The organism is Streptomyces sp. NPDC087428, assembly GCF_044744085.1.
Classification (GTDB): Bacteria; Actinomycetota; Actinomycetes; order Streptomycetales; family Streptomycetaceae; genus Streptomyces.
Genome location: NZ_JBIUXR010000004.1, coordinates 173,015 through 230,685, shown reverse-complemented (window position 1 = coordinate 230,685; position 57,671 = coordinate 173,015). Strand labels below are relative to the sequence as shown.

Sequence of the window (57,671 nt, the reverse complement as noted above, 5' to 3'; positions counted from 1 at the left end):
GGCCGGGCGACGCCTACAACGTTCCGCTCGTCCTCGAACTCGACGGCCCTCTGGACACGGACGCCCTGCGCGGCGCCCTCGCCGACGTGGTCGCCCGGCACGAGAGCCTGCGCACGGTCTTCGCCGAACACGACGGCGTCGCCCGTCAGGAGGTCCTCGACGCGGACGCCGCGCAATCGCTCGTCCCCCTCCTCGTCGCGCACCCCCCTGCCGGTGAGAACGCCGACGCCTGGGCCGAGAGCGCCGTGCGCCACCTGACCACCACGCCCTTCGACCTCGCGGGCGACACCGCCGTCCGCGCCCGGCTCCTCCGCCTGGACCCCACCCGCCACATCCTGGTTCTCGTCCTGCACCATGTCGTCGCCGACGGCTGGTCCCTCGCCCCGCTCAGCCGCGACCTCGGCGTCGCCTACCGCGCCAGGACCGAGGGCACGGGCACGCCCGGCTGGGCACCGCTGCGCGTGCAGTACGCCGACTACGCCCTGTGGCAGCGCCGGCTGCTCGGCGACGACAGCGACCCGGACAGCCTGGCCGCCCGTCAGCTCGCCTTCTGGAAAGAGGCGCTGCACGGCGCCCCCGACCTGCTGGACCTGCCCCTCGACCGGCCCCGCCCGGCCGTGCCCAGCCACCGGGGCGGCGCCGTCCCCTTCGAGCTGCCCGCCCCCGCGCACGCCGCCGTGATCCGGCTCGCCCGTGCCGCCGGCTGCACACCCTTCATGGTGCTCCAGGCGGCCCTCGCGGTGACGTTGCAGGCCCACGGCGCCGGCCCCGACATCCCGCTGGGCACCGCGGTGGCCGGACGCACCGACGAAGCCCTCGATGATCTGGTCGGGTTCTTCGTCAACACCGTCCTCCTGCGTGCGGACCTGTCCGGCGACCCGACGTTCCGTGAACTGCTCGACAGGGTCGCGGAGTTCGACATCGCGGCCCTCAGCCACGGCGACATCCCCTTCGAACGGATCGTGGAGGCCCTCAACCCCGAGCGGTCCGGCGACCACCACCCGCTCTTCCAGACCATGCTGGTCCTTCAGAACCAGGAGCGGGCGGACCTCGATCTGCCCGGCGTCACCGTCCGCGACCGGTCCCGGCACCGCGGGGGCAGCAAGTTCGACCTGACGTTCTCGCTCACCGAAGTCACCGAAGTCACCGAAGTCACCGAAGTCACGGAAGTCACGGAAGTCACGGAAGCCGGCGAAGAACAGAGATCCGCCGAGGCCGGCAGGTCCGCCGAGCTCACCGAACCCACCGAGCTCACCGAACCGGCCGACCCGCCACAGCGCGCCGCCGAGGACACCCCGCCCGGTGCCGGAGGCATCGGCGGATACCTGGAGTACGCGACCGACCTCTTCGACGCCGCCACCGCCCGGGCCCTGTGCACCCGCTTCGCCCGCGTCCTGACCCTGGCCGTCAGCGACCCCGGCCGGGCCATCAGCGACCTGGACCCCCTCGCCCCGGAGGAGCGGGACCGTCTGCTGGCCCAGGGCCGCGGTGTGGGACGGCCCGTGGCCTCCCGCACCGTTCCCGAAGCGGTCCGGGACCGGGCCGCGCGCACCCCCCACGCGGTCGCCCTGCGCGACGCGCACACGAGCCTCACCTACGCCGAACTCGATGCCAGGACCGACGCCCTCGCCCAGGTCCTCAGAGGGCGTGGCGCGGTCCGTGAGAGCAGGGTGGCCATCGCGGCGCCGCCGTCCGTGGACACCGTCGTCGCCATGCTGGCCGTGCTGCGGGCAGGCGCCGCCTACCTGCCGATCGATCCGCGCTACCCGGCCACCCGCATCCGCCACATGCTGGACGACGCCCGGCCCGTCCTGCTGCTCACCACCAAGGACGTCCACACGGACCTGTCCGGCTGCGACGTTCCGTGGCTGGCCCTGGACGAACCGGCCGGCCGGGCCACGGGCCCCGTCGGAGGCCTGCTGGGCGCCCCCTATCCGGCGGACCCCGCCTACGTCATCCATACCTCCGGATCCACCGGCCGCCCCAAGGGCGTGGTCGTGTCGCACGCGGCCCTGGCCAACCACATGGCCTGGATGGCGCGGCACCTGGCGATCACTCCGGACGACCGGGTCCTCGCCCGTACCTCCTTCAGTTTCGACGCCTCCGTGTGGGAGCTCTGGCTCCCGCTGATGAACGGCGCCGAAGTCTGTGTGCTGCCGGACGGCGCCAATACGGACCCCCGCGCCCTGGTCTCCTGGATGAGGCGATTCGGCGTCACCGTCGCCCAGTTCGTCCCCTCCCACCTGGCCCTCGTGCTCACCGAGGCGGCGCACGCGGCGCCGCTGCCCGGTCTGCGCGCCGTCCTGTGCGGCGGCGAACCCCTGCCCCGCACGCTCGCCGACGAGGTGGCCGCGCTGTGGCGGGCCGAGGTGCACAACCTCTACGGGCCCACCGAGGCAACCATCGACGCGACCGCCCACCGGGTCGACGTCCCGGAGCACGGCGGCCGCGCGAACACCGCGACGCCGTACGAGACCGTGCCGATCGGCCGCCCCGTCGACGCCATGCGCGCCTACGTTCTCGACGGCCGGCTGCGGCCCGTACCGCCCGGCGTCACCGGTGAGCTGTACCTGTCGGGTCCCAATCTCGCCCGTGGCTACCTGGACCGGCCGGGCCTGACCGCCGCCCGGTTCGTCGCCGACCCGTTCGACGGCGAGGGCGGGCGCATGTACCGGACGGGCGACCTCGTGCGGTGGAACCGTCACGGCCTGCTGGACTACGTGGCCCGCGCCGACGATCAGGTCAAACTCCGCGGCTTCCGCATCGAGTTGGGAGAGGTCGAGGCCGCGCTGCTGGCGCTTCCCGGTGTCACGGCCGCCTGCGCCGTGATCCGTGAGGACACCCCCGGCGACCGCCGTCTGGTCGGCTACGCCGTCACCGGCGACCCCGCTCTGCGCCCCGTCACCCTGCGCGACGCCCTCGCCGAGGGCCTGCCGCACTACATGGTGCCCGGCGCCGTCGTCGTGCTGGACGAACTTCCGCTCCTGCCCAACGGCAAGGTGGACCGGCGTGCTCTGCCGGAGCCCGTGCCCGGCTCCGCGGCCACCGAGGGCGTGGGCAGGCACAGCCTCCAGGAGGGCGTGCTCGCGGGCATCTTCGCCGATGTCCTGCAACGGCCCCTGGTGAGTGCGCACGACAGCTTCTTCGACCTCGGCGGGCACTCGCTCCTCGCCATGCGCGTCGTCAGCCGTGTCCGCGCCGTCCTGGGTGCGGAGATCGCCGTACGCACCCTCTTCGACCACCCGACGGTCGCGGGCCTGGCCCGCGTCCTGGACCTGCGGGACCGGCCCCACCCGCCGGTGGTGCCCGCTGCGCGGCGGCCCGATCCGCTGCCGCTCTCCTTCGCGCAGCAGCGCCTGTGGTTCCTCAACCGCCTTGAGGGCCCCAGCTCCGCCTACAACATCCCGCTCGTGCTCGAACTCGGCGGCGCCCTGGACACGGACGCCCTGCGGGCCGCTCTGCGCGACGTGGTGGAGCGGCACGAGGCGCTGCGCACCCTGTTCCCCGAACGGGACGGTGTGCCGCATCAGCTGGTTCTTCCCGCCACCGACGTCACGCCCCGGCTGCCGGTCGTGAGCACCGCACCCGCGGACCTGGAGGCGGCCGTGCTCGCCGCCGTGCGCGAGCCGTTCGACGTCAGCACGGACCCGCCCCTGCGCGCCCTGCTCCTGCGCTCCGCACCCGGCCACCACGTCCTGGTCCTCGTCCTGCACCACATCGCGGGTGACGGCTGGTCCCTCGCCCCGCTCGCCCGGCACCTCGGCGAGGCCTACGGGGCCCGTCTCACCGGCAGGGAGGCCGGGCCGGTGGCCGGCACCCCGCTCCAGTACGCCGACTACACCCTCTGGCAGCACGCCGCGCTCGGCGACGGTGTCGCACCGCAGAGCGTCCTGAGGCAGCAGCTCGACCACTGGCACACCGCCCTCGCGGGCCTGCCCGAACTGATCGACCTGCCGCTGGACCGGCCGCGCCCGGTCACCGTCGATCCGGCGGGAGCCGTCCACACCTTCGACGTGCCGCCCGCTCTGCACGCCCGGCTCATGCGGTTGTCGAGGGAGTCGGGCAGCAGTCTGTTCATGGTGCTCCAGGCGGCGGTGGCCACCCTGCTGCACCGGCACGGCGCGGGTGACGACATCCCGCTCGGCTCGCCGGTCGCCGGCCGCACGGACGAGGCACTGGAAGACCTCGTCGGCTTCTTCGCCAACACGCTGGTCCTGCGCACGGATCTGTCCGGCCATCCGACCTTCCATGAACTCATCCTGCGCGTGCGGGAGTTCGACCTCGCCGCCTATGCGCACCAGGACGTGCCCTTCGAACGTCTCGTCGAGAGCGTCAACCCGGTCAGGGCGCGCAACCACCATCCGCTGTTCCAGACCATGCTGGTCCTGCAGAACCAGGAGACCGCCCGCCCCGAACTGCCGGGCCTCACCGTGGAGAGCCGGCTCCTGCACAACGGCCTGAGCAAGTTCGACCTGACCTTCGCGTTCGGCGAGGAGCCGGGCGAGGGCGGGCTCACCGCGGGGATCGAGTACGCCACCGCGCTCTTCGACCGGTCCACCGTCGAAGCGCTCGCGGACCGCCTGGTCCGGCTCCTGGAGCAGGTGGCCGACGACCCCGCCCGGCCGCTGGCGGCCTACGACCTGATGACGCCGGACGAGCACACCCGCGTCACCCACTGGGGCACCGGCGGCAATCTGCCGGCACCCGCCGAGGAGGCCACCCTGCCCGCGCTCTTCGCGGCCCAGGCACGCCGCACACCGGACGCCATCGCCGTCGAGGACGAGGACACCGCCCTCACCTACGCCGGACTCGACCGGATCTCCGCCGACCTCGCCCGAGCCCTGGCGGGCCTGGGCATCAGCCCCGAGTCCGGGATCGGCGTGCTGCTCACCCGCTCGCCGGCGGTCGTGGCGGTGTCCCTGGGCGCGGTCCGCGCAGCCGGTACGTATGTCCCGCTGGACGCCCGCTGGCCGGGGGAGCGGCTGGAACAGGCGGCCGCGGTGGCGGCCGTGCGGGTCCTCGTCGTCGACGAGGACGCCCTGAGCTCGCCCTGGGTGACCGGGACGGCCCGCCGGATCCCGGTCGTGGTCGTGGACCGGCTCGGCCGGATCGTCCGCGGCGCGCCCGAGCGGCCGGGGCACCCCGCCCCCGTGGCGGGCCCCGGGGCCCTCGCCTACGTGATGTTCACCTCCGGCTCGACCGGACTGCCCAAGGGAGTCGGCGTCACGCACGCCGACGTGGTGGCGCTGACGGCCGACGCCGCCTGGCAGGGCGGCGCCGCCGACGCGGTCCTGATGCACTCGGCGTACGTCTTCGACGCCTCGACGTTCGAGATCTGGGCCCCGCTCCTGCACGGCGGCAAGGTCGTCGTCGCACCGGACGGCGTGCTCGAGGCGCGTGTCCTCGGCGACGCCGTCCACGAACACGCGGTGACCGCCGTCTTCCTGACGACGGCCCTGTTCAACGTCATCGCCGACACCGATCCGGGCGCACTCACCGGTCTCCGGCTCGTCTGCGCCGGAGGAGAACTGGCCTCACCGGACGCGATGCAGCGGGTAGCCGCCACCGTGCCCGGCGTGCGCGTCCTCCACGTGTACGGCCCCACGGAGACGACGACCTTCGCCACCCGCTACGACGTCGCGGCCGACCTGCCGTCGGGTCCGCCGCCCATCGGGCGCGCCCTGGACGGCATGCGGCTCTACGTCCTCGACGGCTCGCTGGGCCCGGTCCCACCGGGCGTCACGGGAGAGCTGTACCTCGCCGGGCGTGGTGTGGCACGCGGGTACACCGGCCTTCCCGGCCTGACCGCCACCCGCTTCGTGGCCGACCCCTTCGACACGTCGGGCGGTCGCATGTACCGCACCGGCGACCTCGTCCGGTGGACCCGCGACGGGCAGATCGCCTACGTCGCCCGCGCCGACAACCAGGTGAAGCTGCGCGGCCACCGCATCGAACTCGGGGAGATCGAGGGCGTGCTGGCCTGCTGCGAGGGGGTCGCCGACTCCTTCGCCGTCGTCCGCGAGGACACCCCCGGCGAGCGGCGGCTCGTCGCGTACGTGGTGCCCGCCAACGGGGCGCGTCCCGAGCCCGCCGACCTCGCCCGCGCCGTCGGCCGGTCCCTGCCCGCCTACATGGTGCCCTCGGCGTTCGTCCTGATCGGGGCGCTGCCACTGACCCTCAACGGGAAGGTCGACCGGACCGCTCTGCCCGAGCCCGCACACCACACACCCCTGCTCGGGCGTGCCGCCCGCACCGTGCGCGAGGAGGTCCTCTGCGCGCTGTTCGCCGACGTGCTCGGCCTCGACGGGGCGGGTGCCGACGACAACTTCTTCGCGCTGGGCGGCCACTCCCTGCTCGCCACCCGCCTCGCCGCGCGCATCCGTACCGCGCTCGGGGCGGAGATCCAGGTCAAGGCCGTCTTCGAGCACCCCACGCCCGCCGCGCTCGCGGCCACGCTGGACGGTGCGGAAGGAGCCAGGAGCCCCCTTGAGCGTGCCCCGGACCGGCCCGATCCACTGCCCCTTTCCTTCGCCCAGCAACGCCTGTGGTTCCTCAACCGGTTCGAGGGGCCCAGCGCCACGTACAACGTGCCCTTGGTGCTCCGCCTGCACGGCCCGCTCGACGCGGACGCCCTGGGCAGCGCCCTCGTCGACGTCGTCGAACGCCACGAGAGCCTGCGCACCGTCTTTCCCGAGACCGACGGCGTGGCGCGCCAGGTCATCCGCGACGCCCATGGCGCCGACCTCGACCTGAGCCCCTGCCACACCGCCCCCGGCCGGCTCGACGCGGTCCTGAGGGCCGAGGTGGCGCATCCCTTCGACGTGAGCGCCGAACTCCCCGTACGGGCCCGGCTGCTGCGGCTCGGCGCCGAGTCCCATGTCCTCGTCCTGATCGTCCACCACATCGCGGGCGACGGCTGGTCCCTCGTTCCGCTCGCCCGCGACCTCGGCGACGCCTACCGGGCACGGTCCCGGGGTGAGGAGCCGGCCTGGACGGAACTCGGTGTCCAGTACGCCGACTACACGCTGTGGCAGCGCGCGCTGCTCGGCGCGGAGGACGACCCCTCCAGCCAGGCCGCCCGCCAGCTGGACTTCTGGCGCCACGCACTCGCCGGCGCCCCCGACCTGCTCGACCTGCCGTGCGACCGGCCGCGCCCCGCCGTCACGGCGTACCGCGGAGACGCGTTCGCCTTCCCCGTCGACGCCGAGACCCACCGGGCACTCGCGGAACTCGCCCGGTCGCGCGGAAGCAGCCTCTTCATGGTGCTCCAGGCGGCCCTGTCGGTCCTCCTGTCCCGGCACGGCGCCGGTGAGGACATCCCGCTCGGCACCGCCGTCGCCGGACGCACCGACGAAGCACTCGACGATCTGGTGGGCTTCTTCGTCAACACGCTCGTCCTGCGCACCGACCTGACAGGGGACCCCACGTTCGCCGAAGTGATCGACCGGGTGCGGGAGTTCGACCTGGCCGCGTTCGCCCACCAGGACGTCCCGTTCGAGCGGCTGGTGGATGCCCTCAGCCCGGTCCGGGCCCAGAACCACCACCCGCTGTTCCAGACCATGCTCGTCCTCCAGAACCAGGCGGACACCACCGTCGACCTGACCGGTCTCACGGTCACCGGACAGCCCGTGCCCACCGGCATCAGCAAGTTCGACCTCACCTTCACCTTCACCGAGACACGTGACGGCGAGGGCCGCCCCACCGGCCTCGACGGCGTCCTGGAGTTCTCCACCGAACTCTTCGCCCACACCACCGCCCACGCCCTGGCCGCCCGCCTGACCCGGCTGCTCGCCTCACTCGCCGCCGACCCCGGCCGCCGCGTCCACGCCGTCGGCCTCCTGGAGGCGGGTGAGCTGGCGGATCTGGAGCGGGTCGCACGCGGACCCGTCCGGCCCGCGACGGCGACCACGGCGCCCCAGGCGTTCCGCCGACAGGCCGCCAGAACCCCCGACGCGATCGCCGTGCGGGACGGCGCGCACCGGCTCACCTTCCGCGAACTGGACGCACTCTCCGACGACTTGGCCCACCACCTGCACGGCCGGGGCATCGGCCGCGGCGACCTCGTCGCTCTCGCCCTGGAGGGCACCGCCGACCAGGTCGTCGCGATGCTGGCCGTGGCCAAGACGGGGGCCGCCTACCTGCCGCTCGACCTGGAGTACCCCGAGGCGCGCATCACCCACATGCTCGACGACGCCCGCCCGGCGCTCCTCCTCACCCACGGCACCGCCCGCGCCGCACGGTACGTCTCCTCCGTGCCCTGCCTCGCGCTCGACGACCGGGCGGCCTGGTCCACGGGTCGCCCGGCGCCGCTCCCCACCGCGCCGGACCCGCTCGACGCCGCCTACGTCATCTACACCTCCGGCTCCACCGGCCGCCCCAAAGGCGTGGTCGTCACCCATGCGTCCCTCACCAACCACATGGCCTGGATGGCCCGCCACCTCGGCCTCACCGACGACGACCGGATTCTCGCCCGCACCTCGCCGAGCTTCGACGCCTCGGTCTGGGAGACCTGGCTGCCGCTGCTGCACGGCGGCTCCACCTGCCCCGTGCCGCCTGCCGTCAACCACGACCCCTCCGGTCTGCTCGCCCGGATGCGGGACGCCGGGGCGACCGTCGCGCAGTTCGTGCCCTCGCATCTCGCGCTCGTCCTCGCCGAGACCGGTCCCGAGGAGGCCCCCGCGACCCTGCGGGCCGTCCTGTGCGGAGGCGAACCCCTGCCCAGGTCCCTGGCCGAGCGCACCGGACAGGCCTGGCGGGTCGAGGTGCACAACCTGTACGGGCCCACCGAGACCACCATCGACGCCACCGCCCACCACCACCGGACCGGGGAGCAGGACACCACGGCGGGTGAGGGGGGCGTGCCGCTCGGCCGCCCCGTCGACAACACCCGCGCCTATGTCCTGGACGCCGGGCTCCGGCCGGTGCCGCCGGGCGTCACCGGTGAACTCCACCTCGCCGGAGAGGGCCTCGCACGCGGCTACCTGAGGCGCCCCGGCCTGACCGCCGCGCGGTTCGTTGCCGATCCGTACGGCCCCGCCGGCAGCCGCATGTACCGCACGGGCGACCTCGTGAAACGGGGCACCGACGGCCTGCTCACCTACGTCTCCCGAGCCGACGACCAGGTCAAGCTGCACGGCTTCCGCATCGAACTCGGCGAGATCGATGCCGCGCTCACCGCGCTCGACGGCATCGCCGCCGCGTGCGCGGTCGTCCGCGAGGACCGGCCGGGCGAACGGCGCCTGGTCGCCTACACCGTCCCCGACAGGCGCGGCGGCGCCGTACACCCCGGCGACGCGGAACTGCGCACCCGGCTGACGTCGGCCCTGCCGCCGTACATGGTGCCCGCCGTCTTCGCCTCCCTCGACGCGCTGCCGCTCCTGCCGAACGGCAAGACCGACCGCAAGGCCCTGCCCGCCCCGGCGCGCCCCGCCGCCACCCGGCCGGGCGGCCGGCCCCGCACCGCGAGGGAACGCGTCCTGTGCGACGTGTTCGCCTCCGTCCTGCGTGCCCCGGCCGTCCGCGCGGACGACGACTTCTTCGCGCTCGGCGGCGACAGCATCCTCTCGATCCAGCTCGTCAGCCGGGTACGCGAGGCCGGCCTCCGGGTTCAGCCCCGCGATGTCTTCCTCCACCGCACACCGGAGGCCATCGCGGCCGTCGCCACCGCGCTCGACGAACACACCACCGCACCGGCCGACCAGGGCACCGGCGAGATGCCGCCGACGCCCATCGCCGCCTGGCTCCTCGCACGACCCGGCGCCACGGACGGGTACAACCAGTCCGGGGTCCTGAGCACGCCCGCCGGGGCCGACGAGGACACCCTCGTCGCCGCCCTCCAACTCCTCCTCGACCACCACGACATGCTCCGCCTGCGGGTCACCCTTCCGGACGGCGGCGAACCGGTGCTCGAAGCCCTGCCGCCCGGCACGGTGGACGCCCGCCGCCGCCTCACCCGCGTCGACATCGCGGGACTCGACGCGGAAGCCGCGCGGGCCGCCCTCACCGAGGCGGGCGAACAGGTACGCAGGCGGCTGCGCCCGTCCCAGGGGGACGTCGTCGAAGCGGTCTGGTGCGACGCCGGAGCACATGAGCGCGGGCGTCTGCTGCTCGTCGTGCACCACCTGGCCGTCGACGCGGTCTCCTGGCGCATCCTCGCCTCTGACCTGGCCCGCGCATGGCAGACGGTCACCGAAGCCGCCGCAGGGCAGCGCCCCGACACGGCCACGGCGCTCCCCGCCGTCACCACGTCCTACCGGGGCTGGGCGCACCTGCTCGCCTCCCAGGCGCACAGCGCCGCACGGGAAGCCGAACTGCCCCTGTGGCAGGACGTGCTGAGCACCCCGGACCCGCAGCTGGGATACCGGCCCCTCGACCCCCACCTGGACACCGCCGACGGGACACGCACCCTGGTCACCCACCTTCCCGCCACCTGGACGCAGTCCCTGCTCACCACCGCTCCCGGCGCCTTCCACGCCGGTGTGGACGACATCCTGCTCACGGGCCTCGCCCTCGCCGTCTGCGCCTGGCGCGCGGAACGGACCCCCGGCGCGTCCCGGCCGGCCGGCACCGGCGTCCTGCTCGACCTGGAGAGCCACGGCCGCGAGCAGATCGCGGACCACATCGACGTGTCCCGGACCGTCGGCTGGTTCACCAGCCTCTACCCGGTCCGGATCGACCCCGGACCCGTCGACGCCCGAGGCCCCGGCGGCTTCGACGCCGCACTGGTCGAACGCGCCGTCAAGCGGGTCAAGGAACAGCTGCGGACCGTCCCCGACCACGGGGTCGGACACGGAATGCTCCGCCACCTCAACCCGGCGACCGGCCCCCTGCTGGCCACCGCGACCGAACCCCAGATCGGCTTCAACTACTTGGGTAGGTACGCCGCTTCGCCCGAGACGGCGGACGGCGGCCCAGGCTCCGACTGGGCCGTACTGCTCGACGGCGGCGGGCCGCGCAGCCAGGACCCCGACATGACCGTGCACCACGTCCTCGACATCAACGCGCACACCGAGGACCTGCCGGACGGCCCGCGCCTCGTGGCCCGCTGGACCTGGCCCAGTGACCTTCTCAAGGAGGAGGACGTGGGCGCCCTGTCCGACGCGTTCACACGGGCGCTGCGCGCCATCGCCGACCATGCCGAACGACCCGACGCCGGCGGCTACACGCCGTCCGACCTTCCCCTGGTGTCACTCAACCAGGCCCAGATCGACCGACTGCAGAACAAGTGGGGTGGACGCAAGTGACCGGTTTCCAGCTGGAGGACGTACTACCGCTGACGCCGCTTCAGGCAGGCATGCACTTCCACGCCCTGTACGACTCCCGTGCCGTGGACGTCTACACCGCCCAGTTCGTCTTCGACCTCGAAGGCCCCGTCTCCGTTCCCGCGCTGCGCGCCGCCATCGCCGGCCTGCTGCGCCGGCACGCCAACCTGCGGGCCGGCTTCCTCCACGAGGACCTGGACGAGCCCGTGCAGGCCATTGCCGCCGAGGTTCCGGTACCACTGGAGGAACGGGACCTGGCCGGTACGGACGGCACGGGCACCAGGGAGGAACGGCTCACCGCGTTCCTCGCCGCCGACCGTGTCCGCCGCTTCGACCTGACCACCCCGCCGCTGATGCGGTTCACCCTGGTGCGCACCGCGCCGCAGCGCCACCGGCTCGTGATGACGAGTCATCACATCCTGTTCGACGGCTGGTCGATGCCCCTCATCGTGCGGGAACTGTTCGAGCTGTACGCGACCCAGGGGGACGACAGCGCTCTGCCGCGTGTCACCCCCTACCGGACCTACCTCGGCTGGCTCGCGCAGCAGGACCGCACCGCCGCGCTGGACGCCTGGGCCACCGCCCTGGCCGGGATCGAGGCGCCGACCCTGCTCGCCGGGCCCGGCGGCGCGGGCGGGCAGGGCGCCGCCGAACTGCCCGAGACCCTGGTCCTTGAGCTGGACGCGGCCACGACGCTCCGGCTGCGCGAGACGGCCCGCGCCCACCGGCTCACCCTGAACACCCTCGTCCAGGGCGCCTGGGGCCTGGTGCTCGGGCACCTCACCGGGCGCCAGGACGTCGTGTTCGGCGCCACCGTGTCCGGCCGCCCGCCGGAGATTCCCGGCATCGAGTCCATGGTCGGCCTGTTCATCAACACCGTGCCGGTACGGCTCCGCCCGGAGCCCGGCGAGACCCTGGCCGGGCTCCTGACACGGCTCCAGGAGGAACAGGGCCGCCTCCTGGGCAGCCAGCACGTCGGCCTGAGCGAGATCCGGGGCGCCACCGGCCTGGACGAACTCTTCGACACCCTCACCGTGTTCGAGAACTATCCGATGGACGACGAGTCCCTGCGCACCGCGCAGCAGGGCCTGCGGGACCTGGCCGTCACCGGCTTCAGCGGCACGGACGCGGCCCATTACCCGCTCACCCTCACCATCGCCCCCGGCGACTGCCTGCGGATCACGTTCGGCTACCGGACCGCCGTCCTGGACCGCGACGGCGTGGCCCGGACGGTCGCCCGAATGCGGCACGTGCTGACGTCGATGGCTCAGGGGATCGACCGCCGCGCCGACACCCTGCCCGTCCTGCTGGACGGTGAACGCGAAACCCTGTTCTCCCAGGCGACCGGTGACGAACTGACCGGCGGGGCAAGGGGCATGAGCATCCCGGACGCCGTGGCCGGGCAGGCCGCCCGGCACCCGGACGCGGTGGCCGTGTCCGGTGCGGGCGAGCAGCTGACCTACCGCCGGCTCCACGACCTCTCCGACGAGCTGGCCGGTGCCCTGACCGGGCTCGGGGTCGGCGCCGAGGAGGGCGTCGGCATCTTCGTCGGCCGCTCGACCGCCATGGTCACCGCCTCCCTGGCCGCCCTGCGCGCGGGCGCCGCCTATGTGCCCCTCGACCCGCGCTGGCCGGCCGACCGACTCGGCCGTGTCGCCGAAGTGGCCGGCGTCCGTACCCTGATCGTCGACGAGACCACCCGCACCCACCCCTGGGCAAGCCAACTCGGCCCGGAAACCAGCGTGCTGACCGTCGACACCGAAGGCCGTGTCCGGCGTGGCGGACCGGCCGCCCCGGGCGCTCTCCCCGCGGTCACCGGCGGAGCCCGGCTCGCGTACATCATGTTCACCTCCGGCTCCACCGGCCTGCCCAAGGGCGTCGGCGTCACCCACGCCGACGTGACCGGCCTCGCGGCGCACCGGGCCTGGGCCGACGGCGCGGCCGACGCCGTCCTGATGCACTCGGCGTACGTCTTCGACGCCTCGACCTTCGAGATCTGGGCCCCGCTCCTCAACGGCGGCCGCGTCGTCGTCGCGCCCGAGGGCACGCTCCAGCCCGCCGTGCTCAGGGACCTCGTCACCCGGCACGGCCTGACCGCGGCGTTCCTGACGACCGCCCTGTTCAACGTCCTCGCGGAAACGGACAGCGACGCCCTCGGCCTGCTGCGTCTGGTCGCCACCGGGGGCGAGGCCGCCGCGCCGGGCGTTCTGCAACGCCTCGCCGCCGCCCACCCCGGCACCGCCGTCCTCCACGTCTACGGACCCACCGAGACCACCACCTTCGCCACCGCCCACCACCTCCGCCCCGACGACACCCCCACCGGTGCCGCCCCCATCGGGCGCCCACTCGACGGCATGCGCGGCTACGTCCTGGACGCCGCGATGCGACCCGTACCACCCGGCGCCGAAGGCGAGTTGTACGTCGCGGGCGCCGGTGTCGCGCGGGGCTACCTCGGGCGGCCCGGCCTCACCGCCACCCGGTTCGTCGCCGACCCCTTCGACGGCACCGGGGCGCGCATGTACCGCACCGGCGACCTCGTGCGCCGTGACTCCGACGGCACCCTGCACTACGTCGCCCGGACCGACCAGCAGATCAAACTGCGCGGCCACCGCATCGAACCCGCCGAGATCGAGACGGTGCTCCGCGCCGACCCGTCCGTGGACGCCGTCTGCGTCCTGGTCCGCGAGGACCTGCCCGGCGACCGCACCCTCACCGCCTACGTCGTCCCCGCCCCCGGGCGCACCCCGGACCCCGCCCAGCTCGCCGCACACGTGGGCCACCACCTGCCCGCCTACATGGTGCCCTCCGTCATCCAGCCGATCTGCGCGCTGCCGCTGACCCCCAACGGCAAGCTCGACCGAGCGGCCCTGCCCGAGCCCACCGGCCCGTCGGCCACCCATGTCCGGCCGCCACGCGGCGCCCTGGAGGAGATCCTCGCCGGACTGTTCGCCGACGTGCTCGGCGTGCCACGCGTCGGCATCGACGAGAGCTTCTTCGCCCTGGGCGGCCACTCCCTGCTCGCCACCCGTCTCGTGGGCCGTGTCCGCACCGCCCTGGACACCGAGACCGAGATCCGCACCCTCTTCGAGAACCCCACCGTCGCCGCACTCGCCAACGCCCTGGAGACGGCGGGCCGGTCCGCCCGCCCCGCCCTGGTCCCGCAGGCACGCCCCCACACGCTCCCGCTGTCCTACGCCCAGCAGCGCCTGTGGTTCCTCCACCGGCTCGAAGGCCCCTCGCCGACGTACAACATCCCCTTCGCCGTACGCATCGAAGGACCGCTCGACACGGAGGCCCTGCGCCGCGCGCTGCACGACGTCGCCGGCCGGCACGCCGCCCTGCGCACCGTCTTTCCCGAGGGCGACGGCGGACCGCACCAGCACATCACCGCCCCGGACGACGTCCGCCTCCCGTTCACCCTGGAGGCCGTCGAGGAGGACAAGCTCCACCACCGGATCAGAGCCGCCACGGCCGAGCCGATCGACATCGAGAACCGTCCTCCGCTCCGGGCCACCCTGCTGCGCCTCACCGACGACGCCCACGTCCTGGTGCTCGTCATCCACCACATCGCCGCCGACGGCTCGTCCCTCGCCCCGCTCGCCCGCGACCTCGGCGCCGCCTACCGGGCCCGTGCCGGGACCGGGGAACCCGCGCTGACCGCACTGCCCGTCGACTACGCCGACCACACTCTCTGGCAGCGCCGCCTGCTCGGCGACGAGCACGACCCGGACAGTGTCGTGTCACGCCAGCTCGCCTACTGGAAGGACGCGCTGGACGGCCTGCCGGAGATGGTCGAGCTGCCCTGGGACCGGTCGCGCCCGGCCGTGCCCCGGCACACCGGTGCCACCCACGACTTCACCGTCGGCCCCGCCACCTCCCGTCAGGTCGCGGAGCTCGCCCGTACCGGCGGATGCAGCGTCTTCATGGTGCTCCAGGCCGCCCTGTCGACCGTCCTGTCCCGGCACGGCGCCGGCGACGACATACCGCTCGGCACGGCCGTCGCCGGACGGACCGACGAGGCCGCCTCTGACCTCGTGGGTCTCTTCGTGAACACCCTCGTCCTGCGCACGGACCTGTCCGGCGACCCGACCTTCCTCGAACTGCTGCACCGGGTGAAGGAGCGCGACCTCTCCGCGTACGCACATCAGGACGTCCCCTTCGAGCGGCTGGTGGAACTGCTCAACCCCGCGCGCTCGCAGAGCCACCATCCGCTCTTCCAGACCATGCTCGTCCTGCAGAACCACGCCCCCGCCGCCCCGATCGACCTGCCGGGCCTGACCGTGAGCGGCGTCCCGGTCGACGCGGGGGTCAGCAAGTTCGACCTGTCGTTCACCTTCACCGAGACGTACGACGACAGCGGAGCCCTCAACGGGATGCGGGCCGCCGTCGACTACGCGACGGAACTCTTCGACGCGGCAACGGTCCGCGACCTCGCCGACCGGCTCGTCCTGCTGCTCGACGCCGCCAGCGCCGACCCCGACCGCCCCTTGCGCACCTACGACGTGCTCACCACCGCCGAGCACACCCGGATCGCCGCCTGGGGGACCGGTCCCGTCGAGGACCTGCCCGAGTCGACGCTTCCCGCGCTCTTCGCGCGGTGGGTCCGGCGGACCCCCGACGCCCCGGCGGTCCGCGACGCCGGCACCACCCTCACCTACGGCGAACTCGACACGCGCGCCGACGCCCTAGCCCGCCACCTCGCCGCCCACGGCATCGGACCCGAGGACCGGGTGGCCGTCGCCCTGCCCCGCACCCACCACCTCGTCGTCGCCCTGCTCGCCGTCCTGAGGACCGGCGCGGCCTACGTGCCGATCGACCCCGACTACCCGGCCCGGCGCCTGTCCCACATGCTCGACGACGCCGCCCCGCGCCTGCTCCTCACCACCCCCGCCATCCACCGCGCCCTGCCGGACACCGCCGTGCCGCACCTGTACGCCGACGAGCTCGCGGACAGCCCCCGCACGGCCGGGTCCGGCGGTGCCCGCACCGGCCCCGCCCCGTTCCCGTGCCTCGACCCGGCACACCCGGCGTACGTCATCTACACGTCCGGCTCCACCGGCCGCCCCAAGGGCGTCGTGGTCACCCACCGGGGCGTCGGCGCCATGGCCCGGACACAGAGCGAACGGCTCCGCGTCGCCCCCGGCAGCCGCGTGCTGCACATGGCGTCCGTCAGCTTCGACGCCGCGTTCTGGGAACTGTGCATGGGGCTGCTCTCCGGAGCCTGCCTGGAGATCGACGCACGCGAAGCCCTGCTGCCCGGCCCCACCCTCGCCGCCCTGGTCCACGAACGGGGCATCACCCACCTCACCCTGCCGCCCGCCGCACTCGCGGTGATGCCACCCGGCTCGCTGCCCCCAGGCACCACGATGGTCCTCGCCGGGGAGGCGTGCCCGCCCTCCCTCGTGCACGCCTGGGCGCGGGACCGGTTCCTCGTCAACGCCTACGGCCCGACCGAGACCACCGTCTGCGCCACCATGAGCGGCCACCAGCACGCGGACGGCCCGCCGGCACCCGACCGCACGGTGCCCATCGGCACCCCGGTCAACGGCACCCGGGTCCACGTCCTCGACGACCGGCTGGCCCCCGTACCGCCCGGCGTGGTCGGCGAGTTGTACGTGTCCGGGGCGGGAGTCGCCCGCGGGTACCACGGCCGGGCCGCGCTCACCGCGTCCCGGTTCCTCGCCGATCCGTTCGACCGCGCCGGGGGCCGCATGTACCGCACCGGCGATCTGGTGCGCTGGACGGCGGCCGGAGAACTCGTCTACGTCTCCCGGGTCGACGACCAGGTCAAACTGCGCGGCTTCCGCATCGAACTCGGCGAGATCGAGGCGGTGCTCGCCTCCCTGCCCGGCGTCGCCGCGGCCTGCGCCGCCGTCCGCGAGGACCGGCCCGGCGACCGCCGCCTCGTCGTGTACACCGTGGCCGCGGACGGTGCGCAGGGTCCCGACGAGGCAGAGGTGCGCGCACACCTCGCCGCGAGCCTGCCCGCCCACATGGTCCCCGCCGCCCACGTCGCCCTCGGGGCCCTGCCCGTCACGCCCAACGGCAAGACCGACCGGCGCGCCCTGCCCGCACCCCACCGCGCCGGGCCGCCGGCCGGGGGCCGGGCGCCGCGCACCGCGCGTGAGCGCGTCCTGTGCGAGGTGTTCGCGGAGACGCTCGGTGTGCCCGGAGTAGGCGTCACGGACGACTTCTTCACCCTGGGCGGTCACTCACTGCTCGCCGTGACCCTGGCCAGGCGGATCGGGGAACGCTGCGGCGTGCGCCCGTCCCTGCGCGCCCTGTTCGCGGCGCCCACGGTCGAGGGCGTCGACCGTCTGCTGGGGAGCGAGGCGGGGGAGGAGGACCAGGAGAACACCGCATCACCTGACCTCGCCTCAGAGGTCGTGCTGGCCGCGGACATCACGGGCACGGGCCGGGAGGCGGCGGCCCACGTCCCCGCCCCGGCACGCAGGCACCCGCGTCCGTCCGCCCGGCCGCTGCTGACCGGTGCTTCCGGCTTCCTCGGCGCCTTCCTCCTGCGCGATCTCGTCGAGACCACCGACGGCCCCGTCGACTGCCTCGTACGCGCGGCGGACGACCACACCGCGGCGCAGCGGCTCCGGGCCAATCTGGAACGCTACGGCCTGTGGCGTCCCCGGTACGCGGAACTGATCCACCCCGTCCCGGGCGACCTCGCCGCCCCCGGCCTCGGCCTGTCGGCGGCGGACCGGACCGCTCTGGTCCGCCGCCTCGGCCCGGTCCTGCACAACGGCGCACGCGTCAACTTCGCCGCCGCGTACGGTGATCTGCGCGCCCCCAACGTGGCCGGCACCGGGGAACTGCTGCGCCTGCTCGCGGACTCCTCCTCACCCGGGATGCACTACATCTCGACCACCAGCGTGTACGCCCCGGCGCCCGGCCCCGATCCCGTCACCATCACGGAGGCGACCCCGACCGGCCCGGCGCCCGACCTCCCCGACGGGTACGCGCAGAGCAAGTGGGTCGCCGAGGGACTCGTCGCCCTGGCCCGCGAACGCGGTCTGCCGGTGACCGTCCACCGGCCCGGCCGGATCAGCGGCGACACCGCCACCGGCGCCTGCCAGGACCGAGATCTGCTGTGGCAGCTCATCAAGGGCTGCCTCCAGGCGGGAGCGGTGCCGGACCTGCCGTACGGGTCGACCGACTGGGTGCCCGTCGACTACGTCAGCGCCGCGGTCGTGGCCCTCGCCGCATCAGGCCGGACCGGGACGGAGACGTATCACCTCACCAACCCGGACGCGCCCGGCCTGGACCGGGTCTTCGAAGCGGCCGCCGGCCTCGGGCACGGGCTGCGCACCGTTCCCGCGGCCGACTGGCAGGCCAGGGTGGCGGCGCAGCCGGACAACGCGGCGCAACTGTTCCTCGGTGACGAGGGCCGGACCCGGAACGAGGCGACGGATCTCCGCCGCTTCGACTCCCACCTGACAGCCGGCGCCGCAGCGGCCGCGGGAATCCACCAGCCGCCCCTGACCGACGAGATCCTGATCCGCTACCTGACGTACTTCCACGAAACGGGATTCCTGCCCGCCCCCGGGGTACCGGCCAGGCCGTAGCTGCCGGTGGGCAGCGGCTGACCCCGCCGGAAGCGGCGTCCGGGTCAGCCGCTGCCCACGGACGCCGCCGTCCACGCGAGGGAGGCGGGCCCGACCGGGACCGCGGAGGCACCGTCGCCGCTGCCGTCACTTCCGCCGCCGTCACCGAATCCGGGAGCCTTGACACCCGCCAGACAGCCGTTCTTCACCGCGTCGACCGTGCTCCAGCCGTCCTTGAGGACGCCTCCGTCATCAACGGAGTTGGGGTTCCAGCACCGGAAGGATCACGAACAGCTGTCGCGCCCACCCAGACGGGTGCGATGTCGTCCCACGGGCCGTACCGCTCGGGCACATCGCGCCACGGTGCACCAGTCCGGGTCCGCCACCGTATGCCGTCCATCAGCTGCCGCCGGGTCCACACCGGCGGACGGCCCGGCTTGATGCCGTGCGGCAGTAACGGCTCCAGTCAGGCCCACTGATTGTTCGTCAGGTCACCACGATTCACTGCACGTGATCATTCACAACCAAGATCCACTTTCGCAATAGATGCCTACGCTCTCGCCCCTACGGGGTAATGTCCCGCAGGTGGAGATCGTGGAAATGACCTCGCTGGAACGTCGCCTCTGTCAGGCATTCCCTCGCGGCGAACCGATCGACCTCCGCCAGTCCCAGGACGAGAACGCCGGACAACCCAGTGCCTGGGGTCCCGAACGGACCGTTCGCGCCGAGATCATCCGCACCCTCCTCCTCAGTGGTCCGTCCGAACCCGGCGAGGTGCCCGCCCTCTACCTCACTGGTGCGCGGATCACCGGCCTCCTGAACCTTCAGCACGCAGAGATATCGCACCCCATCCGCCTGAACCTCTGTCACTTCGAGCATCCGCCAGACTTCCGCGGAGCGCAGACCCGTCAGCTTGACGTCAGTGCGTCCTTCCTCCCCACCCTCATGGCCACCGCCATACGCGTCGACGACGACCTCCGGCTCACTGGCTGCTGTATTCCCGGAAGCGTGCAGTTGGGCAGCGCACAAGTCTCCGGCGGAATCTTCCTCGACCGCGCCCGTATCGGTGTCGACGGCGGGTGCGTTCTCCAGCTCAGCCATGCCTCCATTGGCAACGACCTCTGGGCACCCCAACTGGTGGCCCACGGCGAGATCCGCATCGGAGCCGCCCGCATAGAAGGCGCCCTTGATCTCGAAGACGCCCACATCGATAACTCGGGAGGTGATGCCCTCAACGCCGCCCACCTGACGGTCGGGACCAGAGTCAACGCGGGCGGCCTCGTGGCCGAAGGCCGCGTCAGACTCACTGCCACCAAGGTCACCGGCTGGCTCACCTTCATTGAGGCCCGGCTCCGCAATCCGGGCGGGGTCGCACTGGGCATCAGTAGCTGTGAGGCAGCAGGGTTCTCGCTCTGGGACGCGGCCCCAATCTCAGGCCACGTCAAAATGCACTACGCCAACTTCAAGATCATCCACGCCAAGCCCGAAGTCTGGCCCGTCACGGTACGTCTGGAGGGCCTGACATACGAGACCCTCGCTCCGCGCCTGCCGGCGGCACAACGGCTCGCTCTGCTCGAGCGAGACGAAGACGGCTTCGTACAGCACGCCTACGAGCAACTCGCTGCCTCTTACCGCCGCGTCGGTGACGACGCCGAAGCCCGTGCGGTCCAACTCGCCAAGCAACGCCGGCACCGGACCACGCTGCCATGGTACGGAAGACTCTGGGGCTACCTCCAGGACACCACTGTCGGCTACGGGTTCCGCCCCATTCGTGCTGTGGCCTGGCTCCTGGCTCTTCTGCTCCTCGGCTCAGTCGCCTACGGACTGGACCATCCACCCGCGGCCGAGCGGGGCAAAGGCCCGGAATTCAACCCCGTCATCTATGCTCTCGACCTCCTCCTGCCCATCATTGATTTTGGCCAGGAAAAGGCATTCACTCCGACCGGCCCTTACCAGTGGCTGTCGTATGTCCTGATCGCAGCAGGTTGGATCCTCGCCACAACCATTGCCGCCGGAGTGACGCGCAATCTGAACCGCCAATAGCCCGTCCTGCCTGCAAGTGAGGCGACCGTGCTGGTCGGAGCCCACGGTGATGGGTTGTGACCAGTACTTACGCAACACGCCCTAGTTGTACTGCCCCGTGAGCCGAGTGGACCACCCGGTGCGCCACGTTGAGCTCCACCGGATACTCCCGGGCGCCGACCCGTCCGGGACGGGGAGCGGCTGACATCTCTGTACGCACCCGGCACAACCATCCTTGCCGTTCGAGGGTCACATCAAGTGGGAGCAATCCGCTCTCGGGGACACAAGGGGGATATATGCGAAGCATGCGTAATGTCGCGACTGTCGGGGCTCTGGCCACACTGATGCTGGGCGCCACGGCCGCGTTCGGCACGACCGCCTCTGCCGCGCCCAACGTCACGCCGCAGGGCGTCTGCGGTGGTTCCTACAAGACGGTGAACTCCGTGCCCGTCGGCTCGCTGGGCACCGTCTACCTGACGTACAACTCCGCGAACGGCAAGAACTGCGTCGCGACCATCCGTGCCAACCCGGGGGCGGCCAAGGACATGGCCACGTACATCTACGTCTCCGACACCGACGACTGGGCCGGGGACTCCGGGAACTACACGTCGTACGCGGGTCCCAGCTACGTCTACGGCAAGGGCCACTGCGTGAGTTGGGGCGGTCACATCGCCAACGTGTACGCGTCGGTGGAGAACTCCAACTGCGCGAAGCTCAAGGAACACCGGGTCACCGAGGTCCGCTGACCCGGCGTACCACCCGGCGCGAGGCGACGTCCGTGAGAGCTGCCGTATCCGGCGGACGTCGCCTTCGGCGCGGAGACCGTGCTCGGCCCGATGCCGGCGCGCAGGGAACACCGGCCCCTCTACGCGGGCCCTGCCGTCTCATCGTCGACGGTGACACCCACGTGGTCGGCCACGGTGGTGAGGGCCGTTCCCAGTGGGAGCGCGACACGGGTGACGGCGTGCCGGTCGCCGCGGGTCGGGTCCCGGTTGACGATCAGCACCGGTTTCCCGGCCTGGGCCGCCTGGCGGACGAACCGGAGCCCGGACATCACCGTCAGTGAAGAACCCAGGACCAGAAGCGAGGAAGCCTCGCGGACCAGTTCGCGGCAGTCCTCGACCCGCTGCGGGGGCACCGCCTCGCCGAAGAACACCACGTCCGGTTTGAGGACGCCGTCGCAGACCGTGCAGGCCACCGTACGGAAGTCCCCGATCTGCTCGTCGGTGAGGTCGGCGTCACCATCCGGATTGATCGCGGCAGCCACTGGCATGAAGCCCGTATTGGCCTCCTCCAGCCGCCGCGCCAGTTCGTGGCGCGAGGTGAAGGTGCGGCAGGAGAGACAGACGACCCGGTCCAGGCTTCCGTGGAGTTCCACGACGTCCGCGCTGCCGGCGGCCTGGTGCAGGCCGTCGACGTTCTGCGTGATCACCCCCGCGAGCATGCCCTGCCGTCCGAACGCGGCCACGGCCCGGTGCCCGGCGTTGGGGCGGGCACGGCCGAAGGTGCGCCAGCCGAGGTGGCTGCGCGCCCAGTACCGGCGCCGCGCCTGGGCGCTTGCCGTGAAGTCCTGGTACGTCATCGGAGTGTGCCGGCTCAGGCTCCCGCCCTCGCCCCGGTAGTCGGGGATGCCCGACTCGGTGGAGATACCCGCCCCGCTGAGCACCAGCACGCCGCCGGTGCTCAGGGCATCGGTGATCGGCTCCAGATCCGTGGTGGCGGGCGGCAGGTCCTCGGTGGGGGCCCAGCTCAGAGTGGGGCGCATGCGCATGTCTCAAGAGTACGGAACCGGCTGCCGTCCCCCGTTCGCGGCACCGACGACGCGGCTCACCGGTCGGGAACGCGAGGCCGGCGCTTTCAGTCCTGCCGCACCACAGGCACCGACGCGCAGCCGCGGAGCCCCGCGTCCGCGCGTGCCCGGCCGGGAGACGCCCCGGTTCCCACCACTCGGCCGTCGAGGACCGCGAGCCAGCCGCCATCGGGCAGGCCGGCCCGCAACCCCTCCGTATCGGCGGGTTCGAGGGCCTTGAGCAAGGCCGGGTCGGGGTCCGTCGGGGCCGCGGCCGCCTGGGATGCTTTCCGGCGCCACTCGGCCACGGTCCGTTCGGTTCCCCGTACCCGCACCCACAGCACGTGCTGGACCACGATCAGCGGGCCGAGTGCCGTCAGGAGTGGGAACGCCCCGGTCAGCGCCCCGAGGGCGAACAGCAGACTGACCGCGGCGGACACCGCCAGCCCGATCCCGGCCGCGAGGAGACCTGCGGCCCGCCCGAAGGCCTTGAACGCCACCAGCGGGAAGAGCACCAGGAGCAGCAGGTCGCCCAGTCCCAGCGCCACGGGCGGATCACCCCGTGTGACGGCCAGCAGCGGAGCGAACGGCAGCCCCATGACCTGGGCGGCGAACCGGTCCATGACCGAGGTGAGCCCCGTCGCCACCAGGTCGTAGCAGGCGAGCGCCCCCGCGAACCACGCGGCGTGGGCGGAACGCATGCCGCTCTGCGCCCACATGTTGGCCACCCCCACGACGGCGACCGCGAGCAGCACATCGGTGAGGACCATCACGGCGAGCGGCCGGTCCGCGAACGCGCATCCGGCGGTGGCCGCGACCGAGCCGAGTGCCACCATCCACGCCAGGCCCCCGCCGAACAGGGGCGCGAGGGTGAACTGGAGCGCGGCGCAGAGGACCAGACCGAAGACGACCGCCACCGCGGCCCGAGGCAGTTCCAGATAGACCAGGGGAGCCGCCACGACCACGGCGGACACCACGGCGACATCGGGCAGTTCGTAGCGGCCGACCGGAGGACGGGGCATCCGGACCCGGCCGAAGTAGGCGGCGCCCGCCGCCGTGACCGCGGCGACGCACGCGTTGAGGCCCACCAGGGCGGCGGCGCTCACGCCGGACTCACGACGCGTACCGGGGCGGGGTGGGCCGGCTCGAAGGTGTGCTCCCGCAGATCGGCGCGTACCGGGCCGGTGGGCGGCATCGAGGCCGGGTCGTCGTGGAGCACGATCGCGTCCAGTGCCAGGCCCGCAGCGGTGGCGCGCTCCTCCAGCCTGCCGAGCAGACCGGCGGCGGGCAGCCCGCGGACCAGGACATGGAGGCGCGGGCCCGGGGGCCCGTCCACCAGGGCGTAGCGCGCGGGCAGCGGGATGTCCGGTTCCGCCTCCAGCAGGTTCAGGACCGACCAGGTGGGGATCGCGCCGCTCAGCGGGCCCGTCCAGCGGCCGAGCACCGGCGAGGTCGCGGGCAGGTGGGCCAGTTCGCACGCCGTCGGGCCCTCGGGGAGCCGGACCAGGTCGCCGGTCGCGTACCGCAACAGCAGGGTGCAGTCCCGGTAGGGGACGTACGGGGTCTGGACGATGATGCCGACGGCGCCCGGCCGCGTCGGCGCGTGGGTCACGGGGTCGAGTATCTCCAGATGCCCGAACTCGGTGGTGTGGTGCAGATGTCCCTCGGCGCACGCCGTACCGCCCGACGGCACGGTCTCGGTCATCATGTACGAGGTGGAGATTCTGGCTCCCAGGGCCGCCGACGCCCGCTCCCTCAGCGGATCCGACAGCACTTCACCCCCGACGCCGATGGACTCCAGGCCGAAGTCCGACGGCTTCCAGCCGCCCCGCTCGGCCTCCTCGACGAGGGCGGAGAGGTAGGACGCGGAGACCGTCAGGTGGGTGATCTGCGGGTCCTTTCCGCGCAGCCCGAGCGGGGTCGCGAGCCGGTCCAGTGCCACCGCGGGATCCACGGTGCCGATCTGGACGAACGCCGCGCCGATCCGGGTCACCGACTCCTCCACGTTGAGCAACGGCAGGGTCGCCCGCGAGCACCCCGCGTACGCCACCGTGTGGCGGGGGCGCAGGCCCAGGGCGAGCACGGCCGAGACCGTGCTCATGGCCACCGCGATCTCCACCTCGGCCCGGGAGTACCAGACGGTGGTGGGGGTGCCGCTCGTCCCCGTGGTGAGCGCCATCAGCGCGGGAGCGGAGACGGCGGACACGAAGGCCGCCGGCAGGCCGCGCAGGGCCGCCTTCGGGGTGACCGGCACCTGGTCCCAGTTGTCCGGTGTGAGGGTGCCGGGGTCGAGGCCCAGGCTGTCGAACGTCCGGCGGTAGTACGCCGTGTGCCGGGCGGCGGCCCGCGCCGTCGCCCGCAGGCTGCGCTCGGTCACGGTCCGCCGTACGGCGGGATCGACGGCCCCGGCCTGACCGGGCAGCAGGGCCGAGTCCGCGCCCGGCTCGCCGAACTCCGCGAGCGTCGCGACCAGGTCCCGGGCGATGCGCTCCAGGTCCTGCGGGCGGATGCGGCGGTTGCGCAGGATCGCCGCGCCGTACCGGAGCTGGCTGAGCGCGGTTCCGAACAAGGGAGCCTCCAGACGCCTGGACCGGGACTGAACTCCCGGTCCAGGCCGGGGCTGATCCGTCAGACCATGCTGGCGAACATCGCCGCTGTGAGCGTGCTGAAGGCGTACTTGACGTAGTGCTTGACCATGGTGGATCTCCCTTCTCCGGGCCACCCCTCGAGGCGGCTGGGCTCCATGTGGCGCACTCCCGACCGAGGGCGGCCGGTCGATGAACGAGACATTAGAGGAGGGGAGTTGATGACTCAACGATGTCTTCCGACTTACTGGTGGTTCGGCAGGAATTACTGCGGCCGGAGGCCCGCTGAGCGCCCTGCGGCGTATCCGGTCGGCGGACCTCTCCGCCATCCCTCAAACATCAGACGTAAGATGTCTGATGTTTGAGGTTGTCGTCGAGTGAGGAGTCGCGGATGAGCCACGCCCCAGTGCCCGGAGAGAAGAGGTCGCGTGATCCCGGACAGCCGGGAGGCGACCACCGCGTGGCTGTCATCGGTGCGGGCGCCATCGCCCGCGACCATGCCACCGCGATCGCGGCCGTTCCGGGAATGCGGCTGACCCACGTCGTCGACCGGCATCCCGAACGGGCCGCCGCGCTGGCCGCGCTCGCCGAGGGCGCCACATGGTCCACCGATCCGGCGACCGCGTGGTCCGACAGCATCGACGTCACCGCCGTGTGCACCTCGCCCGAGTCGCACACCGAACTGTCCGTGTCCGCTCTCGAAGCCGGCCGGGCGGTCCTGCTGGAGAAGCCCGCCGCCCTGAACGTGGCCGACGCCGACCGGATCCTCGCAGCGGCGAAGACGGCCGGCCGGCCCCTGCTGGTGGCCCAGACGGCTCGCTTCCAGCCCGTCCACCTCGAAATCGCCCGAGCGGTCGCCGAAGGCGCGATCGGCACGCCCCGGCTGGCGCACCTCACCTGGTACACCGGGCACGTCTGGCCCGGCGGCTGGCGGGGCTGGCAACTGGACCCGTCCCGCTCCGGAGGCCATGTCGCCCACAACGGCGTGCACGCCCTCGACCTGCTGACCTGGCTCATGGACGACGAACCGGTCCGGGTGTTCGCCCGCCCGTGCCGTACGTGGGCATCCGGGATGCCGACCCCCGACAGTTTCCAGATCCTCGTACGCTTCGCCGGCGGCGCTCTCGCCACCATCGAGCTGTGCTACGCCCTCGTCGCACGCGGCACGTTCGTCCGCCGGCTCATGCTCTCCGGCACGGCCGGCACCCTGCACCACAGCAGCGAGGACGAGCCGCGAGCGCACTCCGCGTCGCCCGTCGCACCCGCGTCGATCGAGGGTGCGATGACCGAGCAGACCAGACACCTGCGCGATGTGCTCGACGGTGTCGCGGCCCCGCTGACCGCACCTCACCACATCCGCGCGGCCCTCGCCGCCGCGCTGGCAGCGCAGCTCAGCGCGGACGAAGGCCGCCCCGTCGACGTGAAGGAGATCTGCTGACATGCGAATTCTCATCGCATCCGGGGTCCGGCACGCCCGTGACTACGTACCCCTGCTGAGGTCCCTGCCCGGCATCGAGGTCATCGGTTGCGCGGACACCGCCGACAGCCCCTTCGCCGAGGACAGCGCCGCCCTCGCGGGCGCGACGGACATCCCGCTGCTCGACCTGGACGAGGGTCTCGCCTCCTGCGACATCGCCCTCGTGTGCAGCGAACCCACCCGCCACGTCGACCTCGCGGTGAGAGCGCTCGAAGCGGACCGGCACGTACTCGTCGACAAGCCCGCCGCGACCGACACCCGAGGCGCGCAGCGCCTGTGGGACGCCGCCGACCGATCACGCGGGCTGCTCAGCGCCGTGCACCGCCTCTACTCCCCGCAGATCGCTCGCGCCCGGCGCATCGTGGACTCCGGTGCGATCGGTCTGCCCCTGGCCGTCGACGCGGAGTGGCTCGCGGCGGGCGGGCTCGACGGAGCGACTGTTGAGCGCCCCGAACTGGTCTGCGACCCCGCCCTGTCCGGCGGCGGCGAACTGATGAACTTCGGGTGGTATCCGGCTCTGGCGATCCGGCATCTGACCGGCCTGGAGGTGGAGGAGGTCGTCGCGTTCAGCAGCGCGGCGCCCCGAACGCCGCTCTTCGACGGCCCGCACGGTACCTACGGGGTCGAGGACGCGGCGGTCCTCTCGCTCCGGCTGGGCAACGGAGTGGTGGCCACGGCCACCGTGGCCCGCACCCCCGCCGGCATCGGCCCGGCTCCCGTCTCGTCCACCCTGCGCGTCCTCGGCTCGCACGGTCACGTACTCGCCGACGAGGACGCTCCCTCGGTCGCCGTGCGCGGGGCGGACGGCGTCAGCGCCTCCCGGCAGATCGGCGGGCCCGCCGGGGTGACGGCGCTGCGGCTGCTGTTCACCGAGTTCTGCGACGACATCCGCTACGGGCGCACTCCGCTGGTGACGGCGGCCGATATGCACGCGGCCGTCGCGGTGGTCGAGGCCGCCCTCTCCTCGGCACGCGGGGACGGCGTCCCGGTCGCCCCCGCCGTCCGTACGACCGCCACGGGCGTGGCCTGACGGACGTGCGTGGCCGGTGCCCGGTGACCCCCGCCCCGCCCAGGGGCGGGGGTCACCGGGCACTTGCCGCCTCCTGCTGAGGCGGCATGACTCAAACCGGTTCTGGCAGCGGTTCCGGTTGCCGTACCGGAGCGGTCTTCGGTTCCCACCGTTCGGTGGTCCGTACGTAGCCGTGGATCACCGAGGCCATCGCCAGAACGAGGAGCGGACCGAACACCCACGGATGGCCGGCCATCTGCATCGACAGATAGCGGTACGAGACCAGGAGTGCGGCGAAGACGGTCGCCCCGTAGGCGACGAGCTGGATTCCCGACCGGTCCCAGCCGCGGTCGAGCGCGCGCAGGGCCGCCTCGATCGTGAGCGTGAACACCACGCCGGCGATGATGTCCGCGCCGTAGTGATAGCCGAAGCCCAGGGTCGCGGCGAGTGTGGCGATCAGCCAGAAAGCGCCCGCGAATTGGAGGAAGCGAGGACCCTTGCGGGAATGGATGAAGATGGCGGTCGCCCATGCCGTGTGCAGGCTGGGCATGCAGTTGCGCGGTGTGATCTCGTCGAACGACATGTGGTGCGGGGCGATGACCGGCGGCGTCGTGTTCGGCCACAGGTTGGACACCGCCCAGTGTCCGCCGTCGGCGCCGTAGGCGAAGATCGGCCCGACCACCGGGAAGAGCACGTAGATGCCCGGTCCCAGGAGGCCGATGACCAGGAAGGTGCGCACCAGGTGGTGGCCAGGGAAGCGGCGGTCGGCCGCCACGTTGCGCAGCTGGTACAGCGCGACGAAGACCGCGGCCACCGCGAGCTGGGTGTAGACGGAGTCGAGGAAGTGGGCCCCGATCGGGCCGGTGGCCGTGACCATCCGGCCCACCAGCCACGACGGGTTGCCCAGCGCGTGATCGGCGGTTGCCACGTACTGGTCGAGCACTTCCGGGCGGGTCTTCGACGTGATGAGCAGCCAGGTGTCACCGGTCTTGCGGCCGGCCACCAGAAGCAGGCCCAGCCCGACGCCCTTCAGCAGCAGGATGCGTTCCGCGCCCGTGCGGCGTGTGACGGCGATGACCCCGTAGCCCAGAATCACCCACAACGCGCCATTGCCGAAGGGGTGGCCGTGGGTCACCTCGGCGTCGAGCGCCCATCGCACCAGCAGAATGGCGACGTCGATTCCGGCCGCGACACCGACCGCGATGAACCGTTGCCGCCAGGTGAGCACCACCATCATCAACGCCATGCTGGCGTAGAGCAGGAAGCCCGACTGGGGGGCGACTATTACCTCTTGCACCTGGGTGGTGATCGGCCCCGGCAGGCCGTAGTGACGCGCGGCGATTTCCAGAGCGATCAGGAATCCGAGGGTCACCACACCCGCCGCGGCCCACAGTATTGTCCTCGGCTGACGCCACGCGGCGAACGTGATTCTGCTGGTTATTCGCGAAAACACCCGCGATGCTATAGGTATCAATTGTTTGGCCGATTTACTAGACGTTGGTGGACTAAGTCACTTTTCATGCCGGAAAGACCGGTTTTCCGGTGAATGACGGGCGATGAGGGCGCTCGTCGTGAGTTCGAACATGCTAGCGGAGGTGCGCGGGTGCGTTCGCTGGTCACGGGTGGTGCGAAGTTGACTCGACCCCGCCGCCACGGCTGAGAACCGGGCGTGGGGGAGAGAGGCCGGGAACCGTCAGGCTCGGGCGGGTCGCCAACTGCTCGGCCAGGGACCGGTGTCCGGGATGCGGGCGCGTTACGGCTGATCCGGGGTGTCGTGGCCGTCGAGGAAGCCATGCAGCACAGCGGCCTCCGCACGCAGGCGCGCGACCCGGTCCGCGTGAGCGGGCGCCTTCAACTGCGCTGCGACGTCCAGTCGTTCCGTCGCCTCGGCTCGCACGATGTCCGTCACGTCGCGCTCGCTCAGCTCGCGTCGCACTGCCTCGGTGACACCGACGCCGACCGGTGACTCCTCGATGGACAGACCCCGCGTCCCGGCTTCGCCCACGGGCACCGCCTCCGCGTTGTCCAGCGCCGAGAGCGTCGCGCGCAGAGCACTCACCGCGACCTTGTCGCGGGCACGCATCGCATCCGGGAGGGCCTGGCGCATTCGCATACGTAGAGACATGCTAGGACCCTATGGCCGTTGCTGCCGGCCCTCACAACGGGGTATCCCACAGGGTGGACTTCTCCCCGGAAATACGGATGTGCTCAGCTTCGGCAGCCCATGCCCACACGCACGACCGGGCGCCGCACCCAAGTGATCCGGTCGAACCGGTCCGCGACCGCGGTGGCCACGGGTGTGTCGGCTGAGACGCCCGGCCGGTTGCTCACTGGTCTTCCCAGTCCCATGAATCGAAGAAGGCCGCCGTGCCCGTACGACGAGCCTCCATGACGGCCTCCAGGCGGGCGAAGTCACGCCGTGGCATGAGCGGCTGCCATTCAGGAAGGGGCAGGACACGCGCGTCGTCGTGTTCGGCCGGGTCCAGGACCACGGACCGGATCTGGTCGGAAGTCAGCCGGCCGCCCTCGAAGACGAAGCCGATCGTGGCGTAGGGCCATTCCTTTCCCGGCTGGCCGAAAATGGAGGCAAGGAGCTTCGTGGGACCCTCGAAGGCGATCCCGGTCTCTTCGCGGCACTCCCTCAGGGCCGTCTCCCACGGCCGCTCGCCCGGATCCATGGTCCCGCCGACCAACTGCCAAGGATGGGTCCTGGAGTACACCGCCCTCAGCTGCAGCGGGTTGTCGTGCTCGTCGGTGAAGAGCAGGCACGCGAACGCTGTCGCTTTCAGTACCGTCTCGGCGTACTGCTCGGCGGGCATCCACACCGGGCTCACACTCTGGCGGCCGTGCCCCGCCTGCGGCTGGACGCCCTTGGCGAGAATGCGGGGTTCCTCATGAACATGGTTCGCGGTCAAGGGCTCTGATCCTTCTGAACGATGACGGGATTCCGAGGTGGCAGCGCGGCCCGCTCGGCTCTGTGGTGGGCGAGGATCATGCGGTGTGCCCAGGCGCACATGGTCAGCTGCTCCATCGTCTCCACGTCGAACCAACGGAACATGATGCCCTCGGTGACGGGCAGGGCCTCGGCGTCACCGTCCCACTGTCCGACATAGACCTGAATGTGCCCTTCGGAGACGTGCGGCCCGGTCGCTCGGGTACGTGCGAAGGGCACCAGACCGGGGATGACCAGTCCCGTCTCCTCGCGAATCTCACGGACGACGGCCTCGTCGAGCGACTCCGCCCCCTCGGGGCCGCCTCCGACCAGGGACCAGGTGCCCGGGTCGCAGATCGGTTTGTGCGCGTCCCGTAGATGCAGGAGGTACTGACCGGCGCTGTTGACGAGCAGGACGGCCGTGCTGTGCCCCGCAAGGGAAGCGGCATCGGCGGCGGTGTGCGCCACGGGAGGCCGGGAGGCGCGTGGCCGCGAGGAGTCGGGGACGCGTCGGCGTACGGGGAGGGGAGCCCGCCGGTCGATGTGGTGGGCTCCGTACCTCTCCCATGCTGCGGTGTTCGCCTGTTCCGGTTCCATCATGGGCTCCTCGGGGGTGTCAGGTGAGTTCGTGGGCGTGGTCCCGGGCGGTGGCAGGCGCGCAGGCGCCCGGGGTCATGCGCGTTCCGGGACGGGCGGTGTACCGGGGTGCGGAACGGCGGCACGGGGCTGCGCCGCGTACTGGGCCGCCTGAGTGGCGAACATGGCGGCGTAGCGCCCCTGAGCAGCCATGAGTTCGTCGTGGCTGCCGTGTTCGGTGAGGCGGCCCCGGTTGAGGACGTAGATGGTGTCGGCGTGGCGGACGCCGGACATGCGATGGGTGACGAGCACGACGGCGCGGTGCGGCGCCGCAAGCCGGCGGATGGCGTCGAAGGCGGCGATCTCGGCTTCCGGATCGAGGGCCGAGGTGGGTTCGTCGACGATCAGCACACTGTCCGCCGGACAGGTTTCTGTACGCCAGTGGGTGCGGGCCAGACCGATCTTCTGCCATTCGCCGCCGGAGAGTTCACTGGCCCCCCGGAACACACGGGCCAGCAGACTGCTCAGGCCGTGAGGGAGTTTCGCGATGACGGGGGCCGCGCCGGCGTAGTCGACGGAGGGCTGGAGTTCCTCGTGCTCGGCATGCCGGTCGGGGCGGCCGATGCGGATGTTGAGGGCGGCGGTGACCGGCCAGCGCTGGAAATCCTGGGTCAGCAAGGCCACCCGGTCGAACAGCCGCGAGCGGTCGAGGCCGGAGAGCTCGTGCGTGCCCCAGTACACCGTGCCGTCCTGGGGCAGCAGCAGGCCGGCGAGAACCTTCATCAGAGTGCTCTTGCCCGAACCGTTCTCGCCCACGACCGCGGTCACCGACCCCATGGGAAGCGTGATCGAGACCCCGTCCAACGCGGGGGCTTCACGGTCCGGGTAGCGGTAGGTGACGTCATTGAGCACGACACGGCCCACCCGCTCCGGGAGGTGCTGCCCGCCGTCGGGGATGGCTCGTTGCGCGGCCTCTGACAGGAACCTGTCGTGGTCCCGCACATAGAGGCTCTCCTCGTGCAACTGGTTGATGTTCATGACCAGAGCCCCCAGACTCGCCGACCCGGACCGCACGGCGATCACCGCGGTCCCGGCGACGGCCAGGCCCATGTGGCCGGCCATGATCAGCCAGAGCATCACCCCGTACGTACCGGCCATCGCCAGGCCGGACAGTGCGGCAGCCACGAGTTCGGTGATCGCCTTGCCGTTCGCGAGCCGCTTCTGCTCGGCCTCCGCGCTCTCCGCCATGCCGCGGTACCGGTCCAGCAGGAACGCACCGACGGCGTGGATCCGCACCTCCTGCGCCGCGCTGCGCTCGGTCAGCAGGTTCCCGATCAGACGGCTGGCCCGCACGTGTTCGACCCATGTCATCACCGACACGTACCGCTCCTGCGCCACGCGCATCGCACCCCAGCCCCGCGGGGCCGCGATCAGCAGCAGCATCGGAAGCAGCGCCGGGTGCAGGACGGTCAGGATGCTCGCCGTCGCGATCAAGGAGATCGTGCCGTTGAGCGCGGCCACGCAGGCGCCGATCATGCGCCGGGCGGAGGCGGCCCCGTACTGGGCCACATCGATCAGGCGGCGAAACTCCGGATCCTCGATCGCCTCCAGCTCGACCACCGTGGCCGCGGCCAGGTACTCCGTCGTCGCGGTCCTCTCGACCAGCGGCTCCAGACGGCCGGCCCGTGACGTGGACAGGCCGGCGAGACCCGCGTTGACCACGGCGACCACCGCACCGACGACCAGCGCCGGCACCGCAACGTGCAGCCGGTCGACGGGTTCCCCGCTGCCCAGCAGGGCATGCATCACGGAGTTGATGGCCAGAAGCCCCACGGCCGCCGCGATGCCCTGCCCGATCTCGCTGAGGCCGACGACGAGCAGCGCCGGCCGGTCGGCCGCCCACGCCCGGCGCAGTGTGCTGCCGACCAGCCGCGGCATGGCCCGGATCGCCGAGACCATCGTCAGATCCAGCCTGGCGTGCTCGTGCTCGGCGAAGCCCATGTCGTAGCGCAGGGGGCCGCCGAACAACTCCTGCTCGGGCGCGGAGACGGCCGGCTCGACCATCCGGACTCGGCGTAAGTACTTCCTCACGTGCTGCCTCCTCGGGCGGTGGCCGTCCGGGTGGGAGGCCAGGTTCGACGGGCTTGCGGTGAGCGTGCGAATGATCGCCACGGGTGCGGGGGCGACGGCCCGGCCGGAGGACACTCCCTCCGCGCTCAGGGCAGACCATCGGGCTTGCCGGGCCACGCGTTGTGCGAGTGCCCTCCCTCCAGGGCCGCGCGACGAATGCGGCTCGGAGCCGCCCCCCGCTACTCACCCCGACGCTACCGACGGACCGAGGACCGAGTCGGCGAATCCGGATGCGTCCTCCGATGGTGTGATGTGTGCGGCCGATGCCAACGCGTACCGGTCTCGCGTGCCGCGCCCCGTGGCGGCGCTCCCGTTCCGGCGGGCGCAGCAAAGCGGCGCCCGCCGGAACGGACGCCGCGAAGAACTGGTTTGCCAGAGGACGGGGAGCGGGCGGACGGGATTTCGGAGAGGAGACGGGCCCCGGAACCGGAAGGTGGGCGAAGGCGCTCAGGCGCCGCGCCGGACCGGACCGACCAGGGTGCCGGTGGCCACCGTGAGCTTGCCTTCGGCGACGGACGTGCCCGGGATCTCCCCGTCCGGGGCGCGGAGCGTGAAGGACGCCTCGTCCGCGGCGACGCCGCGCCCGTTGTCGGGAACCTGGATGTCGAAGTGCACCGGGTGCCCCGGGCCGAAGGTCACCGCGGTCCGCTGGCTGCCGTAACGGCCGGCGGTGATCCTGTCCTCCGAGCCGTGGTTCGAGAACCGCACACCGGTGGGCGAACCGGCCAGCCGGCACGGGTCGTACCCGCGCGGCGCGGTCAGGGTGACGCGGTAGTGGCGGTGTCCCGCGCTGCTGGGCGCCTTGGTGATCTTCGCGAGGTGGTTGGCCGGACGGCATGCGGAGGGTGCGGTGCCGGCGGCCTTCACGGACGCGGCCTGCGCCACTTCCCCACCCGAAGCGCCCAACAGTGCTGTGGCGGCGATGGCGACGGCGATCTTCCGGGTGGTACGCATCATGAACCCTCTCTGCGGTGCTCGATGGCCCTACGGGTGATTCTCCGTCAGGAGCATGGCCTGGAGGACGTGCGGCCCTCGTTCTCACCCTCACGGGTTTGTTCCAGGGCTATCACGGTGGAGCCACCAGGACGTGTAACCCAAACGGCTCGTCGTGGTTCGACCACGCGCCCGGCTGCGGCTCCCGGCCCCGGGCGCATCCTCCGTCCGGGAGGTCTTCTCTCCGCCCGGCGTCGCCACCAGTGTCGTTCTCTGCCTGACCCGCTGTTCAGGCTCGAACTCTCGAACCATCAGCAACGATGCCGCCTTTCTCCTCGGTCCCGCCCTCGGCCGCGGGCACGGTGCCGGCGGGGGCGCTCGTCGTCGGCGCCGGACTTGCTTTCGCGACTCCGCGCCGTACGGCCCCGGCGCCCACGACGCCCTTGCCGGAGCGTGCGGCCGGGGGCCCGGGAATTCTGTGGACCTGGAACTTCCTCACTCTGCTGGCCGTCAACCTGGCCCTGGGCCTCTTCTTGGGCGGGCATCGCCGTCTTTGCCGCAGCGGTCGGCCGACTCGTCGACGGTCCGGGCGGCACACGAGCCGGATTCGCCGTCCCGCTCCTCGTCCTGACCGCGACGGCAGCCCTGACCTGGTCCAGCCGTCACGCCCTCACCACGGCAGGCAAGGCTTCCGGGCAGTTGGCGGCGGAGGCCGATTCGGCAGCCGCCGCCCCCTGACCGGTTGTTGCGGGCACCCGTTCCCGTCCTGTTCAACTCCAGCGGTGCGAACGAGACACACAGTCTCCTGAGCGTTGACATGTCTCCTATCGAGCCCTCAGGCTCGCCTGTGCTGACAACGTTGTCTACAGAGAAGAGGCGAGCCGTGCGGGTGTTCAGAAGACGTGGGCGAGGTGCGGGGACCGGTGCTGTCGTAGCAGTGCTCGTGGCAGGGTCGCTCGTCGCGGGGGCCTCCTCGGCTGCCTCGGCCGACGCGGCGGACAAGGCAGGCGCGGCGTCCGAGGTGGGCGGGTACTGGGCCACGTCCTACGAGCCCGGGACGCCCCGGCCCGCCGGGTTCCCGGCTCAGGGGGCGGCGCGGAACCTGCGCGGCGAGACCACCCGGATCACCACCACCGTGCGCGACGTGCACTCCGATCACCCCAACGACACGAGCGCGCAGGAAGGCGTCGGCAACCTCGCCGACCAGGACCCGGACACCAAGTGGTACGCACGTGACAGCGGCCGGCCGACCGGGGAAGAGCCCGTGTACGCGCTCTACGCCCTGCGCACTCCGGCGGCCGTCACCGGCTACTCGCTCACCTCCGCGAACGACGCACCGCCGCGCGACCCGGCCGCGTGGACCGTCCTCGGGAGCGACAGCGACTCCGCCGGAAGGGACGCGGACGACTCCTCGTGGAAGGTCCTGGACCAGGAGAAGGGGCAGCGCTTCGGCGCCCGCGGGCAGAGCAACTTCTACCCGATCGGCACCTCGCACGCGTACCGCCACTACCAGCTCCGCATCACCGACAACTGCGCCGACCGGTGCCAGGGTTCGGCCGGTGACGGCGAGAAGCTCCAGCTCGCCGACTGGACCCTGCGCAGTTCCGCGGGCTCCCCGGCCTCGGCACTCGGCGTCGGGGTCGAGAACGCCGACTCCGTGGGCGCGGCGGACGGTTCGGCCGCGCTGCGGTACGCGGGCCGCGTCCTCGCCCCCGGGCCGGCCTCCTCCACGGTGGTCCTGCGCTCCGGCCTCGATGTCCCACTCGTGCGCAAGTCGAGGCTGAGCTACGCGATCCGCCCGGACGACGCCGCCTCCGCCCACGTCGCACTCGACGTCGTCTACACCGACCCGGACGGCCGGCACCCCCGCACCCGCGCGGTGAGGACGGGGAGCAGGGCACCCGTCCCGGGGGAGTGGAACACCGTATCGGCCGACCTCGGCGCGCTCGCAGGCAAGCGCGTCAGTGAGATCCGGCTGCGCTACGAGGACGCACACGCCAGATCCGGTGCCGAGCCCACGGGCTGGATCGACGATCTCAGCATCGGCAAAGCCGTCGTCGGCCCCTCGACCTCCTGGAGCTACCTCGACACCCCCGGCGTCGATCCGGCGCGCGGGGACGAGGACCGCACGGCATGGACCAGGACCGGCTTCGACGCCGGCGACGTTCCCTGGAAGACGGCCGCCGGTCCCTTCGGTGCGAAGAACGACGGCACCGACCTCGGGGCCGGCTTTCCCGTCCGCACTAAGCTGAGGCTCCGCAAGGACGCGGGGGACAGCGTCGAGGCGTACTTCTTCCGGACGTCCTTCTCGATGGACCGCACCTCCCTCGACGCGATCACCGGACTCCTCGGAACGGTTGTCTACGACGACACCGTGACCGTCTACCTCAACGGCCGTCGCATCGCCGGCCACGGCGACGGAAAGATCGAGAAGAACCTCCAGTACGAGACCCCGGACGGCACCACCGGCGAGGGCGACCCGGCCACCGCACGCTTCGGCGTGCCGGCCTCGGCCCTGCGCGTGGGCACCAACACCCTGGCCGTCGAGGTACACCAGTGCAACAGCACCAGCTCCGACGTCTACCTCGGGCTCGGCTCGCTCACACAGACCGCCGGCTCCCTGCCCTTCACCGATGAGCAACTGGGCACCTCCTACGCCTCCGACACCCAGCCCACAGCGCCCGGCGGCGGTGACTACTTCACCTGGCTGCTGCGCTCGTTCGACGCAGCACGGAACACCCCGTCGGTCATGGGAGCCAACGAGGCACTGCCGAAGGGAACGACGTACGAGGAACTGGCCGCGCTCAACGACCGGACCGTCGTCGACATCAACAACGGCCCCTCCGGGCCCACCGATCCGCAAGTGCACAAGGCGCTTGTGGACGGTGCGAACAGCCCGTACCGAACCATGGCGGACGGACTGGGCACCACCCTCGGCCGGCTCTACGAGCAGGCGCTGAAGAGCGGCGAACTCCCCAAGACCCAGGCGCTGTTGTCCGGACGCGTCGAACACACCCCGGACTCCCCGGCCGACTGGTACCAGACCGCCAAGAACAACTACCGGTACAAGCGCCCCTTCGTCCGCATGGGATTCACCGACGAGGAAGGGCTCATCGAGCCGTGGGACAGCGCCGCCGGCTACGGCGGTCTCGCGGGAGACGGCTCCTTCCCGAGCGGGCACACCAGCCACGGCTACGCGCAGGGCGTCGTCCTCGCCACCCTGCTGCCCGAACTGGCACCGCAGATCCTGGCGCGCGCCTCCGAGTACGGCAACAACCGCATCCTGCTGGCCTTCCACTATCCGACCGACATCATGGGCGGCCGGATCGTCGGCGAGCAGACCGCCCAGCTGCGATGGTCCGACCCCGGGTTCCGCGGCCTCCTGGAGCAGGCCAAGGCGGAGCTGGAGGCAGTCCTCGTGCAGAAATGCCGCGAGGCCGGTGCGGGCGCTTCGCTCACCCGGTGTGCCCACGGCGCGAAGCCGTACCTGCCCACGGCCGAGGCGCTCAAGGTGTACAAGCAGCGGATGACGTACGGCTTCCCGCACATCGGCGCGGAGCACCGGCCGCCGGCCGTTCCGGCCGGGGCGGAGGACCTGCTGCGCACGGCACACCCGAAGCTCACGGGCGCTCAGCGGCGTACCGTCCTCGCCGCCACCCAGATCCCCTCCGGCTCGGTGCTCGACGAGCAGGGTGACGGGGGGAGTTGGCAGCGCATCGACCTCGCGGGTGCGATGGCCGCGAAGGTCACCGCGCACCACGACGGGACACTCACCGTCGACGGGGTGCGGGTGACCGCCGAGGGCGCCCGGATCGGACAGTAACCCCGTCCCGTGGGGCCCGACCGCCGCTCGGGCGGGCTCCACGGGCGTACGCATGGCCGGTAGCCGGCGCACCTCGCGGGGTCCGGCGGAGCGGGAGGTGAGGGCGGCCGGCGTTGTGAAATCCGCTGGACCCGGATACCTCGTTTGAGGGACTCTTGAGCATGGAGTTTCTCTGCTACCACCGCGACCGGCCCGGCTCCCTGACGCTCCGCGAGGAGCTGCTGGAAGAGCACTGGTCGTACATGGACCGGTACGCGAAGGAGATGATCGCCCGGGGTCCGACCCTCGCCGACGACGGCGACACGCCCACCGGCAGCGTGCACATACTCGACCTGCCCGATCCGGCCGCCGCCCGCGCCTTCGCCTTCGACGAGCCGAACTACCAGGCCGGCGCCTACCGGGACGTACTGCTGCGACGGTGGCGCAATCTGCTGGGGCACACCATGTGGGACTTCCCCGGCGGATCCACCGAGGGAAACCGTTACCTGGTGCTCGGCCTCGGTGCGGGGGAGGCCGTCGACCTCGCGGTGCCTTCCGACCGGGACGAGCTGATCGCCTACGGGCCCCTCTTGTCCGACGACGGTGCCACCTGGCTGGGGACCGCGGTGCTAGCCCGGTCGACGGACCCCGAGACGGCACGCGCCATTCTGACCCCGGAACGGTACGCGGACGTCGAGGTGCACAACTGGCAGTTCGGCGGGCGCCGGTCATAGCCGATGAGGTCCGGCCGACGCCCTCGGCCATGACGGGCAACCGGCATCGACGTGCCCGACCCGAACCCACGGACGTACCGGACTGACGTACAGCGGACCGTCGAGGTATTACGGCTCGTAGCGCCGACGGGCGAGATGGACGATGACGTCGGCGGAAATCTCGACCGTCCGGGGCAGAACCTGCATGATCTTGCCGAATACCTGCTTCCGCGCCGGGGGCGGCAGCACGAGATAGGCCGAGATGGTCGAGAGATGGCCGACGTAGTCGCGAGCACTCATCGTCAAGCGCCGTTCGATCACGGACTGCTGAACCCCGGTGAACCACTCGGACCGTTGGAGTTCGGTACCCGGCCACTGCATGTCGTTCTCCGGAGGCGTCCCGTCCGGGGACGGAACATCGTCGCTCTCCAGGAACGGTGCCCGTGCCGCGCGGACAGCCTCCTGCACCGCCGGGTCAGCCGGCTGGACCGGCCCGCCGAACGAGGCGAACACGCCACCCGGCTCCAGCAGCTCGGCCATGCGTGACCACCGGCCCTCCGGCTTCGTCCAATGCAGCGCGGCCGCCGCGTAGAGCAGCCCGTACCGCTCGCCCGGCCGCAGGTCCTCGAACGCGGCCCGTTCCGTCCTGACACCCGCCGGCACGTGCTTGCGCAGCTCGGCGAGCATGGCCAGGTCCGGTTCGGTCGCGGTGACCGCGACCCCTCGTCGAGCCAGCAGGCGGGTCGCCTTGCCCGTCCCGGCGCCGATCTCCAGTGCGGTCCGCACCGGCCGGCCTGCGTACCCCGTCACCACGTCGAAGAGCTCCACGGGATACCCCGGCCGGAACCGTTCGTATGCTTCCGCCACCACTCCGAAGCTCAGCGCGCGACCAGACATGCCGAGCATCCTGACACGGGCCGCGACGTCGTTCATCCACGGGCGACCGTTCTCCCGGCCCCTCCGGCACGCGGGAGCCCGCACGGCCCGGACGGGCGGTGCGGGCTCTCACGTACGAGGTGCTGGGTGCGGGTCAGTCCTTCCCGGCGCCGACCGGGCCACCGGTCGCGGTGGTCTCGGGGGCGTCGCCCGCCTCGTCGCGGGGTGCCGGGACATCGGAGGGGGCGCCTTCCGCGGCGAGGCGCTCCATGCCGCTGGTCGTCTTCAGGGGCTTCTCCTTGAGGAAGAGGACCGCCAGGAGACCGAGGAAGGCGAACGGTGTGGCGATCAGGAAGAGGTCGCCGGTGGCGACTCCGTAGGCGTGCTCGACGATGTTCTTCATCGGCTCGGGAAGCTTGGTCATGTCGGGCACGGCGCTGCCGTGACCGCCGGCGGGTGCCGGGAGGCCGTTCTCCGCGAGTCCCTTGGTCATCTCGCTGGCGACCCGGTTGGCGAGCACCGCGCCGAGCACGCTGGTTCCGATGGTGCCGCCGAGACTGCGGAAGAAGGACAGGACGGAGGTGGCCGCGCCCAGTTCGTGCGCGGGCACGTCGTTCTGGGCGGCGAGAACCAGATTCTGCATCAGCATGCCGACGCCGATGCCCATGAACGCCATGTAGAGGCTGAGCAGCCCGAAGTGCGTGTCGGCGTCGATGGTCGACAGCATGCCGAGCCCGGCCGTCATGATCACGGCACCCGCGACGAGGTACCGCTTCCACTTGCCGGTCGCGGAGATGATCTGCCCGGCGACGGTCGAGGACACCAGCAGACCGCCGATCAGCGGAAGGCTCATGAAGCCCGCCACGGTCGGGGACTTGCCCAGGGAGATCTGGAAGTACTGCGAGAGGAAGACGGTTCCGGCGAACATCGCGATACCGACGAAGAAGCTGCCCAGGGTGGTGAGCGTGACGGTGCGGTTGCGGAAGATGTCCAGCGGGATGATCGGCTCCGCGGCCCGCGACTCGACGAACACCGCCGCGGTCAGCAGCACCACACCGGTGACCACCAGTGCGGCGGTCTGCCAGGAGGCCCAGTCGAAGTTGTTGCCGGCGAGCGAGGTCCAGATCAGCAGCGCGCAGACGCCCGCGACGATCAGGAAGGCACCCAGCCAGTCGATCCTGACCTTGCGGCGTACGGTCGGCAGCTTCAGGGTGCGCTGGAGCAGCATGATCCCGGCCAGCGCGAACGGCACGCCGACGAAGAAGCACCAGCGCCAGCCGAGCCACGAGGTGTCCACGAGGACACCACCGATCAGCGGTCCGGCGACCGTGCCGACGGCGAAGACGGCGCCGAAGATGCCCGCGTACTTGCCGAGCCTGCGCGGCGGGATGATGGCGGCCATCACGATCTGGGCGAGCGCGGTGAGGCCACCGGCGCCGACGCCCTGGATGACCCGGCTGACGATCAGGGTGTTGACGTCCTGCGAGAAGCCGGCCACCAGGGACCCGACGACGAACAGGCTGAGCGAGAGCTGGAGCAGCAGCTTCTGGTTGAAGAGGTCCGCGAGCTTGCCCCAGAGCGGCACGGTGGCCGTCATCGCGAGGAGTTCGGACGTCACGACCCAGGTGTACGCGGACTGGCTCGCGCCGAGGTCGGCGATGATGCGCGGCAGGGCGTTGGCGACGACGGTACCCGCGAGGATGGCGACGAACATGCCTGCCATCAGGCCGGACATCGCTTGGAGTATCTGCCGGTTGGACATGGAGGACGGCGCCTGATCGGGCGCCTCTACTGCGGTCACGGTGTCCTTCTTCGGTGCTGGGACAGAACAGAGGTTGGTGGTGAGGAGCGGGGGCGGGCAACGGGGCCGGACGGGCGGGGGAGCGGTGAACGGCTGACCGGCGCAACGATGAGCCGCCGAGCCGATGAACCGGCGAACCGCCGAACCCTCGAGCATTCGAACCGCGGGACTATCCGGGTGGTCGTGGCAGGCCTTGGGCCAGTTGGGCGAAGACCTCCTGGAACGTGTCGGCGAGTCGCACCTCTCCGGGGTGGTCGCACCAGTGCTCGACGGCGACCCGCACGGCGGTCTGGGCGACCGCGGCGAGCAGTTGGGGGAAGAGGCTGTCGCCGCCGTGCACTGCTGCGGAGCCCGGATGCGCCGCACGGTCGCGGCATCCTCCCCGGCCCGTCCCCGTGGCAGCGGTCCCGGACTTCAGCCAGTCGGCAATCGCGGCGGCCAGTGCCCGCTGGTCTGCGACTTGGGCCTGGAGGCCGCGTTGGATGAGGTGGGGGGAACGCTGGAGCACCCTGGCCTGCAGCGCCCAGAACTCCTGGCGCTGCTCGAATCCGTCGAGCTCGTCGGCGAGGGCCGCGCGGACCACGTCGAGTGGCGGACGGTCGGCCGGGGCGCGGCGTACGGACGCCCTGATCCGCTCGCCCACCCCCTCGTCGATCAGCACGAACGCGTCGTCGTGGCTGGGGAAGTAGTTGAAGAACGTCCGGGGCGAGACGCCGGCGGCCTCGCTGATGGCCTCGACCGTGACGTTCTCCACGCCGTGTTCGGCGGCCAGACGTACGGCTGCTTCCGCTAGGGCGTTGCGGGTCGCCTGCTTCTTGCGTTCCCGAAGCCCCGGCGAGGATGGCCTCCTACGCTCCGGCGGCCCCGATGCGGATGGCTTCTGGGTGGGCACAACTTGCATAGTAGGCAAAAATGCAGAACCTGCAAAATTGCCACCTACTCGCCAGCCGGTGCGCCGCTCGGCAGTCGCGCAATCTCACTAACCGGCCGCTCTGCTCGAAGTTGTTCGCAAGCTCGCCTTTTCCGTCGCGTGCGTGCATGAACTCTGGACTGCCGCCGCACCCGCTCTTATCGTCTGACATCAGATGTCAGAGAGTCGTCGAGCCTGGGGACGGGAACGCTCATGAGACGCTTCATCCGGCATGTCCTGCCGATCGCCCTGCTCATCGTCGGCACAGCCCCTCTTGGCACCAGTGCCTCCGTTGCTGTTGCCGCCCCCGCTGCCGCCTCCGCCAATCCCGCCCCGGCCGTTCAGCCCGGCATCCGTGAATGGCACGGCGGGCGTGGCATGTTCCACCTGAGCCACCGTTCGCGCATCGTCCTCGAAGCAGCCGAATCCGCTGAACTCAGCTCCACCGCACATACCTTCGCCACCGACCTGTCCGCCATCACCGGACGTACCCTCCCGGTCGTGACCGCCACTCCCAGGGCGGACGACATAGCGTTGCGCGGCCGCAGCGCCGATACGCAACTCGGCCCGCAGGGCTACGCATTGGACATTGGTGACATCCTGACCGCGGAGGCCGCCGGAGACACCGGCGTGTTCTACGCCACGCAAACCATCGAGCAGGCCATCAAGCTCGACGGTCGCCACGTCTCCGTACCGCGCGGCACCGCCCGCGACTGGCCGGACATCGAGCAGCGGGCCCAGATGCTCGACGTGGGCCGCAAGTACTTCCCCCTCAGCTATCTGAAGACGCAGATCCGCGAGATGGCCTGGCAGAAACTCACCACATTTCATCTGCACCTCACCGACTGGTCCGGCTTCCGCATCCAGCTTCCCCAATTCCCCGGCCTCGCGTCCGCCGACTCCTACAGCCCCGCCGAGCTGCGGGAACTGCAGGACTACGCCCGTACGTACCATGTCGACGTCGTTCCTGAGATCGACCTCCCCGGCCACTCCACCCCCCTCACCACCTATGACCCGACGCTGCGCTTCGCCTGTACCTCGATGGACCGTGCGACCTGGCCCGGCGGTGAACGCGGGGGCTGGACCCTGGACATCACGAAGCAGCACACCCGTGATTTCGTGCACGGCCTGCTGGAGGACGTCATGCCCTTGTTCGACAGTGACTACGTCCATGTCGGCGGCGACGAAATCGGCCTGGACGACAAGAAGAACGCCTGTCCGGAGCTTGTCTCCTACCAGGACGCCCGCGGATTCGACTACACCGGAGACGTCTTCGTCGACTTCCTCAACTCTCTTAACGAGCAGGTCCGTTCACACGGCAAGATCACCGAGGCATGGGCGTGGTGGAACCAGTACGGGCAGCAGTCCTCGATCGCACCCGACAGAACGATCGTCCTCGACGACTACATCGACCGGGACCCGGCGCCGCTGGTCGCCCAGGGCTACACGGTGGTCGCCGCACCCGAACCCGTGCTGTACGTGAGCCCCGGCTTCGGGCAGAAGCTCGGCGACTACGGCTACGTCGACATCCGTGACACCTACGAGAACTACGCGTTCCCGACACCGGCTGCGGGAGGCGGCCGCGTCCTCGGCTACAAGATCGCGCGTTGGTCCGACAGCGCCGAGGCGCAGAGCACCGCGTTCTTCGACCACTTCGCGCACAGGCCCTTGCAGGTGATGGCCGCACGCACCTGGGGTTCGCCACGGGCCGCCTCCGCGTGGACGTTCCTGGGCCGCGCGGACGCCGTCGGCGGCCCGCCCGGCAGCAGCACCGGCTACCTCACGGCACTGCCCAAGGCCGGCCTGACAGCCACCACCGACAGCGAGGAGACTGCCGCGGAGGACGGGCGCGCCGGCAACATCATCGACGACAACCCGTACACGACCTGGCACACCGCCTACAGCCCGGCCTCGGCGCCGATGCCGCACCACGTCACCCTCGACCTGGGTGCCGACCGGCAGCTCGCCGGGTTCCGCTACCTGCCCAGACAGGACGCCGCAGCCAACGGCCGCATCGGCGCCTGGACCTTCGCCGTCAGCACCGACGGCGCCACCTGGCGCACGGTCGCCCGGGGCTCCTTCGGGGACGACCAGACGGAGAAGGAGATCATCTTCTCCCGGACCCCCGCACGCCATGTGCGGCTCACCGCTACCTCTGCGGCGAACGGCCTCCCCTACGCAGGAGCGGCCGAGCTCACCCTGCTCCGGCCCGCCTCCGCCCGCGTGCCGGACTGAACACACACATGCCTCGGCACCCTGGACGCTGTGCCGGGTCGCCGGCGCGGCACAGCGTCCAGGGGTGCGCCGTCGCGTCGGCGAGCGTGCCTAATCGCCGTCTCCTGCGACGGTGGCGAGTTCGCAGAGCAGCACGGCGACGGCTGCGTCCGTCAGGCGAAAACCATGGGAGGTCTCGACGATGCGGCCGTGATGAACGCCTCGAAGTTCTCCGCGACCAAGGTGATCGAGAAGGCGTCCTCCTGGTCGACGTGTACGACGGCCGGCTCGCCCCGCCTGCCGCACGCGCGGTAGTCGAGGGCGAGCATGTCGTGCCCTGCCGAGGGCGTGTCGGCGAAGTAGACGCCGATGTCGGGGTACTCCCACATCTCGATCCAGAACCGGCTGCCGAACTCACCGCCCAGTGATTGCGGCCGGATCCGTCCGACGTCCCGGATACCGGTGATCTCGATGTGGTCGTCCGCCCAGGAGACCGAAGCGGGCACCGGGAAACAGGACCGGGCCGGAGTACCGCCATTGTGCGTGCTCATCAGCGCGATGTACGAGCTCGGCAGACGGTGTCCGCCGAGCTCCTCCTCCAACGACGCGATCAGCTCACGCGAGGGCGGGACCTCCTCCACGTACTCCTCCAACGCGTACACCGAGTCGTCCCAGAACCCGGCGGCATCGAAGCCCTCGAAATGTCTCACTGCGCACTCCCGTACCTGTCGTCAGGCGATCGCAGCCTTTGCGCACCGGGGCGATCGAGGTTGCCGCCGTGGCCGGCGCTGAGACAACACAGCGGACCGCCGCCCCCACGACATCGACCGGCCCGTCCTCACTGGTTCTCGGCCTCGTCGCTCAGCCGGGACAGGTCGTACCCTTCGGCCTCGTCCCACGGTATGTCGATGTCGTCCATGTGCACCGACCACTCGGCATCCGGCAGCACCCTGCGCAACTCCGTGACGGAATGCAGGACATGGGTGACCACCGGCATCAGCCGGTCGAAGTCGGACGGCATCTTGGTGGACCCGTCGACGCGTTCCGCCGATCCGTCGTCGGGCAGTTCGTACAGATACAGGCCTTCCTCGTCGGCGTACGGGAACGACGACGAGTGCGCGGCGACGACGCCTTCGATCGCGGACGATTCGACCTCGGTCAAAGGCGCCGCACGGCGTGCGCTGTAGTACAGGGAGACGCTCATGGTGTGACCGTACGACGAGGGTCTGACAATGCCCTCGCGAGCTGAACCGGGCCGGGACGCGCCGAACCCGGTGGGCGGACGCGACGTGGTTCCCACGGCTCGTGACGGAAGGCACTGGTCCGGCCGGGCGCGCGCGGCTCATGACCCGTGGGCAGGAAGAGGTCCCCCCCCCAAGCCTGGTTCTCAGGTACTCAGGGATCCTGAAGCATGCGCCCGGATGGCTGGCACCTCACCGAAGACCTCGACGATTTACTCACCCGAGCCGGGGACTTCCTGCGTTCGCGCCCCGCCCTGCACAACACCCCGCTGACAGTGATCGAGAGACTGCGGACACGCGGGGGCGACGGACACGGCGCCGAAGCCACCGTCTTCGGCGTGCTGGAAGCAGCGGGCGAGGTTCGCGCCGTCTTCTACCGACCTCCGTCCCACCGCCTGACCCTCACCCCCCTCTCCTCTGAGCAGGCCGACACCCTCGCCGCTCACCTGGCCGGCCTCGGGCACCTCCTCACCGGTGTCCTCGCGGACCAGGACACCGCCACCGCGTTCGCCGGGACATGGCAACGGCACACCGGCGCAGCGCCGGTGCCCAGCTGGCGGGCCCGCCTCCACCGTCTCGGCACGCTCATCCCACCGGAGCCGCGCCCGGCGGGCCGGGGCCGCGTCGTGGGAGAGGAGGCCCGCGTGCAACTCATCCGTTTCTGCCGTGAGTTCGCCGCCGACGTCGGGGAGGTTCCCGCCGTGGACGCCCGCACCTGGGCCGGATCGCGCTTCGCCGACCGGCACTTCGCGTTCTGGGAGACCCCGGACGGTACCCCCGTCTCCATGGCGGCCGTGACCTCGATGATCGCCGGCATGGTCCGGGTGGACCCGGTCTACACCCCGGCCCGATTCCGGGGCCGAGGCTATGCGGGCGCCTTGACAGCCGAGGTGAGCAGGGCCGCGCTGGCCGGAGGCGCGACCGACGTCGTACTGTTCGCGGACCCGGCCAACCCGACCAGCAACGCCCTCTACCAGCGCATCGGATACGTCCCGCTGAACGACTTCGTCGCGTACGACTTCTCCCGTCACGCACCAGAAGCCGGTTGAGAACGCCCGGGACCGCGGGGCCGGGGGCGGCGTCCGCTTCCGGCACGGCCACGACCGCCGCGGGTCGGCGCGAACTGGCCACAGGAGGCTGAGACGCAGCGGGCCGAGTGGCAGAGGCCCGGGGCGCGGACGGCACCCGCGCTCCGGCCCCGCTGCCGCCGGCTCAGTCCGCGTAGACCTTGAACCCGGAGATCTGGGCGGCCGGCCACCCGGTGTTGGCCGTGAAGGTCAGTCGTACGTACCGGATGGCGGAACCCGTCGGCAGGGTAAGAGTGGTGGTGTTGCCGCTCGCCGGGTCGAACCTGTGGTCCGACGCGGCGAGCACCTGGCCCAGGCTGCCGCCGGCGGTGCCGCCCTGCACCGAGAGCGTCTGGGTGCGGGCGCCCCAGGCGCTGGACGGTGGCAGTGTGAGCACGATCCGCCGGACGGCGGTCGCTGAGCCCAGATCGACCTGGATCCACTGCGGGAAGGCGCCGTTCGCCGACTCCCAGTAGCTGTTCGCGTCGTCGTCCACCGCGTTGCCGGAGCCGTAACCCTGGGTGTGGCCGCTCTCCGTGGTCGGCCGGCGCAGGGCCAGGTCAGTGCCGTTCCCAGCCGTGCCGGTCGTGACGGTGACCTGGTTCGACGGCAGTGAGACGCCGCCGGCCGCGTCGAGCGCGACCACCTGGAAGGTGTATCCGGTGGACGGCGCGAGACCGGTGACGGCGAACGAGGTGCCGGTGACGGTGCCCACCTGGGTGCCGGCCGGGCCGTCCACCCGCAGCACCCGGTAGCCGGTGACGCCGACGTTGTCCGTCGCCGCATTCCAGGTCAGCGTCACCGAGTTGCTGGAGCGGTCGGTGACGCGCAGGTTCGTCGGCGAGGTCGGCGGGGTCGTGTCGGCTCCGCCCGAGGCCGTCGGCGGGGTGGGGCGGACCGAGGTGAGGCCGATCTCGCCCTTGAGCATCCGGCCGCCGTCGCCGGTCAGTCTCAGGTAGTAGTCGGACGAGCAGACGGTTCCGTCCTCGTCCAGCGCCAGGAAACCCGACCCCACGGGGACCGAGGCCTGGGACTCGGCTGTCTTGGCGATCTGGTTGCCCTCGTTGTACTCGTCGAACATCGATATGTAGATGCCCTGCACCCCGGCGCGGCACATGTTGTAGAACTGCCGCCACATGAAGTCGCCGTGCGCTCGCTGGCGGCCGGATATGTCGCCGGGCAGCACGCACGGCTGGTAGTCGATGTTGTGCGCGACGCAGTCCGCCTCGTCGCCGACCGTGTAGGTGGAGTAGGCGTTGTCGGAGTCGCCCGCGTTGCCGATCGCGCCGACCATCCACGGGGAGATCATGTGGAAGGCGTGGTAGACGTCCGTGTACCCGGTGCGCGTTCCCGCGCCGCCCGTGCGCCATTCGCGTGGCACTCCACCGATCACATAACAGCCCTGCGCCTTGAACCAGTTGATGACATCCAGGCAGGCTTCGGCTGAGAACGGGTGGTTGGCGTCGTTGAAGCCGAAGCCCCAGACGCACACCACGGGCTGTCCGTTCTGGGTGGCGTACTGCGGTGAGGCCGTGTGCGCCTTCATCTTGTTCGTCCAGTCGGCCTTGATCTCCGACTGCATGTTGGTCCAGCCACTGACGTCGTACATCACATAGAACTTCACGCTGTGCGACTCGGCGGCGGAGCGCACCTTGACGGCCATCGCGTCGCGGGTCGGTCCCTCGCCGCCGGTCGGATTGAAGCGCTGCAACGCGGCGGTGTCGATCCCGTACTGACGCATCCACTGGAAGTGGGTGTCGACGGTCTGCTGGTCGTGGGACGAGAAGAGCGTCGCGGGCTGCCCGTTGCCGAGGTTGCCGTAGGCGGTGGGGTAGCTGTGCGTGTACTCCCGCATGTCGGGCCAGCACTTGGTGCCGGTGTTCGACGGGGACGGCGGCCGGCTCCAGTCCTGGGTCCAGTGCCACCAGCCATTGATCGGGGCCCCGTCACCGGTACAGGCGAACCAGCCCTGATAGCCGACGGTGACCTTTCCCACCACATCGCCCGGCGGACTGCCTGCGGCCACCGCTGCCCCGGCGAGGGCGGTCTGCGTGCCCCCTGCCGCGCCCACGGCGGTGACCGCGATCACCGCTTGCATAAATGTCCGGCGTGTGACACCCATCTGGACGCTCCTCCGAGTAGGTCAACTCCGGCTTCCGCAGGGCTGGTTGGGTTCGGGGCGGGCCGGGGATCCGTTGCGGGGATCGTAACGACGAGGTTACATCTGAGCAATAGTGCGTGCGTATTGCGAAATTATTTGCGGATACGACGCAAGAAACCTTCTGTCTGATCCGTGGGGTCGTGCAGGTCGGCGGGCGGCCGACTGACCGACCGACCAGGAGGGGCCGCGGCTGCGGCAGATCGTGCGGCGGCGCGGCACCAGCTCGGTGCGGTACCGGCGCGCGTTGATGGTGTTGGCCTCGCCCGGCCCTTCGCCCGCTGGTTGATTCGCAAGCTCGCCGCGTGTCTCCGCAGGGTCTGCGGGCGGGTGATCCGTATCGGTCGCCAGGCCCTGCGCTGTTGACCAGGTCGCCTTGAGTGGAGTGCGTTCGTAAGACCATCGGTCTCCACAGCGCACCGGTCGCCCGGCTCCTTTGGGCCCTCTGCTCAGAAGCTGTCCGTGCCTCTCGTAGGCTCCTGGCATGTCCTACGGGGTGGATGCGCGGGAACTGTACGAGGCCCTGGGGCAGTACGCGGGGATGGAGCCGTACGAGGAGATCGTCGTGCCGTGGCTCGATCGGGCCCAGGGCGGCTACCGCGCCTGGCTGGCCGCGGCGGCCGAGGACGGCTTGTGGTGGACCGGGAAGGGCGCGGAGCCCATCGGGCAGGAACTCGTGTGGGAGCTCTACGCTCTGCACCGGGTCAGCGACCGGCTGCTGTTCACTTTCCGGCCTTCCTCCGACGAGCCCGGCTCCCCGGTCCCGCGGCCCTTCCCCTCGGAGAGGCAGTACCGCGACGTGTTCACCTCGCTCGGCATGACACCGTTCGAGGACGGCGATGCGTTCGACCCGTTCCTCCACGAAATTGTCGAGGTCGAACAGGCCGATGACCCGCACGCGCCGATCGAGATCACCGAGATCCTCTGGCCTGGCCTGATGCTGGGCCAGTTGCAGTTCAGCCGGGCCGGCGTGCGGATCCGCGCCGGCATCAAGCACGCCCAGCGCGGCGTCGCGGACCGCTCACCGCTGTACTGGGCTTTCCGGCGCCGCCACCGGCCGACGGTAGACCTGTCCCAGGGCTGGGGCAGCAACTCCCAGTGGCGTACCGACTTCCGCCTCGACTACCGGACCCCGGCCGGCGATCGTCTCAACGTGTCGGGGGACCGCCCTATCGACGGCAGTGCCGACCTGCCGCCCGACCACCCGGAGAATCTCAGCCCCGAGGAAAGGCTCCTGACATCAGGTGAACGGCGCGAGCTGTTGCGCCATCGCTGTCTTCTGCGCGCGCCCGAGGCCGCTGACGCATTGATCGGATCGCCCGCCTGGGAGCAGGATCTGATGCCCTTCGACTGGCGGCTTCCGAACTCCGAGGCTTGACCCCGGGGCGGCCGGGAGCCGGGGGACCAGGACGGCCGGACCGGCCTGTGCCGTGATGGCAGCTCACCTGCGGCCATCCCTCGTGGGCGGGATGGCTCACACCACGGCGCATGCGAAGTTGCATCGATCCCGGGGGATCTTTGGCACAGTCCATCCTGCCGGTGGCGCCGACCCCTGATGATCGTTGGCCGTGGAGGCTGTACGGCGGGCGGCGGCGGTCTCAGCGGTGCTGGCGACGGACGTCCGCGAGCGGTTGGTGCGGAGGGCCGCATCGGCGAAGTCCGAGGAGCGAGCGTTTTGCGGGCCAAAGCGTGCTCGCGGCTGCGGACGGGCTCACGAATGGGGCCACCGCCCGGGAGTCGGGGGTGAGCGTGAAGACGGTGCGCAAGTGGGGTGGGAGTGCCCCCGTCCTGCTTCCGTGGGCGCGGGCGGCCCCGACGCCCTCGCATAGGCTGGCCGCTTCATCCGGCGCACCGCGACGAGGATCAGCCCATGCGCAGCAGCACCACCAGGATCCGCCTGATCGAGCTCAGCGACGCAGCCCCGATAGCCGCGCATCGGGTGCGGGACTTCGAGGCGTTCCGGCCCTGGGAACCGGCCCAGTCGGCCGACTTCTTCACCCCGGAGGGCCAGGCGGAGCGGATCGACGGCCTGCTGGCCGGATACCGGGCCGGCACGGTCTGGCCGGGCGTGGTGCTCGCCGACGACCAGGTCATCGGGCAGATCACCGTCGGAGGCATCCTGCCGCAGCCGCACCTGCGACGCGGCTCCGTCGGATACTGGATCACCGGCCTCGCCCAGAATCAGGGGCACGCCGGGCACGCCGTCGGGCTCGCGCTCCGGGTGATGACGGACGAACTCGGATTGCACCGCGCCGAGGCGTCCACCAACCTGGAGAACCTCCCGTCGCAGCGGGTCCTGCGCCGCAACGGGTTCACCCCGTACGGCGTCGCGCACTCCTCGATCCTTCTCGACGGGAGCTGGCGGGACGGGCTGCTGTGGGAGCGGATCCTCGGCGACTGAGCTTGTTCACCATGGGGCGAGGCCCCCACTCTCCGTGCGTGCCGTACATCGCGCGATTGGCGTCGTCCAGGGCGCCCCCGTTGGCGGTCAGCGTTCGCCAATCCTTGTACGGCGCCCCGTCCTCCAGTTGCGCAAGGTCCGCACCGAGAGCCATCAGGAACTCTTCGGTCCCGGTACCGCGGGCCGCTGTCAGGGAGACATGACCTCGCATCCCGGGCACGCCTCCCGCGTTCGTGTAGCTGTACGCGCCCAACCAGGCGATCCCCTCCGGCATACCGATCACGCTATCGACCCAGCCATTCGTCGCACGCCGGACTGCCGCACTGCACCCCCTTCAGCTCGTGCTTGACCGCGCGGGTGACCTGGGATGAAGCCGGCCGCGGTCGCAGCCGCAGACGACGTCAGGCGAACGACCCCGACGCACCCGATCCATTTCGGTACCGGGCTCACTCTGGCCCTTTGAGCGAAAGCCTGGTCAGACCGAGGTTGCGCAGCACCACACGGTGGTGGTCGAGGGGCGAGGACGAGTGGTGAAGAACCGGTCTCTGCCTGAGGTGGCGGTCAGCGCACGGTGAACGTCCACACGCCCGAGCCGACCCGGTAGACAGCGGCCCGGTCCGTGCCCCGGGTACGCTCGGCTCCCCGCGGCGCCTCGACCCGGTCGTGCCGCGCGGTCACCGGGACGTGCACCCTCGCATGGCTGTTGGCCGGAATCGTGACGGTCAGCCGCAGCGAACCCCCGGACCGTTCCCACGTGCCGGCGACGCGCCCGCGCACGGTCTCCAGCGCGGCGGAGACGCGGTCGAGAGAGGCGGGCGTCGTGGGCGCCACGGTGATCTCGCCGTAGCCTGCCTTTGCGGGCTTGATGCCCGCGAGAACGGTGTACAGCGAGGTGTTGACGCCCGCGAACATCGCGTGGTCGTGCGTCTCCATGGCGGAGTTGTAGAGCCACTGCTCCCAGCTGGCCGTGGCGCCGTGGGCGAGCTGGAAGCCGAAGCCCGGGTAGTCGGGCTGCTGGAGCATGGTCAGCGCGAGGTCGGTGCGACCGATGCGGTCCAGGGCGTCCACCAGGTGGCGGGTGCCGAAGATGCCGGTGTCCAGATGACTGTCGTTCTTCTCGGTGATCGTCCGCACCAACTGGTCGCCGACGGCTTTCTCGCGCGCCTCGGGCACCATCCCGAAGGCGAGCGGCAGGATGCTGGTCACCTGGCGGCCGCTGCCGTAGGTATCGCCGGCCTCGTTGAGGAAGTGCGCGTTGAACGCGTCCTTGATGCGAGCGGCCAGCTCCTCGAAGTGGCGAGCGTCCTCGGAGTGCCCCAGCGCGTCCGCGGCCTGCCCGGTCACCTCGGCCTGCCGATAGGACAAGGCGGTGTTGACCAGGGACACCTCGCTGGTGCAGTCGCCCGCATCAGGACTGCCCATCCCGTTGTTCGCCTCGGGTCCGTGGTCGGGCGGGCACCAGTCACCGAACCCCTTGTCCTGCGGCCAGATGAGCCCGGGTTCGTCCGCGGCGTTGCGGTCGACGAACCGCTTCATGTCCGGGTACGCCGTCTCCAGCGCGTCCCGGTCGCCGTACTGCTCGTACACCGTCCACGCCAGGATCACCTGGCCGCCGGCCATGTCCGGGTACTGCGCCTTGACGTCGTCGGAGGGCAGGGCCGTGCCCGGCGGCATGTCCTGCAGGTACTTCGCGTAGAAGCTCCCCATCCCGAACTCACGCACGGCCGCGTCCCCGTAGGCCTGGACGTCCATGGCCGGTGGGGTGCGCTCGTCCCGGACCGGGGTGTCCGTGGGGGTGCTCATGGAGTTGTTGATGATGCTCCAGCGGTTGTTGCGCCAGATGCTGTTGAGCATGTCGCTGGAGGAACTGAAGCTGCCGGTCGACGGCACGTCGGCGTGCACGACACGCGCCTGCACGGCACCCTTCGCCGGACGCCCGGGGGAGCCGGTGACCTCCAGATACCGGAAGCCGTGGTAGGTGAAGCGCGGCTCGTACGTCTCCGGCTCGCCCGTGCCGGCGAGCGTGAAGGTGTCCGTGGCGGCGGCGTTCCGGTTCGTCGCCGTGTCGAGCAGACCGTCGGCCCCGAGTTCCTCCGCGGTCCGCAGCGAGATACGGGTGCCCGCGGCGCCCTCGGCCCGCAGCCGGGCCCAGCCGGCGATGTTCTGCCCGAAATCGTAGACATAGGTGCCCGGCCGGGGCTCGGTCACCTTGAGCGGATCCAGAGTGTCCGCCACCTCGACCGCTGGCATGGTGCGCGCGCGCAGTTCCCCCTTGGGGGCGTCCGCGCCGCTGACGGGCTGCCACGCACCGTCGTCGAAGCCGGGCCGGTCCCAGCCCCGCTGTTCCTCGCGGGCATCGTAGGACTCGCCGTCGTAGAGGTCGTCGGCGGTGATCGGACCGGTGGACCACTTCCAGGTCGGATCGGTCGTCAGACGGCGGTGGCTGCCGTCGGCGTACGTGACGTCGAGCAGCATGACCGCCTGCCGCTTGCCGGTCCAGCGAAATCCGTACGGGCTGAAGTTCGCGCCGTACCCGTTCCCGAGCCACAGCCCCACGGAGTTGGTGCCGCTCCGCAGCTGCCGGGTCACGTCGTAGGTGTCGTACAACACGCGCCGGTCATAAGGGGTGTTGGCCGGTGCGAGAACATGATCCCCCACCTTCGCTCCGTTCAGCCGCAGTTCGTGGAAGCCGAGCCCCGCCACGTAGGCGCGCGCACTGGTGACCCTCTTGTCCGCGACGCGGAAGTCCTTGCGCAGCAGCGGGGCTTCCGCCTTGTCCTCGGACGGAGTGATCCACTGCGCGCCGTGCCAGTCGTCGGCCGTGCGCAGCGCCGTGTTCCAGTGCGCGGGCGCGCTCCACGCGGACGGCCTGCCGTGCCCGTCCCAGACGCGGACCGTCCAGTAGTAACGCGCACCCGGGGCAAGCGGTTTGCCGCCGTACTCCACGGCGACCGACTCGCTCGAACGACGCTTGCCGCTGTCCCACGCACTGCCGTGCCCGCGTGCCAGATCAGCCGGGTCGCTCGCCACCAGGACCTGGTAGGCGGACTGTGTCGCGTTGCGCTCCCCGCTGGTCAGCTTCCAGCCCAGCAGCGGGTGTTCGGCCTCGACGGCCGACGGATCGGTGCGACCGTCGACGGTGACGCCTTGCAGGTGGAGCCCACCGGCAGCGAGAGCGGGATGGGCGCTGCCGGTGAGCAGTGCCACCGTCAGGAGCACGGCGGCACACAAGGGTGCCGGCGCTCTCCGGTGTGTGGCGCGGGTGCCGCGTAGGAACATGGGGGAGAGCCTTTCGCAGGCTGCTGCTGGTGCCGGGCAGGGGCCGTGGTGGGCAGGGCGCCGCTCCCCGTGCCGTAGGACGCGAGGCGCGGGGATGAAACGTTTCACGAGACCTTAGGCGGCTGCTGTGAGGAGCGTCAACGGTTACGTCAGGTTCACGGGTGGACACGACCGACTGGCGATGTCCGCGCAGGGGAGGGCAAGGCGGACGTCGACTTCGGTGAACCGGGGCGTGCGGGATTGCCGGCCCGCTCCGTGTTACGGCGTGGGGGGCCGCTGCGGGGAGCGGAGTACGAGCAGGGTGATCTCGCTGGGGGCGAAGATGCGGAACGGCGGGCCCCAGAAGCCGGTGCCGCGGCTGGTGTAGAGGAGGGTGCGGGCGCCGTGGCGGCTGAGGCCGGCGAGGGCGGGCTGGTCGATGCGGACGAGATGGTGGAAGGGCCAGATCTGGCCGCCGTGGGTGTGGCCGGAGAGCTGGAGGTCGATGCCGCCTGCTGCGGCTCGGTCGATGAACTTGGGCTGGTGGGCCAGGAGCAGGACGGGCAGGTCGGGGTCGGCGCCGTCCAGGGCCCCGGCGAGGTGGGCGCGGTGACCGGCCAGGCCGGAGGACTCGGCGGTGACGTCATCCACGCCGGCGACCACCAGGGTGTCGCCGCCGCGTTCGAGCAGCAGATGCCGGTTGCGCAGCGGCTCCCAGCCCAGCTCGTCCATCAGGTCGACCCAGCCCTGGGCCTCGCTGTAGTACTCGTGGTTTCCGGTGACGTAGACCCGGGCCCGGGTGGCTCGCACGGTGCTGAGCGGGGCGGCCTGGGCACGGCGGCGCTCGGCCGTGCCGTCCGCGATGTCTCCGGTGTGGCAGACCAGGTCGGCTTCGAGCGTGTTGACCGACTCGCAGACCCGTGCCGACCAACGGGCGCGGTCGAGCGGCCCGTAGTGGGTGTCGGTGATGAGGGCGACGCGCGTGCCGTCCAACCCGGCCCCCAGACGCGGGAGGTGAACGTCGAGTCGGCGAACCCGGGGTACCCGGCGGGCCTCCGCGTACCCCCAGGCGAGCAGTACGGCGGCTACGCCGAGGACCGCCCAGGTGACGATCCGGGCCCGGTTCTGCCCGTCGCCCACGCCGGTCACGGTCAGGGCGAGGCGCAGCAGGGTGCCGAGCAGGACGGACCAGGTGAACAGTACCCAGCTGGCCCCGAGGAGGGTGTCCCCGATGATGGCCGCCCAGTCCTGCTGCCGCCGGCCGTGGCCGCGCACCATCGCGAGCGGCATACCGATCAGACCGACGACGAACAGTGCGGTACCGCCCAGCGCCACGGGGAGCGGCCAGTGCTGGCCGGTGTGCAGCAGCACCCAGCAAGGCACCGCCCACAGCAGGACGGGCGCGATCAAGGGGATGTAGCGCATCAGTCGGCGCAGTGGGCTCTGCTGGGGTGCAGGCGCCGCACCGTCCGCGGATCGGGCTTCGCTGATGTCGGTCACGCTTCCCTCCTGAAGTAACCGGACTGCCAAGGCGGCACTGTATCCGGTCGCCCCTGGGGGACGTCTCGCCGGTCATCGATCGAGCCGGACGCGTGTGCCGGCGAAGGTGACCCGGCGAGGCGGGGGTCGCCGGGATCGGCTCCACGGTCCCGTCGTTGATCAGGTCCCAGGATGGGATCGGCTTCCGGCCGACCGTTACGGAATGTGGGCGCGCGTCGCCCCTTCTCATCGACAGGGCCAGGCAGTTGCATGGCGGCGGGTTTCTGCGTCACGGCGCCGCGTCCGTGGGATTGAGCAGTGCGCACTGATCAAATTTCATGCAGCCGCACTCCAGACAGTCCGCAACCGCCTTCCGCAGGACCTGAGCCTGCGCGATGTGCCGATCGAGTTCGGGCAGCTTGCGCGCAGCCATCTCCCGCCACTGGCGGGTGGCGGACGGAGTGGTGTCATCGGCCAGCAGCCGCGTGATCTCGGCGAGGGTGAACCCTGCCCGCTGCGCCATCTTGATCAGGGCGACCCGGCGGACGGCGGCCACGGGCCATACGCGGCGTCCCCCTTCGCGATGCGCGCCGGGCAGCAGACCGCGCTCCTCCCAGTAGCGCAGCGCCGAAGGTCGCACACGAGCTCTGTCCGCGAGCTCACCGATGGGCAGATACCGCATGTCCGCCCCTTCCCTGACCCTCGGTCCGGCCTTGACTTCAAGCGAGCTTGAAGGACGACTGTGACCTGCATGCTCTCAGCAACACCGGGACGGCCGACCCCCGGCCCCTACCGCTCACTGTTCGCCGACCGCACCTTTCGCAGGCTGCTGCCGGTCTTCGCGTTGTCCGACCTGGGCGACGGCATGACCGTCGTCGCGGTTGTGTGGCTGGCGTTCGCACTGGGGCCCGACGGTGGCCAAGGCACGCTGGCCGGTGTCGCTGTCGCCTCTTACGTCCTGCCCGGCGCACTGGGCGCACTGGTCCTGGGCAGATGGATGCGCCGGCTTCCCGCGCGGCGGCTCCTGGTCACCGACTCGGCGCTACGGGCCTTACTGCTGGGGGCTGTTCCGCTCGCACACATGGCGGGGCTGCTCACCCCCGCCGTGTATGTCGGGCTTCTGGGCGCGTCCTCGCTGCTTCACGCCTGGGGGAAGGCCGGCAAGCACGCACTCTTCGCGCCTCTGCTCCCTGACGACCAGCGCCTGGCGGCCAACAGCGTGCTCAGCACCAGTCTGTGGAGCGCAACCATCGCCGGTCCCGCTCTCGCGGGCCTTCTCGTGGGAGCGGTGTCCCCGGCGTGGATCATCGGCATGGACGCCGTCACCTTCGCCGTGCTCGCACTCCAGACCGCCCGCACCACCCTGCCCCGGTCACCAGTACCCCCGGTGACCGGCGGGGCACAGCGCGGGCTGAGAATTCTGCGCCGCCAGCCGGAGCTCCTGGGCCTGCTCCTCGTGACCTGGGTGTTCAACCTGGCCTTCG

The 57,671-nt window shown here is 71.3% G+C and carries 32 protein-coding genes and 1 pseudogene (2 of these 33 running past the window's edge); 12 read left to right on the top strand and 21 right to left on the bottom strand.

From position 1 onward, the window contains the following. Both ACIO3R_RS10580 and ACIO3R_RS10575 read left to right on the top strand, forming a co-directional pair. Positions 1-11,243, top strand: partial view of an amino acid adenylation domain-containing protein gene (locus ACIO3R_RS10580; RefSeq protein WP_402105056.1) — the 3' portion only. It extends 3,319 nt beyond the left edge of the window; only the last 11,243 of its 14,562 coding nucleotides appear in the window; the start codon falls outside the window, past its left edge; its stop codon occupies positions 11,241-11,243. After that, positions 11,240-18,835: an amino acid adenylation domain-containing protein gene (locus ACIO3R_RS10575; protein WP_402105055.1), complete on the top strand. Its 7,596-nt coding sequence runs from the start codon at positions 11,240-11,242 to the stop codon at positions 18,833-18,835. Before ACIO3R_RS10580 ends, ACIO3R_RS10575 begins: the two co-directional genes overlap by 4 nt. Positions 18,836-18,879: 44 nt before the next feature. On the opposite strand, the gene ACIO3R_RS10570 is transcribed toward ACIO3R_RS10575, so the two are convergent. The 3 genes and pseudogenes from ACIO3R_RS10570 to ACIO3R_RS10560 all read right to left on the bottom strand — a co-directional run bounded on the left by ACIO3R_RS10570 (position 18,880) and on the right by ACIO3R_RS10560 (position 20,514). Continuing rightward, positions 18,880-19,023 carry a hypothetical protein gene (locus tag ACIO3R_RS10570; protein ID WP_402105054.1) on the bottom strand — a complete coding sequence of 48 codons (144 nt, stop codon included), beginning with the start codon at positions 19,021-19,023 and terminating at the stop codon, positions 18,880-18,882. A gap of 119 nt (positions 19,024-19,142) precedes the next feature. Continuing rightward, a pseudogene (locus ACIO3R_RS10565) lies at positions 19,143-19,280 on the bottom strand (transposase); the annotation flags it as partial. A gap of 1,162 nt (positions 19,281-20,442) precedes the next feature. Beyond that, on the bottom strand, positions 20,443-20,514 hold the full coding sequence (locus tag ACIO3R_RS10560; protein ID WP_402105274.1) for a hypothetical protein: 72 nt from the start codon (positions 20,512-20,514) through the stop codon (positions 20,443-20,445). Between the two features lie 618 nt (positions 20,515-21,132). Between ACIO3R_RS10560 and ACIO3R_RS10555 the strand changes: the two genes are divergently transcribed. Then, a complete protein-coding gene (locus ACIO3R_RS10555) occupies positions 21,133-21,582 on the top strand; it encodes a spore-associated protein (protein WP_385041284.1) in 450 nt (149 codons plus the stop codon). 119 nt (positions 21,583-21,701) lie between these two features. Here ACIO3R_RS10555 and ACIO3R_RS10550 read toward each other — a convergent pair whose 3' ends face one another. The 3 genes from ACIO3R_RS10550 to ACIO3R_RS10540 form a co-directional block, all read right to left on the bottom strand. After that, a complete protein-coding gene (locus ACIO3R_RS10550) occupies positions 21,702-22,607 on the bottom strand; it encodes an NAD-dependent protein deacetylase (RefSeq protein WP_402105052.1) in 906 nt (301 codons plus the stop codon). 86 nt (positions 22,608-22,693) lie between these two features. Continuing rightward, on the bottom strand, positions 22,694-23,731 hold the full coding sequence (locus tag ACIO3R_RS10545; protein WP_402105051.1) for a hypothetical protein: 1,038 nt from the start codon (positions 23,729-23,731) through the stop codon (positions 22,694-22,696). Continuing rightward, positions 23,728-25,194, bottom strand: coding sequence for a phenylacetate--CoA ligase family protein (locus ACIO3R_RS10540; protein ID WP_385041292.1), 1,467 nt, complete (start codon positions 25,192-25,194; stop codon positions 23,728-23,730). The genes ACIO3R_RS10545 and ACIO3R_RS10540 overlap by 4 nt, the downstream gene beginning before the upstream one ends. Before the next feature lie 407 nt (positions 25,195-25,601). Between ACIO3R_RS10540 and ACIO3R_RS10535 the strand changes: the two genes are divergently transcribed. After that, positions 25,602-26,648: a Gfo/Idh/MocA family protein gene (locus ACIO3R_RS10535; protein WP_402105049.1), complete on the top strand. Its 1,047-nt coding sequence runs from the start codon at positions 25,602-25,604 to the stop codon at positions 26,646-26,648. 1 nt (position 26,649) lies between these two features. After that, a complete protein-coding gene (locus ACIO3R_RS10530; protein ID WP_385041297.1) occupies positions 26,650-27,717 on the top strand; it encodes a Gfo/Idh/MocA family protein in 1,068 nt (355 codons plus the stop codon). 91 nt (positions 27,718-27,808) lie between these two features. Here ACIO3R_RS10530 and ACIO3R_RS10525 read toward each other — a convergent pair whose 3' ends face one another. The 6 genes from ACIO3R_RS10525 to ACIO3R_RS10500 form a co-directional block, all read right to left on the bottom strand. Beyond that, the gene (locus ACIO3R_RS10525) at positions 27,809-29,071 is read right to left on the bottom strand and encodes a phosphatase PAP2 family protein (RefSeq protein ID WP_385041563.1); all 1,263 of its coding nucleotides are present in this window, start codon (positions 29,069-29,071) and stop codon (positions 27,809-27,811) included. 378 nt (positions 29,072-29,449) lie between these two features. Next, positions 29,450-29,779: a hypothetical protein gene (locus tag ACIO3R_RS10520; protein WP_402105272.1), complete on the bottom strand. Its 330-nt coding sequence runs from the start codon at positions 29,777-29,779 to the stop codon at positions 29,450-29,452. A gap of 244 nt (positions 29,780-30,023) precedes the next feature. Next, a complete protein-coding gene (locus ACIO3R_RS10515; RefSeq protein ID WP_402105047.1) occupies positions 30,024-30,611 on the bottom strand; it encodes an NUDIX domain-containing protein in 588 nt (195 codons plus the stop codon). Then, positions 30,608-31,228 carry an NUDIX domain-containing protein gene (locus ACIO3R_RS10510; protein WP_385041568.1) on the bottom strand — a complete coding sequence of 207 codons (621 nt, stop codon included), beginning with the start codon at positions 31,226-31,228 and terminating at the stop codon, positions 30,608-30,610. Before ACIO3R_RS10510 ends, ACIO3R_RS10515 begins: the two co-directional genes overlap by 4 nt. Positions 31,229-31,300: 72 nt before the next feature. Further along, a complete protein-coding gene (locus ACIO3R_RS10505; protein ID WP_402105270.1) occupies positions 31,301-33,268 on the bottom strand; it encodes an ATP-binding cassette domain-containing protein in 1,968 nt (655 codons plus the stop codon). Between the two features lie 513 nt (positions 33,269-33,781). After that, complete coding sequence (locus ACIO3R_RS10500; protein WP_385025695.1) at positions 33,782-34,291, bottom strand: DUF4232 domain-containing protein; 510 nt, start codon at positions 34,289-34,291, stop codon at positions 33,782-33,784. A gap of 913 nt (positions 34,292-35,204) precedes the next feature. Here ACIO3R_RS10500 and ACIO3R_RS10495 point away from each other — a divergent pair. Together ACIO3R_RS10495 and ACIO3R_RS10490 are read left to right on the top strand one after the other, a co-directional pair. Then, positions 35,205-38,090, top strand: coding sequence for a phosphatase PAP2 family protein (locus tag ACIO3R_RS10495; protein WP_402105046.1), 2,886 nt, complete (start codon positions 35,205-35,207; stop codon positions 38,088-38,090). A gap of 161 nt (positions 38,091-38,251) precedes the next feature. Next, a complete protein-coding gene (locus ACIO3R_RS10490; protein WP_402105044.1) occupies positions 38,252-38,803 on the top strand; it encodes a YciI family protein in 552 nt (183 codons plus the stop codon). Between the two features lie 108 nt (positions 38,804-38,911). Here the strand turns inward: ACIO3R_RS10490 and ACIO3R_RS10485 are convergent, their stop codons facing one another. The 3 genes from ACIO3R_RS10485 to ACIO3R_RS10475 all read right to left on the bottom strand — a co-directional run bounded on the left by ACIO3R_RS10485 (position 38,912) and on the right by ACIO3R_RS10475 (position 42,360). Next, the gene (locus ACIO3R_RS10485) at positions 38,912-39,679 is read right to left on the bottom strand and encodes a class I SAM-dependent methyltransferase (protein WP_402105042.1); all 768 of its coding nucleotides are present in this window, start codon (positions 39,677-39,679) and stop codon (positions 38,912-38,914) included. A gap of 133 nt (positions 39,680-39,812) precedes the next feature. Then, positions 39,813-41,420 carry an MDR family MFS transporter gene (locus tag ACIO3R_RS10480; RefSeq protein WP_385025905.1) on the bottom strand — a complete coding sequence of 536 codons (1,608 nt, stop codon included), beginning with the start codon at positions 41,418-41,420 and terminating at the stop codon, positions 39,813-39,815. Between the two features lie 208 nt (positions 41,421-41,628). Next, positions 41,629-42,360, bottom strand: coding sequence for a TetR family transcriptional regulator (locus ACIO3R_RS10475; RefSeq protein WP_402105040.1), 732 nt, complete (start codon positions 42,358-42,360; stop codon positions 41,629-41,631). Positions 42,361-42,582: 222 nt separating this feature from the next. Between ACIO3R_RS10475 and ACIO3R_RS10470 the strand changes: the two genes are divergently transcribed. Beyond that, positions 42,583-44,604, top strand: coding sequence for a family 20 glycosylhydrolase (locus ACIO3R_RS10470; protein ID WP_402105038.1), 2,022 nt, complete (start codon positions 42,583-42,585; stop codon positions 44,602-44,604). 152 nt (positions 44,605-44,756) lie between these two features. Here the strand turns inward: ACIO3R_RS10470 and ACIO3R_RS10465 are convergent, their stop codons facing one another. Continuing rightward, on the bottom strand, positions 44,757-45,293 hold the full coding sequence (locus ACIO3R_RS10465; RefSeq protein WP_402105037.1) for an SMI1/KNR4 family protein: 537 nt from the start codon (positions 45,291-45,293) through the stop codon (positions 44,757-44,759). Positions 45,294-45,421: 128 nt separating this feature from the next. After that, on the bottom strand, positions 45,422-45,787 hold the full coding sequence (locus tag ACIO3R_RS10460; RefSeq protein ID WP_402105036.1) for a hypothetical protein: 366 nt from the start codon (positions 45,785-45,787) through the stop codon (positions 45,422-45,424). Positions 45,788-45,994: 207 nt separating this feature from the next. Between ACIO3R_RS10460 and ACIO3R_RS10455 the strand changes: the two genes are divergently transcribed. Further along, positions 45,995-46,873, top strand: a complete 879-nt coding sequence (locus ACIO3R_RS10455; protein WP_402105034.1) for a GNAT family N-acetyltransferase — start codon at positions 45,995-45,997, stop codon at positions 46,871-46,873. Between the two features lie 163 nt (positions 46,874-47,036). Here the strand turns inward: ACIO3R_RS10455 and ACIO3R_RS10450 are convergent, their stop codons facing one another. Then, entirely contained in the window at positions 47,037-49,013 is a 1,977-nt protein-coding gene (locus ACIO3R_RS10450; RefSeq protein ID WP_402105032.1) for a discoidin domain-containing protein, read from the bottom strand. Between the two features lie 520 nt (positions 49,014-49,533). On the opposite strand from ACIO3R_RS10450, the gene ACIO3R_RS10445 reads away from it, so the two are divergent. Together ACIO3R_RS10445 and ACIO3R_RS10440 are read left to right on the top strand one after the other, a co-directional pair. Next, positions 49,534-50,427, top strand: a complete 894-nt coding sequence (locus ACIO3R_RS10445) for a hypothetical protein (protein ID WP_402105030.1) — start codon at positions 49,534-49,536, stop codon at positions 50,425-50,427. Positions 50,428-50,919: 492 nt separating this feature from the next. After that, positions 50,920-51,450, top strand: coding sequence for a GNAT family N-acetyltransferase (locus ACIO3R_RS10440; protein ID WP_385025724.1), 531 nt, complete (start codon positions 50,920-50,922; stop codon positions 51,448-51,450). A gap of 561 nt (positions 51,451-52,011) precedes the next feature. On the opposite strand, the gene ACIO3R_RS10435 is transcribed toward ACIO3R_RS10440, so the two are convergent. The 3 genes from ACIO3R_RS10435 to ACIO3R_RS10425 all read right to left on the bottom strand — a co-directional run bounded on the left by ACIO3R_RS10435 (position 52,012) and on the right by ACIO3R_RS10425 (position 56,869). Next, on the bottom strand, positions 52,012-54,669 hold the full coding sequence (locus ACIO3R_RS10435; protein WP_402105028.1) for a family 78 glycoside hydrolase catalytic domain: 2,658 nt from the start codon (positions 54,667-54,669) through the stop codon (positions 52,012-52,014). A 318-nt stretch (positions 54,670-54,987) separates the two neighbouring features. After that, on the bottom strand, positions 54,988-56,208 hold the full coding sequence (locus ACIO3R_RS10430; RefSeq protein ID WP_402105027.1) for a metallophosphoesterase: 1,221 nt from the start codon (positions 56,206-56,208) through the stop codon (positions 54,988-54,990). A 268-nt stretch (positions 56,209-56,476) separates the two neighbouring features. Further along, positions 56,477-56,869, bottom strand: coding sequence for a MerR family transcriptional regulator (locus ACIO3R_RS10425; protein WP_385025733.1), 393 nt, complete (start codon positions 56,867-56,869; stop codon positions 56,477-56,479). A gap of 69 nt (positions 56,870-56,938) precedes the next feature. Between ACIO3R_RS10425 and ACIO3R_RS10420 the strand changes: the two genes are divergently transcribed. After that, on the top strand, positions 56,939-57,671 hold the 5' portion of the coding sequence (locus ACIO3R_RS10420; protein WP_402105025.1) for an MFS transporter. 491 nt of this gene lie beyond the right edge of the window; only the first 733 of its 1,224 coding nucleotides appear in the window; its start codon is at positions 56,939-56,941; its stop codon lies off the right edge, out of view.

What these genes read in the sequence shown, in the direction of transcription:
- ACIO3R_RS10480 (WP_385025905.1), bottom strand. Translation starts at nt 41,420, where the DNA reads ATGTCCAACCGGCAGATACTCCAAGCGATGTCCGGCCTGATGGCAGGC.
- ACIO3R_RS10485 (WP_402105042.1), bottom strand. Translation starts at nt 39,679, where the DNA reads ATGTCTGGTCGCGCGCTGAGCTTCGGAGTGGTGGCGGAAGCATACGAA.
- ACIO3R_RS10510 (WP_385041568.1), bottom strand. Translation starts at nt 31,228, where the DNA reads ATGATGGAACCGGAACAGGCGAACACCGCAGCATGGGAGAGGTACGGA.
- ACIO3R_RS10440 (WP_385025724.1), top strand. Translation starts at nt 50,920, where the DNA reads ATGCGCAGCAGCACCACCAGGATCCGCCTGATCGAGCTCAGCGACGCA.
- ACIO3R_RS10535 (WP_402105049.1), top strand. Translation starts at nt 25,602, where the DNA reads ATGAGCCACGCCCCAGTGCCCGGAGAGAAGAGGTCGCGTGATCCCGGA.
- ACIO3R_RS10520 (WP_402105272.1), bottom strand. Translation starts at nt 29,779, where the DNA reads ATGCGTGCCCGCGACAAGGTCGCGGTGAGTGCTCTGCGCGCGACGCTC.
- ACIO3R_RS10555 (WP_385041284.1), top strand. Translation starts at nt 21,133, where the DNA reads ATGCGAAGCATGCGTAATGTCGCGACTGTCGGGGCTCTGGCCACACTG.
- ACIO3R_RS10500 (WP_385025695.1), bottom strand. Translation starts at nt 34,291, where the DNA reads ATGATGCGTACCACCCGGAAGATCGCCGTCGCCATCGCCGCCACAGCA.
- ACIO3R_RS10450 (WP_402105032.1), bottom strand. Translation starts at nt 49,013, where the DNA reads ATGGGTGTCACACGCCGGACATTTATGCAAGCGGTGATCGCGGTCACC.
- ACIO3R_RS10550 (WP_402105052.1), bottom strand. Translation starts at nt 22,607, where the DNA reads ATGCGCATGCGCCCCACTCTGAGCTGGGCCCCCACCGAGGACCTGCCG.
- ACIO3R_RS10505 (WP_402105270.1), bottom strand. Translation starts at nt 33,268, where the DNA reads ATGGTCGAGCCGGCCGTCTCCGCGCCCGAGCAGGAGTTGTTCGGCGGC.
- ACIO3R_RS10470 (WP_402105038.1), top strand. Translation starts at nt 42,583, where the DNA reads ATGAGACGCTTCATCCGGCATGTCCTGCCGATCGCCCTGCTCATCGTC.
- ACIO3R_RS10455 (WP_402105034.1), top strand. Translation starts at nt 45,995, where the DNA reads ATGCGCCCGGATGGCTGGCACCTCACCGAAGACCTCGACGATTTACTC.
- ACIO3R_RS10490 (WP_402105044.1), top strand. Translation starts at nt 38,252, where the DNA reads ATGGAGTTTCTCTGCTACCACCGCGACCGGCCCGGCTCCCTGACGCTC.
- ACIO3R_RS10475 (WP_402105040.1), bottom strand. Translation starts at nt 42,360, where the DNA reads ATGCAAGTTGTGCCCACCCAGAAGCCATCCGCATCGGGGCCGCCGGAG.
- ACIO3R_RS10460 (WP_402105036.1), bottom strand. Translation starts at nt 45,787, where the DNA reads ATGAGCGTCTCCCTGTACTACAGCGCACGCCGTGCGGCGCCTTTGACC.
- ACIO3R_RS10425 (WP_385025733.1), bottom strand. Translation starts at nt 56,869, where the DNA reads ATGCGGTATCTGCCCATCGGTGAGCTCGCGGACAGAGCTCGTGTGCGA.
- ACIO3R_RS10445 (WP_402105030.1), top strand. Translation starts at nt 49,534, where the DNA reads ATGTCCTACGGGGTGGATGCGCGGGAACTGTACGAGGCCCTGGGGCAG.
- ACIO3R_RS10530 (WP_385041297.1), top strand. Translation starts at nt 26,650, where the DNA reads ATGCGAATTCTCATCGCATCCGGGGTCCGGCACGCCCGTGACTACGTA.